This is a genomic window from Polynucleobacter sp. MWH-Adler-W8, from assembly GCF_001889925.1.
GTDB lineage: Bacteria > Pseudomonadota > Gammaproteobacteria > Burkholderiales > Burkholderiaceae > Polynucleobacter.
The window spans coordinates 111163-168669 of sequence record NZ_LZFI01000003.1 but is presented as its reverse complement, the minus strand read 5'-3'; the positions used below and the strand labels follow the sequence as shown (position 1 = coordinate 168669).

Genomic DNA, 57507 nt, shown 5'->3' with positions numbered 1-57507 from the left:
CGACCCAGGTTTACGGACTACTGGTTTTGGAGTCATCGATGTCGATGGCCAAAAGCTGACCTACGTAGCCTCGGGGACGATTGAAAGTGGCGATCCAGCTAAAGGCCTGCCTGAACGCTTAGGCACCCTCTATGCCGGTGTTAAGGAAGTTCTGGAGACCTATAGACCAGAGTCTGCTGCGATCGAAGAAGTCTTCTTAAACGTCAATCCTCGTTCCACACTCATGTTGGGTCAGGCACGGGGTGCTGTTATTGCCGCTCTCGTTTCAGAAAAACTCCCGGTAGCTGAGTACAGCGCCTTAAGAGTCAAGCAGTCCATTGTTGGCACTGGTAGAGCAGCTAAGCCTCAGGTCCAAGAAATGGTCAAGCGTCTTCTCAGACTGAGCCGCGCCCCAGGGACTGACGCCTCTGATGCACTAGGCGTTGCCATCTGCGCCGCCCATCATGCGCAGATGCCAAAAGCAATTACTGCAGCTTTAGCACCTAAGCTAACGCCTAAGAAACGTAGCAAGTAACAATACACATCACAGGTTAAGATCTCTACATGATTGGTCGCATTCAAGGTACCCTCGTTTCAGTTCACCCTCCTCGCCTTTTAGTCGATTGCCAAGGTATTGGTTATGAGGTTGATGTGCCTATGAGCACTTTGTATCAACTACCTCAGGCTGGTCAAAAGATTACCCTATTGACACATTTTCAAGTTCGCGAAGATGCGCAGCAACTTTTTGGCTTTGCTACTGAAACTGAGCGTGAAGCATTTAGACAGCTCATCAAGATTAGTGGCGTCGGCTCACGCACAGCACTCGCAGTTCTTTCCGGCATGAGTGTTAATGAACTAGCCCAAGCCATTGCACTTCAAGAAGCTGGGCGCCTCACTCAGGTGCCTGGTATCGGCAAGAAAACTGCTGAGCGTCTCTGCCTAGAGCTCAAAGGCAAGCTAGCTCCAGACTTAGGCATTACAGGTGACAAACCTCAGGCAATTGAGGCTAGCAGTGAAGTGTTACAAGCCCTCCTTGCTCTGGGCTATTCAGAAAAAGAAGCACTTTTGGCACTCAAGCAAATCCCGCCCGATACCAGTGTTTCCGATGGAATCCGTATGGGATTGAAGTATCTATCTAAAGCTTAATAGTCAAACGGCACTAAACTCTCAGCATGGCAATACATACAGACGACCTCAGCTCTATTCCTGAAGATTTACCGGAAGGTAATGCCCGCATTGTGAGCGGTGCAGCAGGCAATACTGAAGCCGTCTTTGAAAGAGCCCTTCGCCCTAAACAACTCGATGAGTATGTTGGCCAAACTAAGGCCAGAGCACAATTAGAGATTTTCATCAGCGCTACGAGAGCGCGCCAAGAAGCCTTAGACCACGTTCTCTTGTTTGGGCCTCCTGGACTTGGTAAAACAACTCTTGCTCACATTATTGCAAGAGAGCTTGGTGTGAACATGCGCCAAACGAGCGGCCCTGTTCTAGACAGGCCTGGCGATCTTGCTGCCTTACTAACAAATCTAGAAGAAAACGATGTTCTCTTTATTGATGAGATTCATCGTCTATCTCCAGTTGTGGAAGAAATTCTGTATCCCGCGCTAGAGGACTACAGCCTAGATATCATGATCGGCGAAGGCCCTGCAGCGCGCAGCGTGAAGATTGATCTCAAACCATTTACCCTGATCGGCGCAACTACTCGTGCCGGCATGCTGACCAATCCATTGCGTGATCGTTTTGGTATTGTGGCCAGACTCGAGTTCTACACGACTGAAGAACTCACTAAAATCATTAATCGCTCAGCTAGCTTACTTAAGGCTGATATCGATCCAGAAGGCTCCGTAGAAATTGCAAAGCGTGCTCGTGGCACTCCTCGTATTGCTAACCGTCTATTACGCCGCGTACGTGACTATGCAGAAGTAAAGGGCACCGGCACCATTACTAAGGCTATGGCCGACGCTGCACTCAAGATGCTGGACGTGGATCCAAGTGGCTTTGATGTGATGGACAGAAAACTCTTAGAAGCGATCTTGCACAAGTTTGATGGTGGCCCGGTAGGTATCGATAACTTGGCAGCAGCCATCGGTGAAGAGCGCGACACCATTGAAGATGTTCTTGAACCTTATCTCATTCAACAAGGCTACCTACAAAGAACTTCACGCGGCCGAGTGGCAACCCGTCAAGCCTATGAACACTTTGGATTAACTCCGCCTAGCGGAAGTGCTAGCTTGGATATTTAAGCTAGCGTTACTTTGGCGAACTTACGCTTACCAACCTGCACTACGTAAGTTCCAGCTTCAACCTTTAATTGCTTATCAGCAACGGTTACACCATCAATCTTTACGCCGTTTTGCTCAATATTGCGCATCGCTTCAGATGTAGATGGAGCAAGACCTGCAGCCTTCAAAAGATTGGCGATTGCCATAGGCGCCCCAGAAAGATTTACTTCTGGAATGTCATCAGGTACGCCACCTTTAGCGCGGTGATTAAAGTCTTCTAGTGCTTTTTCGGCAGCAGCTTGTGAATGGAAGCGTGCAACGATTTCTTGTGCGAGAAGTACTTTGCAATCTTTTGGATTGCGACCTGCAGCAACTTCTTGCTTCATCAAATCAATCTCAGCCATTGGACGGAATGACAGTAATGTGAAGTAGTCCCACATCAAATCATCCGAAATGCTCAAGAGCTTGCCAAACATATCGCCAGCAGGCTCGCTGATACCAATGTAATTGCCTTTAGACTTACTCATCTTCTCAACACCATCAAGACCAACGAGTAGTGGCATCGTCAAAATACATTGAGGCTCTTGGCCATACTCACGCTGGAGTTCACGACCAACTAGAAGATTGAACTTCTGGTCCGTACCACCAAGCTCTAAATCACTCTTCAGTGCAACGGAGTCATAGCCTTGCATGAGTGGATATAAAAACTCATGAATCGAAATAGGCACACCATTGCGATAGCGCTTCGTAAAGTCATCACGCTCGAGCATACGAGCAACAGTATGTTTAGCAGCCAACTGAATCATGCCGCGCGCGCCCAAAGGATCACACCACTCGCTGTTGTAACGCACTTCGGTTTTAGAAGGATCGAGCACCATACTCGCTTGACGATAGTAAGTCTCTGCATTGACTGCGATTTCTTCTGCGGTCAATGGAGGGCGGGTAGCGTTACGACCTGATGGATCGCCAATCATGCTGGTGAAATCACCGATCAAGAAAATTACGGTATGACCTAAGTCTTGTAACTGGCGCAACTTGTTCAAAACAACGGTATGACCCAGATGAATATCAGGAGCCGTAGGATCTAAACCTAATTTAATCCTGAGTGGAGTCTTGGTAGCTTGGCTACGAGCCAGTTTCTGAACCCAGTCTGCCTCAACCAATAGCTCATCGCAGCCACGTTTGGTGACTTCGAGCGCCGCAAAGACTTCAGGGGTCAAAGGATATTTTTGTTCTGGTTTAGCCGTCATGCTGATTCGGATTGCTGATTCAGTTAAATTAGTAGTTAAATTGCTAAAGCATAATTGTCGCATTCCTGAGAGCTAAATGAACAAACTCCATTCCCTCTATATCGGCCTAATGTCTGGCACCAGCCTGGATGGGATAGATGCTGTTCTAGCGAAGATAGGGGCTAATGGGGAAGCTAGTGCGCTAGACGCCATTAGCGCCCCTTTCTCAGCGGAGCTCCGCAAGACCCTATCCGAGCTTCAAAGCCCTGGCCCAAATGAGCTTCACCGAGAAAAACAGGCAGGAAATGCTTTGGCCTTGGCTTATGCAGAAGCCATTGGCCAGCTGCTCCAAAAAGCAAATCTAAAGCCTTCTGATATCGCCGCCATCGGCGCACATGGTCAGACTATTCGCCACCAACCTCATCTAGGTGATATGGCTTATACACATCAAACATTGAATCCCGCTCTCTTGGCAGAAAAGACTGGCATTGATGTTGTTGCTGACTTTAGAAGTCGTGATTTAGCTGCTGGTGGACATGGCGCTCCATTAGTACCAGCCTTTCATGCGCAGCAATTTGTAGAAGATAAAAATTTAGCGATCCTCAATATTGGTGGCATCGCTAATCTCACGCTGCTCCCTAAAGATGGTGAAGTGACCGGCTTTGATTGCGGCCCTGGAAATATGTTGATGGATGCCTGGATATATGAGCATCAAGGCAATGCCTTTGATGAGAATGGCAACTGGGCATTACAAGGCAAGGTCAATGAAGCACTGCTGAAAAAAATGTTAGATGACGCTTTCTTTGCAAAGGCACCGCCTAAGAGCACTGGCAGGGATAACTTTCATCTTGCTTGGGTGCAAGAAAAATTGAGTGGTGCAAATTATCTTTGTGAAGATGTGCAAGCGACCTTGCTACATTTGACAGCGTACTCCGCCCTCGAAGCTTTAGCCCGTTATGCCCCGCAAACCCAGAAGCTGATTGTCTGTGGAGGCGGCGCTAAAAATAATGCCTTGATGAATTTATTCAAAGTGAAGTCGCAGAATTTCTTCAAAAAGCCATTAGAAATTACTACGAGTGAATCCGCAGGAATTGATCCGCAACTTGTGGAAGGCCTTGCTTTTGCATGGCTAGCGTGGGCTCATAAAGAAAAACGGCCAGCAAATTTGCCAGCCGTTACGGGAGCGAAGGGTCCTAGAATTCTAGGCGCTTGTTACCCAGCTTAACTTCGCTGTTTAATTAAATATTAATTAAGTTCTTTTTTAATTAAGCAGAGAAAGAAGATCCACAACCACAAGTAGTTTGCGCATTCGGATTCTTAATTACAAACTGTGAGCCGTTGATATCTTCTTTGTAGTCAATCTCAGCGCCAACTAAATATTGGAAGCTCATTGAATCTACCAACAAGGTAACGCCATTCTTTTCAAAGAGAGTGTCATCTTCATTCACAGCGTCATCAAATGTGAAGCCATACTGAAATCCTGAGCAACCGCCACCTTGAACGAATACGCGCAGCTTCAATTCTGGATTGCCTTCTTCAGCAATCAAGTCCGCCACTTTCGCAGCAGCGCTATCCGTGAACACCAATGGGGTTGGCGGCTCGGCTAAATCTTGTGCAGGTTGTGTAGCTAATTCGGTCATGATTTACTCCTAATTCAAAAGGCAATTTCTTATTTTAGGCTTTTAATGCCCAGTTTGCTGAAGGGTCATTATGGGGAAACAGCGATCTGGGTAAGGCCCATAGTCTCTGGTAACCCAAACATCAGGTTCATACACTGCACACCTTGGCCTGAAGCGCCCTTCACCAAATTGTCCTCAACTACCAAAATAACTAAAGTATCACCGCCGCCTGGACGATGGATCGCAATCCGAATACCATTGCTACCCCGCACAGAACGCGTCTCTGGATGGCTACCCGCCGGCATGACATCGACAAATGGCTCATCCTGATAGAAGTTCTCATAAAGCTTTTGGTAATCAACGTCTTTACCAGCCTCAGTCAAACGGACATACAAAGTCGAATGAATACCTCTAATCATCGGCGTTAAATGCGGTACGAAAGTCAAACCGATCTGATCATGGCCGGCGATTGCCTTCAAGCCCTGTTCGATTTCAGGGAGATGGCGATGCCCCTTCACGCTATAGGCCTTGAAGTTATCACTTGCTTCAGACAATAGAGTGCCGATCTCTGCTTTCCGGCCAGCACCAGAAGTGCCTGACTTCGAATCAGAAATAATATGCGTGCCATCGATAAGGTGTTTGCCGCCAGTCGATTTAGGTGACAGCAAAGGCGCTAGACCTAGCTGCACTGATGTTGGATAGCAACCCGCCAAACCAACTATGCGCGCTTTCTTAATGGCCTCACGATTAATCTCTGCCAAACCATAAACAGCCTCAGCCAAAATTTCTGGGCAGGTGTGCTCCATGCCGTACCACTTTGCAAATTCTTTAATATCCTTCAAACGAAAGTCTGCGGCAAGATCCAAAATCTTCACATTGTTAGCGAGCAATTCTTTTGCTTGTGCCATTGCAACGCCATGTGGAGTTGCGAAGAACACCACATCACATTCATTCAGCTTGGCTTCATCTGGCGTCGTAAATTTGAGAGCAACACGGCCACGCAAAGATGGAAACATCTCAGCCACTGGCATGCCAGCTTCTGTGCGAGAAGTAATTGCAGTGAGCTCTACCTCAGGATGCTGCGCCAATAAACGCAACAATTCCACTCCGGTATATCCAGTGCCACCTACGATGCCAACTTTAATCATGCCATTCTCCAAAATACCGATCATGAGAAGTTTCTTTTAAAACTTCTGAATACCTCAATTGTAGAAACAAAAAGGGCCGCTTGCGCGACCCTTTCGATAAAACTTGAGCGACTGAAAGAATTAGCGCTTGCTGAACTGCTTACGACGACGCGCGCCGTGCAGACCAACTTTTTTACGCTCAACTTCACGAGCATCGCGAGTTACCAAACCTGCTTTAGACAGGGCTGGCTTCAAGGCGTTGTCGTAGTCGATTAATGCACGAGTAACGCCGTGACGAACTGCACCAGCTTGGCCAGTTTCACCGCCACCAGAAACGTTTACTTTGATATCAAAGGTCGTTAAGTGGGCTGTGAGAGCCAAAGGCTGACGAGCGATCATGCGTGATGTTTCACGAGCAAAATAGGCATCGATAGGCTTACCATTAACAATGATTTCGCCCTTGCCAGATTTAATGAATACACGCGCCACAGAACTCTTGCGACGACCAGTACCGTAATTCCAATTTCCGTAATTAATAGCCATTTGGGTTCCTTAAATCTCTAACGCTTTAGGCTGTTGAGCCGTGTGCGGATGATTAGCGTCGCCATAAACTTTCAATTTCTTGATCATGGCATAGCCTAGTGGGCCTTTTGGCAACATACCCTTCACAGCCTTCTCCAAAGCGCGACCTGGGAAACGGTCTTGCATCTTGTCGAAGTTGGTCGAGCTAATACCACCTGGGTATCCGCTGTGACGGTAATAAATTTTGTTCAAGCCTTTTGTGCCTGTGACACGGAGCTTAGATGAATTGATGACAACGATAAAGTCGCCAGTATCAACGTGTGGGGTGTATTCAGGCTTGTGCTTGCCGCGTAGACGGAGTGCCACTTCACTGGCGACACGACCGAGGACTTTGTCCGTAGCGTCAATCACGAACCATTCATGCACTACCTCATGGGATTTTGCAGAAAAAGTTTTCATGATTTCTCAAATTGTTATAGTCAAAAAAATTACCCCAACCAAATTACATCCACCTTGGCCCTGCTTATGTTTGCAAGCTCGCAGATTCTGCAATTTACTTGGTACAACAAATTACCGCTGACCGGCTCGGTAATTCAGTAAAGCCTTGAATTGTAACCTAAAAAAAACCCAGGAACGAGTCCTGGGTTGGAATCCACCTATGTTTGGGTGGAGGAGACACTGGGAGGTAAGTCGCAGTCTTATACAAGACTGACTACCAACATGGTTATTGTATCCATATGCATGGTGCGACGCAAGAATATTGATCAAAATCAATTTTTTTATGTTGCTGTGCAGCAACTTGATTTCCCATAAAATAGGTAAACTATTGATAATATTGATTAATTTAGTAAGTTAGGGGTCACTAATAATGGAATGTCGAGTAAGTTGGTTGGGTAATGGCGGGATGGCTTTTTCTGCAGAAACTGGCAGTGGCCACCTCGTAAACATGGATGGTGCCCCTGAAGCTGGCGGTAAAAACCTAGCCCCAAGGCCAATGGAGCTGCTTTTGGCCGGTGCCGGCGGTTGCTCTGCATTTGATGTGGTTTTAATCCTACAAAGGGCCCGTCAGGCCATTAGTGGCTGTGAAGTAGCCCTCCAAGCTGAGCGAGCTACAGAGGACCCTAAAGTCTTCACTAAGATCAATTTGCACTTTACGGTCAAAGGAAAAGATCTCGACCAGGCAAAAGTAGATCGCGCCGTAAAGCTCTCACATGAAAAATATTGCTCGGCTACGACCATGTTGGCTAAAACTGCAGAACTGACCTACAGCGTCGAAATCATTGCGGAATAAGTGCAGAGTCAATCGATAAGCCGGATTCTGTCGCCTAGATTTGCATCTAGGGGCAATCATTCCTCTAGGCCGGCAGTTACCTGACGGCTCAAGCTCCCTACCCGCAGACTCAGCGGGACGCCTCATCGCCTGCTTACTTGGGATTGCTCCAGGTGGAGGTTACCGCGTTTCACCGTAACTAAATACGCTCGTCTCTGTGGCCCTATTCCTCACGTCGCCGTGGATGGCCGTTAGCCATCACCCTTCCCTATGGAGTCCGGACTTTCCTCCCCCTCAATAAAGAGGCGGCGATTGCCCAATTGACTCTGCGCCTGCAGTCTAACGCAGTCGGGCCAATTTGGCTAAGAAAGTAATGATTCGTGTTTTTTAAACGAGTGACCAGGCGATGGTTTCGCCAGCACGCAGCGGAACGATAGTGGCATCACCCAATGGCAATTCAGCAGGGATGCTTTGCGCTTGCTTTACCAGAGTAATTTTTTTGCTATTGCGTGGCAGAGAATAAAAATCAGGGCCAAAGAAACTAGCAAAGCCTTCTAACCGGTCTAACTTACCATTACTCTCAAATGCTTCTGCATATAAACCTAAAGCATTAAAGGCGCTGTAACAACCCGCGCAACCACAAGCTGCCTCCTTGACGTCCTTAGCATGAGGCGCACTATCCGTACCCAAGAAGAAACGAGAGTTACCACTGGTCGCAGCCTCTAAAAGTGCAACGCGATGTTCTTCGCGCTTAAGCACAGGTAAACAATAATTGTGTGGACGAATGCCACCAGCAAAAATAGCATTGCGATTCATGAGTAGATGCTGCGGAGTAATCGTGGCTGCAATCGTATTCTTTCCACCCGTTGCTGCATCACGCACATAGTGGGCTGCTTGCTTGGTAGTGATGTGCTCAAACACAATCTTGAGCTCAGGAAATTTTTTACGAAGAGGCTCTAAAACCGTATCAATGAATACCGCTTCACGATCAAAGATATCGATTTCAGAGCTGGTTACTTCACCATGCACTAAGAGCGGCATACCAACAGCTTGCATCGCTTCTAATGCCGCATGGCAATGTTTAAGATCACTGACACCGGCGTCACTATTCGTCGTTGCACCTGCTGGATATAACTTAAAACCTACAATGCCTGCAGCCTTGGCCTTACGAACCTCATCTGCAGAAGTATTGTCAGTGAGATACAAAGTCATCAAAGGCGTGAAGTCACTGACACCCAGAGACTTTAAATTCGATTCAATGCGAGATTGATAGGCCTTAGCCAAATCCACAGTAGTTACTGGTGGTTTGAGATTGGGCATGATGATCGCACGCGCAAATTGACGCGCAGTGTCTGCCAACACATCTTTCATCACTTCACCATCACGAATGTGCAAATGCCAATCGTCCGGCTGAATCAGTTGAATTTGTGTAGGGCTATTAGACATATTATTTATCGAGCAAGATAATGCGGAAATCATTCACGTTAGTAAGTGTAGGGCCAGTTTCCACTAAAGCGTCTAATTCTGCAAAGAAGCCATAGCAATCATGTGCTGATAAGAATTTCTCTGGAACCAGACCTGCAGTCTGGCTAGATTGGCGCACGGCGCTATCAAACCAGGCACCGGCGTTCTTTTCGCTACCATCAATGCCATCGGTATCCGCAGCCAAAGCAGCTATTCTTGGCAAATCAGAGCTAGCAGCTAAAAGTGAGAGTAGATATTCACTGCAACGACCGCCACGGCCTTTTACGTCTGCTGGAATCGTCACAGTACATTCACCACCTGAAATGAGGGCAAGCGGACTATCAACTCCCTTGGCCATATAGTCACGAGCTAACGCAGCCTGCTCCACACCAACTTCTTGCGCCTCACCAGTAATAGTGTCCCCCAAAACAATGGGTTCATAACCCTGCGTGCTCACATAGTCAGCAGCAGCCTCTAAACTTTTATAAGCAGTTGCAATCACATGATTGGCCACTTGAGCGGAGATTAAATCAGAATCTTTCAGAGTCTCTGGCTTTTCACCAGCCAAACCTTGCTTGAGATGATTCATTACTGATCCAGGGATAACTGAATCATCTAAATCATATTTTTGCAAAATGTTGAGTGCATCTAAATACGTTGAGTAGTCTGCAGCACACGGGCCGCTAGCAATATCGGCTGGTGAGTCGCCTGTGACATCAGAAATTAGCAAGGCTTCTACTCGTGCGCCACAGGCAATGGCCACTCTTGCTAAGTTGCCACCCAAAATTGCTGAAAGGTGTTTACGCACCACATTCATTTCTTCAATAGGTGCACCACTACGCAAGAGCGCTTCAGTGGTCTTGCGCATATCATCAATCGAGATACCTTCTTGCGGCAGGGTAAGAAGGCTTGATCCACCACCAGAGACTAAGGCGATCAATACGTCGCCCTTTTCCAATTGATTGGTTAAGGCAAAAATTTCTTTAGCTCCATCCATGCCAGCTTGATCGGGCACTGGATGGCCAGCCTCTACGATCTTGATGAAGGAGGTTGGTGAGCCGTGACCATAACGCGTCAGCACAACGCCCTCTAACTTCACCTGTGGCCAATGGGATTTTGCATAAGCTTCTAATGCACTAGCCATCGAAGCGCTAGCCTTACCTGCACCTACTACCAAACATTTACCCTTAGGCTCTTGCCCAACTGGAAATATCTTTGCTAAGAACTGGGGAACAATGACCTGTGGATCAGCAACCGCTACTGCAGCAGAAAAAGCATTTTTAAGAATTGCTTCTTTACTTGTTGCCATAGAGGGAAAAGAACTGTTTTGAGTCATCCAGCTATTCTAATCAACCGTGGCACGCTCTTGCATCTGCCACATCTCCGCGTACCTTCCTTGAGCTGCAAGCAACTCTTCGTGAGTTCCTCGCTCCACAATCTGACCACGGTCCATCACTAAAATTTGATCGGCATGAATAATAGTTGAAAGACGATGAGCAATAATGAGGGTTGTCCGGTTCTTGGCCAAACTGAGCAGCTCTTCCTGAAAAGCGCGTTCTGTTTTGGAATCTAGAGCTGAAGTTGCTTCATCAAAAATCAACATAGCCGGTTTTTTGAGGAGTGTTCGCGCAATCGCTACGCGTTGTTTCTCACCCCCAGAAAGCTTCAAACCTCTCTCGCCAACCTGTGTGTCATACCCCTCTGGCAAGCGCTTAATAAAGCCATCGATTTGTGCTGCCCTAGCCGCCTCTTGCACCTCTTCAATCGTTGCTGAAGGATCGCCATAGGCAATGTTGTAACCAATCGTGTCATTGAATAAAACGGTATCTTGCGGAACGATGCCGATTGCTTTACGCAAGCTAGCCTGTGTCACATCTTGAATATTCTGCCCTGCAATCAGAATTTCTCCTGACTGCACATCATAAAAACGGAATAGCAATCTGGCGAGAGTACTTTTACCTGCGCCACTTTGACCCACTACCGCCGTAATGGTTCCAGCAGGAATATTGAAGCTGACATCACGCAGAATTTCACGCTTGGCATCATAGTGAAACGACACATGCTCAAACCTAACGTCTGGGCCATGTCCCTGGTCATGAACTTGTAGCGGCCTTGCATCTGGAGAATCAGCAATCTCTTTATCGGTATTCAGCAATGAGAACATCCGATCCATATCCGTTAATGACTGCTTAATTTCACGATATATGACCCCCAAGAAATTAAGCGGAATATAGAGCTGAATCATCAAGGTATTTACCAGCACCAGATCGCCCAAAGTCATCGTGCCATTGACAACGCCGACAGTAGCGCGCCACAGAATCAACATTAAGCCGGTAGCAATAATGATCTGCTGGCCAAGATTTAATACGGCTAAGGTCTTTTGTGACTTCACTGCTGCAGATTGATAGCGCAGCAAGTTTTCATCGTAACGCCTGGCTTCAAAGGCCTCGTTACCAAAATACTTCACTGTTTCAAAATTCAAGAGCGAGTCAATGGCTTTTTGATTGGCCTTTGAATCCATATCATTCATAGTGCGGCGGTAATGGGTACGCCACTCAGTAACCATCACCGTAAAAATAATATAGAGGACTAAGGCTATAAATGTAATTGCAGCAAACCAAATATCGTATGAATAGGCAAGGTAGCCCAACACCAAACAAAACTCAATTACTGTTGGCAAGATGCTATAGAGCGAGTAAGAAATCAGTGACTGAATACCACGTGTACCGCGCTCGATATCTCGACTCACGCCACCCGTCTGACGGGCTAGATGAAAGCTCAGCGCCAATGAATGCAAATGCTCAAATACCTGAAGCGCCACTTTACGAACTGCATTCTGGGTAACCTTGGCAAATAAAGCTTCACGCAACTCTGTAAACAAGGATGCGGAAATTCTTAATAAGCCGTAGGCCAGAATAATTCCCAAGGGAACAGCCAAAAGGGCTTGGGGAGAACTTGCTTTGATATCCAAAGAGTCAATTAACTCTTTCATCACAATTGGAATGCCGAGATTAACGACCTTGGCAGCTATTAAACAGCTCAGGGCAATAATTACCCGAAAGCGATACTCCAGAAGATAAGGGAGGAGATCACGAATGACGCGCCAATCACCGCGCCCTGGTGTTTTTGAATCTGCGCTACCGTGATGATGTCCTGATGAATGTCTCATCGCTCTATCTTATTCCTAATTGGCTATTTGACTCGGCTTAGTTCGCAGAAAATAATTTCAAAATAGCGTCGCCATTGCTGCGAGAAAAACATTTCTTAGCGGCCTCTTCATAAGGGAGCCACTCATATGCAACATGCTCCCTTGGGGCAAGTGTGATTGAAGTGCTATCCGGAACTTCTAGCGCAAACCAATGTTCGATATTTCGGGTAACACCTGGGGCATAACGAAATCGCCACTCAGGATAGATTTCATACTCGATGTGATGATGCAGGTTTTGCAACGCCTCTTTTGGTAGGCGCACCACCGCAATCCCCGTCTCTTCAAATACTTCTCGCGTAGCTGCTAAAGCCAGATCCTCATCGAGAGTATCAAGACTACCAGTGACAGATTGCCAAAAGCCAGAGCGGTCAGCACGCTCTATCAATAAAACATCCCTATTCGATTTGTAGATAACGACTAAAACCGAAATAGGGATTTTCAAGATGGTATTACTGAAGTTGCTTTATGCGGCAGGGGTAGCTTGACGCAAACGGATATGCAACTCACGCAGTTGACGCTCGTCTACTGGGCTTGGGGCCTGAGTTAACAAGCACTGCGCACGTTGTGTTTTAGGGAAAGCAATCACATCACGAATGGATTCTGCACCAGTCATCATCGTTACGATGCGATCCAGGCCGAACGCAATACCGCCGTGAGGAGGCGCGCCATACTGAAGTGCATCTAACAAAAAGCCAAACTTCGCTTGCGCTTCTTCTGCATCAATTTTCAATGCACGGAATACCTGGCTTTGAACAGCCTCTTGGTGAATACGGACTGAGCCGCCACCAATTTCACTACCGTTCAACACCATGTCATACGCTTTAGCCAAGCACTTACCTGGATCAGACTCCAGATGCTTCATGTGCTCATCTTTAGGACTGGTAAACGGATGATGGCAGGCAACCCAACGGGCTTCGCCTTCATCGTAGTCAAACATTGGGAAATCAACTACCCACAACGGCTTCCAACCTTCGGTAAAGAGACCATGCGCTTTACCCCAAGCGGACTGACCAATACGTAAACGTAAATTACCAATCGCATCGTTTACTACTTTTTCTTTATCGGCACCAAAGAAAATAATGTCGCCATCTTTTGCACCCGTGCGCTTCAAGATGCCTTCGATCGCCGCATCATGCAAATTCTTCACGATTGGTGACTGCAAGCCATTGCGGCCTTCAGCAACGGAATTGACCTTGATCCAAGCCAAGCCTTTAGCGCCGTAGATACTGACGAACTGGGTGTAGTCATCAATTTCGCTACGGCTAATTTCAGCACCACCAGGCACGCATAAGCCCACCACTCGTCCACCCACTTGGTTAGCGGCACCTGAGAACACCTTGAAATCAACGTCTTTCATTAAATCAGTCAATTCAGTGAATTCAAAGTTCACACGCAAATCTGGCTTATCAGAGCCAAAACGCGCCATACCTTCAGAGTAAGGCATGGTTGGGAATGGATTAGGCAACTCAACATTCATCGTCTTCTTGAAAATATGTCGAATCATGTTTTCAAACAAATCACGAATTTCTAACTCACTCAAGAAAGCAGTTTCACAGTCGATCTGAGTAAATTCAGGTTGACGATCCGCACGCAAGTCTTCGTCACGGAAACACTTGGTAATTTGATAGTAGCGATCAAAGCCAGCGACCATTAACAACTGTTTGAATAACTGTGGAGACTGTGGCAGCGCAAAGAACTGGCCATCATGAACACGGGAAGGCACCAAATAATCACGCGCGCCTTCTGGGGTGCTCTTAGTTAACATCGGTGTTTCGATATCGATAAAGCCAGCATCATCTAAATAACGACGACACTCCATCGCCACGTTGTAACGCAACCGTAAATTCTTTTGCATTTGTGGGCGACGCAAATCCAATACGCGATGAGTTAATCGAGTGGTCTCTGACAAATTCTCATCATCAATCTGGAACGGCGGAGTTACAGAAGCATTCAGAATCACCAAGCTATGGCAGAGGATCTCTACTTTTCCACTAACTAAATCCGTGTTCTCAGTGCCGGCAGGACGTGCACGTACAAGACCTTTAATCTGTATACAGAACTCGCTACGAACTTGCTCAGCAAGAGCAAACATTTCTGGGCGATCAGGATCGCAAACAACCTGTACAAAACCTTCGCGGTCACGCAAGTCAATAAAGATCACGCCTCCGTGGTCACGACGGCGATTAACCCATCCAGCAAGAGTGACTTCTTGACCAATCAGTGAATCGGTGACCTGGCCGCAGGTATGGCTTCGCATTGACATAACAATTTCCTATAAATCAAAAATGGTGTGGCAACTGGGATGCAGTTAAACCACTAGAACTATTGGGGGGAACAGAGCCCATTGAAACAATATGTTTCAGAGCCTCTTCCACACTCATCTCTAATTCAATCGTTTGTGCACGTGGCACGATCATGAAAAAACCAGAGGTTGGATTTGGGGTTGTAGGCAAAAATACGTTGACGTAATCTTCACCCAATTTGGCAGTTACTTCTCTTGCGGGAATGCCAGTTTGAAAAGCAATCGCCCAAGAATCCGCATGGGGATATCGAATCAGCAAGGCTTTGCTAAAAGCTTGCCCACTTCCAGAAAATAAAGTGGATGAGACTTGCTGAACGCTGGAATAAATGGAACGAACAATCGGTATGCGATTAACAAATTTATCCCAAACTTTTAACCACCACTGTCCGGCAAAATTAATTGCGGTCAATCCAGTGAGGAGGATGACCACAATCACAATCAGTATTCCAACGCCCGGGAGGTCACGGAAATGCTGCAAATCTCTAGCGGCATCTTCAGGGAGAACAATAATAATGGCGTGCATTACAGAACCAAAAACACCATCGAGCAGGCCCAAGCCCCAAGCAATCACCCAAATGGTGATCGACAATGGTGCCCAAACGAGGATGCCAGCGATAAAGTATTTTTTCATGTGTTCTGCCTAACCCGCTATTTTAGCGGGTTAGCAGCCAATCAGCGAGAGACTAATAAATGCCTAGGCTGACGATCAAAATTCCAGCCAAAAACCCGCCAGCAAAGAGTAAAGCGCCTGCCAAAAGGCGATGTGTACGTCTTTCTTGCAATAAAAGGGCCTTTAAGACCTCTAATTCGCCATTTTGGTCTTTGATGGGGGAACGGGCCTGCGCTAGGCTATCCGCAATCAAACGGGGCAATGTTGGCAGAATTTTGGCCCAAGTAGGCGCCTCTTCCTTGATGCCATCAATGAGACCACGCCACCCCAACTGCTTGCTTACCCATTTTTCCAGAATCGGCTTAGCCGTTTTCCAAAGATCCAGGTCGGGATCCAGTTGACGAGCCAGACCCTCGACATTCAAGAGGGTTTTTTGTAGCAAAGTGAGTTGCGGCTGAATTTCCACCTTAAAGCGACGCGATGTTTGAAATAGGCGCATCAGCACGATGCCCAAGGAAATTTCTTTCAGGGGGCGATCGAAATACGGTTCGCAAACTGAACGTACCGCACCCTCTAATTCTTCAACGCGGGTATTCGCCGGAACCCAACCCGATTCAATATGTAACTCAGCAACTCGGCGGTAATCGCGATTAAAGAATGCCAGAAAATTCAAGGCTAAATAATTTTTGTCAGATTCGCTTAATGCACCAACAATTCCAAAATCTAGAGAAATGAAACGGCCAAATGTTTCTGGCTCTAAGCTAATCATAATGTTGCCGGGATGCATATCTGCATGGAAGAACCCATACTCAAACACTTGAGTAAAGAATATCTCTACGCCATCTGAAGCCAACTTCTTAAAGTCAACGCCCGCCTCTCTGAGTGCTGCCGTTTTACCAATTGAGATGCCATACATTCTCTCCATGACAATCACATTGGTGTGACATAAATCCCAATACATCTCGGGAATCATCAACTTTTGTGAATCCGCAAATTGCCTACGTAGCTGACTCGCATTAGCGGCTTCGCGCATGAGATCAAGCTCATCATGCAAATAAGTATCGAACTCCGCGACGTTCTCGCGTGGCTTTAAACGACGACCATCTTCGGAGCTTTTTTCAATCACCTTGGCTAAGTCGTACATCAAGGCCAGGTCACCATTAATCACCGGCAAAATACCGGGGCGCAAGACCTTGATGGCTACTGAACGACCCTCCCATTCAGGATGCTTATCTGTGCCACGCAAGACTCCGAAGTGCACCTGTGCCACTGAGGCACTAGCGACAGGTGTTGCATCAAAGCTAATAAACACTTCTTCAATTGGTTGACCTAGATCCGCTTCAATCAAGCGACGAGATTCTTCGTTTGAGAATGGTGGTACCTGATCTTGTAATTTAGCCAACTCATTAGCGATATCTTCTGGCAATAAATCGCGACGTGTAGAAAGTACTTGACCAAATTTCACAAAAATAGGGCCTAGTGCCTCTAGCGTCAATCGAATACGCTCACCTCTAGGTAAATGACTGCCAGGAGACATCCAGCAAAGCACTGTTAAGAATCCGCGACGAATGCCCGGCTTTAGAAGATCACGAAGTAGTGGCAATAAACCATAACGCCATGCGGTAAAGAAAATGAAAAAGAGACGAGCAATTCGACGCACGATTTATTTAGCCTTTTGCTCTAGAAGTTGAATACGTTTTTCCATACGATCTACAGACTCGCGCAAATCACTTAATTCGGATTTACGAACCATAAAGTCTCGTTTATTTAAAAGCACTTTCTTTTCTTCGCTGACATACTCCACTACATTGTCCAGCAAATCGCTTGCAGCAGAACGTGTGGCAGACACAAACTTTTTACCCTGCCTTACGGCAAAGTTTGCAGGTGCATCTCCAACCAGACGAGCTAAATCTTCCTCGTATTCCCAGCGCAACTGTCCTGCAAGACGACCCAATAATTGGGCCAAGTCTGCATCACCAGTAATTTTGACTGCTTTGAAAGCCTGCTCACGCAAAGAACCAGTACTGCCTGCCAAGTCGCTCAATGCCTTGGCAGAAACCTCCAAAGTGAGCGAAGGTGCCTCAATCTCTTTTAAGTTAGCCAATAAACCATCTGACTTGATCTCAAAACACAGATTACCTAGCGGAAGTTGTAACAAGATTGTTTTGTTGGCATGACGAGCCAATTCAGCAGACGCCCAAGGCTCGCTACCCAATACGTGATTAATCCCCCGGCAGGCTGCGCCAGAAGCAATCGTATGGGTAGTCGAAAAATGTCTGTTCATGAGTGTAAAAAACCCGCACTAGTGCGGGTTTTCCGACGGAAAGTACCTAAAGCTTAAACCAACTGGGAAATACCCGCCAGTACCCAGCCGCCAGGACCTTCCACAGGCTTGCTTAAATTCCAGATTTCGGAGAAGTCGCTCGCTGGAGCGCCTTGTTGCTCACGAATCATGCCGCTGAACTGAACGCTACAGAAATAATGGGCATCTGCCGTCTCAACCCCTAAGAGCTGAGCATTAATAGTCACGACATCTGTTTGATTGCTGCCATCAGTTCTACCAGCTAAATCTTGCTGAATCGTGGCAAACATATCGGGAGTTGTAAATTCACGTAAGGATGCAAGATCACCTTGGTCCCAAGCTTTTTGCAAAGTGACAAAATATTGTTTTGCATTTTCCAAAAATGTTTGCTGATCGAAACCAGGGGGCAAGGTTGACTGAAATACCTCAGGCTCTGCACTCACCCCACCGAATGCATTTGCAGCAGGAGTGAATGCAGGTTCTTGTCTGGGCATCTCAACGCTATTGCGCTGCATGCCTTGTGATGGCGCATTTGAGTTTTGACCAGCACCAGACATCGCTGGCAATAATCTACGAATCACAAACATAATGACAAAGCCAGCCAACATTGCGATCAGCAAACCAGTAATTAATGAAGAGGCTGCTTCACCTAAACCAAAATGCGATAAGAGGTAACCAATTCCCAGGCCCGCAGCTAAGCCACCCAAAATACCACCCATGCCACCAAAACGACTAGGCGCAGGTGCTTGAGGGGTGGGGGATGGGGAAGTCGGCTGTGCTTGCTGAACTGGCTTTTGCACAGGAGCAGTCTGACGTTGCATTGGTGCACTTGGCGCGCGTCCAAGACTTCTTCCGCCACCTAAGCGAGCAGCATCAACCTGACCAACCATTGCAATGATCAAAGTAAAGCTCAAGAGAACTGCTTTAAAAAAATGTTTATTCATTTTTAGATTTACCCCTTCTGATAACTACTCAACTTCTTTAGTTTTTAAGACTTTAAAAACTATACGACTATTAGTATTTAATACCAATATGTAAGGCAACGATACCCCCAGTCATCCTGTGGGTTTCCACTTCATCAAAACCAACCCCCAACATCATTTCTTTAAGGGTTTCTGCATCGGGATGCATGCGAATCGATTCAGCTAAATAGCGATAGCTTTCTGAATCTTGTGCAATCTTCTCACCCAACCAAGGCAAAACCTTAAATGAATAAGTGTCATATACGGGTTGCAAAAAGGCATCAGGCTTAGAGAACTCCAATACCAAAACACGGCCACCAGGTTTGATCACACGGCACATTTCACCTAAAGCGATCTCTTTATGTGTCATGTTACGCAAACCAAAGGCAACGGTCACCACGTCAAAATGATTATTCGGAAAAGGAATTTTTTCGGCATCAAACTGAACGCAAGGCAAAGCCATACCGCGATCCAATAGGCGGTCACGCCCCACACCCAACATAGAAGCATTGATATCACTTAACCAAACTTGAGCATCTGGGTTGCGTCCCCAATCAGCCGCTTTTGCGAAAGCCGCGGCGAGATCGCCAGTACCGCCAGCAATGTCCAAAATCTTTTGGCCAGGACGAACATTTGCACGAGCAATCGTCACTTTTTTCCAAACCCGATGCAGCCCGAATGACATCAGGTCATTCATGACGTCGTACTTGCTGGCTACCGAATGAAAAACCTCGGCAACCTTGCCGGCTTTTTCAGCTTCATCAACACTTTGATACCCGAAGTGCGTTTTACTCATTAGTGACTTCCACAAGAATGGCCTGATGAACTGCCTGCTTGTGTCATCGGTGTATCGCGGTCTAAGCCAGCAGCGGCCAATTTATCTAAATGCTCTTTCCATAACTGCTCCTGGTTCTCACACAGAAACAATAAGTAATCCCAGGTAAACAAGCCAGAGTCATGCCCATCCGAAAAGCTGGGCTTGAGTGCATAGTGCCCAACAGGTTCAATATTGGCGATCAAAACATCACGCTTACCCGTCTGCAATGTTTCCTGCCCAGGCCCATGGCCCTGAACTTCGGCGGAAGGAGATAAAACCCTTAACAATTCAAAAGGCAGGCGATAAGTCTTGTCACCCTCATAAGAGAGCTCCAAGACCTTGGATTGCTGATGTACAACGATATTGCTCGGAATCATTAAACGAGGACCCTCTCAATACCACCTTGGTTAGCCTTGGCTACATAGTCCTGCATCCAGTCTTTACCAAGTAGCTTCTGAGCCATTTCAACAACGATGTAATCGGCTGTAGTGTCGCTATCCGCATCAAAACGTGTCAAGCCTTGTAAGCATGATGGGCAACTAGTTAACACTTTGACTTCGCCAGTGAAATCATCTTTGCGCAATTCAGTCGCCGCTTTTTCCATCTCAATCTGTTTGCGGAAACGCACTTGAGTAGAAATATCAGGACGTGTGACGGCTAATGTGCCAGATTCACCGCAGCAACGATCATTCTTCGCAATCGCCTTACCATCTTCGAGTTGAATTAACTCATTCACCGTCTTCAAAGGGTCTTGTAACTTCATTGGAGAGTGGCAAGGATCGTGATACATATACTTCACACCCGTTACGCCAGAGAGCTTAACGCCCTTCTCTGCCAAGAACTCATGAATATCAATAATGCGGCAGCCAGGGAAAATCTGTTCGAACTGGTAGCCAGCTAACTGGTCATAACAAGTGCCACAAGAAACAACCACGGTCTTGATATCCAAGTAATTGAGGGTATTGGCAACACGATGGAATAACACACGGTTATCCGTGATCATCTTCTCTGCTTTATCAAAGTCGCCATTACCACGCTGTGGGTAGCCGCAACAGAGATAGCCTGGTGGCAGAACCGTTTGAACACCTACATTCCACAACATCGCCTGAGTAGCCAAACCAACCTGAGAGAACAAGCGCTCAGATCCGCAACCCGGGAAGTAGAACACCGCCTCAGTATCTGCAGAAGTTGTCTTAGGATCACGAATAATTGGAACGTAGTTCGCATCCTCAATGTCCAACAAAGCACGCGCCGTTTTCTTGGGTAGATTGCCAGGCATCTTCTTATTTACAAAAAAGATCACCTGCTCTTTAACGCTCGGCTTTCCTACTGTTGCAGGCGGATGGGCAGTTTGTTTTTTCGCAAACTTGCGTAAGACATCATTACCCAGGCGTTGCAACTTATAACCCCAACCGATCATCGTCTTGCGAGCAAGATTAATCGATTCTGGGCTGGTGGCATTCAAGAAGAACATGGATGCTGCTGTGCCAGGATTAAAGCGCTGCTGCCCCATCTTGCGCAAGAGATTACGCATGTTCATGGTCACATCACCAAAGTCGATATTGACCGGGCATGGAGTTAAGCACTTATGGCAAACCGTGCAATGCGCTGCGACATCATCAAACATTTCCCAATGGCGAATCGAAACACCACGTCGAGTTTGCTCTTCATATAGGAAGGCTTCAATCAATAGTGATGTTGCGAGGATTTTGTCGCGTGGGCTATAGAGCAAGTTTGCACGAGGTACATGGGTCGAGCAAACAGGTTTACATTTGCCGCAACGTAAACAATCTTTTACGCTATCAGCAATAGCACCAATATCGCTTTGCTGCATGATGATTGACTCATGGCCCATCAAACCAAAGCTAGGCGTGTAGGCCATGCTCAGATCAGCATGTGGCATCAACTTGCCTTTATTAAAGCGGCCTTCTGGATCAACGCGATTCTTATAGCTGCGGAAATCTTTGAGTTCAGCTTCTGTTAAATACTCTAATTTAGTAATACCAATACCATGCTCACCGGAAATCACACCGTCTAATGAGCGGGCTAATTTCATGATCCGATCTACGGCGCGATGCGCATCTTGCAACATCTCGTAGTCATCCGAGTTCACCGGGATATTGGTATGAACGTTACCATCGCCAGCATGCATGTGCAACGCGACGAATACGCGCTTACGCAACACGTTTTTGTGAATTGCTTCTAGCTCGGCCAGAATCGGCTCAAATGCCAAACCACCAAAGATGATGCGCAACTCTGAGCGCACTTCCTCTTTCCATGAAGCGCGCAGACTGTAATCCTGCAGTCGCGGAAAATAAGAGTCCATCTCAATGAGCCACTCAGCCCAACGCCCACGGACCTTGGCAATAAGCTCTAGGGCTTGCTGAACACGATCTCCCAAGATTTCTGCTGTAGGGATCTCATACTCAGCATCACTCTTACCTAGCGGTAATGCGCTCTTTTTCAAGAAAGTCTCAAGACCATCGAGTACTTGCAACTTGTTCTTGAGAGAGAGCTCAATATTGATGCGATCGATACCGTCGGTGTACTCACCCATACGCGGCAAAGGAATCACGACGTCTTCATTAATCTTGAAAGCATTGGTATGACGGGCAATCGCAGCTGTGCGGGCACGATCGAGCCAGAACTTCTTACGAGCCTCAGCGCTGACTGCAACAAAGCCTTCGCCAACACGTAAGTTCGCCATCCGCACTACCTCACTAGTAGCTGCAGCAACGGCTTCTTCATCATCGCCAGCAATATCGCCAATCAATACCATCTTCGGCAAGCTATTGCGCTTTGATTTAGTTGAATAACCCACCGCTCTTAAATAGCGATCGTCCAAATGCTCTAGGCCGGCCAAGATTGGGCCACCTTGCTTGCTTAAGCCATCTAAGTATGCTTTGATCTCCACAATACTGGGGATCGCTTCTCGCGCTTGACCAAAAAACTCCAAGCAAACCGTGCGCATGAATTTAGGCATGCGATGCAATACCCAAGTTGCGCTAGTAATCAAACCATCACAACCTTCTTTTTGCACACCAGGTAAACCTGATAAAAATTTATCAGTAACGTCTTTACCTAAACCTTCTTTGCGGAAACGTCTGCCTTCAACTTCTAATAATTCTGTTTTTAGAATGCGCTGACCCGGCTCGCTATTGCCATCAGACCAAGTGAGCTGAAAGCGGACAGTTGCCACATCATGGATCTTGCCCATATTGTGTTCAAGACGCTCGATATCCAACCAATTGCCTTGCGGATCCACCATGCGCCAGCTAGCCAGATTATCTAAAGCAGTTCCCCAAAGAACCGCTTTCTTACCACCCGCATTCATGGCAATATTGCCGCCAATGCAGCTTGCATCGGCAGAAGTAGGATCAACTGCAAACACAAGACCAGCATGCTCTGCAGCATCAGATACGCGACGGGTCACAACGCCTGCGCCAGTAAAGATGGTAGATACTTCACGATCTAAGCCTGGTAGTTTTTTAGCTTTTACGCCGCCAATATCTTGTAACTTTTCAGTGTTAATCACTGCCGACATTGCATACAGCGGAATAGCGCCACCGGTATAACCAGTACCACCTCCACGAGGAATAATGGTCAGCCCTAATTCAATACAAGCTTTCACTAAACCAGGAATTTCAGATTCGTAATCCGGCTTTAGAACAACGAGTGGAAACTCCACGCGCCAGTCTGTTGCATCGGTAACGTGAGCAGCACGAGACACACCATCAAAGCAAATATTGTCTGCAGCAGTATGACGACCTAACTCCTTACGAGCACGCTTACGAATGACTTCAACTTCTTTAAATCCGTTTTCGAAATTTTCGATTGCGCGATAAGCGGCACTTAATAGAATTTCTACTTGGTCAGCAGAATCACCACTATTGCGCTTCTTGACTTCGCCCAAGCGATGCCAGAGTGCATCAATTAATTGTTTGCGGCGATTGGGACTATCCAGCAAATCATCTTGCAAGAACGGGTTGCGCTGAACCACCCAAATATCGCCCAGAATTTCAAACAACATACGGGCGGAACGACCTGTACGGCGAACGCCACGCAAGTTGTTGAGAACACGCCATGACTCCTCGCCCAATAGGCGAATCACAATCTCTCGATCAGAAAAGGAGGTGTAGTTGTAGGGAATTTCGCGAAGACGGGGGGAGCCCGCCTCAGCATCCAACAACTGGTTCAAAGCTAATGGTGCGTTCATAGCGACATATTTGATAAATAAGCATTTTAATTGAGTGAACCTGATAGTGGCAGGATTCCGAGAAAGTTGCTCCCCAAAGGGATAAACCCTTGCAAATCTAAGGGCTTAGGAGCCATCCGTGGTACGCTCATCGGATGGCAACGAACTATTTAAAGAAAATTTTATCGGCTCGCGTCTATGACGTAGCCAGAGAAACCGAACTTCAGCTCGCCCCAGAACTGACTAAGCGTTTGGGCAACCAGGTCTTACTTAAAAGAGAAGATAACCAGCCGGTTTTCTCCTTCAAACTCCGTGGCGCCTACAACAAAATGGCCCATTTACCCCCAGAAGCCCTAAAACGCGGGGTTATTACAGCTTCTGCAGGCAATCATGCCCAGGGTGTAGCCCTATCTGCCGCCAAAATGAAGTGCAAAGCCGTCATCGTGATGCCGGTCACGACCCCTAGCGTCAAAATTGATGCGGTCAAGGTCAGAGGCGGATCTTGGGTAGAAATCATCCTTCATGGTGAATCCTATAGCGATGCCTTTAAACATTCTGAGATTCTCGGCAAAAAACGGGGCTTAACTTTTGTCCACCCTTTTGATGATCCCGATGTCATCGCAGGTCAAGGAACGATTGCCCACGAAATTTTTACTCAATATGAAAAACCGATCGATGCAGTCTTTGTCGCGATAGGTGGTGGTGGCCTGATTTCCGGTATTGGTGAATACATCAAAGCTGTTAGCCCAAAAACAAAAGTGATTGGTGTTCAAGCTTCTGACTCCGATGCCATGAATCAATCGCTCAAAGCAAATAAACGTATTGAGATGAAAGACGTGGGTTTGTTCTCAGATGGCACTGCCGTGAAATTGGTTGGCAAAGAAACATTCCGTATTTGCAAAAAAGTAGTAGACGAAATCGTCACCGTCGACACAGATGAAATCTGTGCAGCTATTAATGATGTATTTACCGATACTCGCAGTATTCTTGAGCCCGCTGGCGCACTCGCCATTGCGGGCATGAAGAAGTATGTCGAGAAAAAACGTATCAAGAAGAAAACCTTAGTGGCTGTGGCTTGCGGGGCCAACATGAACTTTAGTCGCCTACGCTTTGTGGCTGAGCGCGCAGACGTTGGTGAGTTCCGCGAAGCGGTATTTGCAGTCACTATTCCTGAAGAACGTGGCTCCTTTAAACGCTTCTGCGAATTACTCGGCAAACGTAACGTGACTGAATTTAACTATCGTATTGGCGATCAAAGTGAAGCCCATATTTTTGTTGGCATCAGCACACAAAAATCCGGTGACAGCGAAGCGATTGCAAAGCATTTCCGCAAAGCCAAGTTTGCAACGATTGATCTCACGCATGATGAGCTAGCAAAATCGCATTTACGTCATATGGTTGGCGGGCATTCTGCACTGGCTAAAGATGAATTGCTCTATCGCTTTGAGTTCCCAGAGCGCCCAGGTGCTTTGATGAAGTTCTTAACCAGCATGGCCCCTAACTGGAATATCAGTTTGTTCCACTATCGCAATCACGGAGCCGACTATGGCCGCATTCTGATTGGTATTCAAGTACCGAAAAATGAGCAGAAGAAATTCCAAAGCTTCTTGGCAACCCTAGGCTATCCACACTGGGATGAGACTAACAATCCCGCCTATCGCCTGTTCCTGAAATAAGCCCAATCTCAAATGTCATACACACTCACCGGAAAACTCGTCGTCGCAATCTCTTCGCGCGCCCTGTTTGATTTCGAGGAAGAAAATCGCATCTTCGAGTCAACCGATGACAGCGCTTATATGAAGTTGCAGTTAGAGCGCCTCAGTGAGGCCGCTCAAAAAGGGGTAGCATTCCCCTTAGTCAAGAAACTCCTCGCTTTTAATGATGAGGGTGAGCAACGTGTCGAAGTAGTCATTCTTTCTCGCAACGATCCGGTCAGCGGTCTGCGTGTATTCCGTTCAGCCGAGCATCATGGTCTACATCTTGAGCGTGGCGTATTTACAAGAGGTAGGCCTCCGTATCATTACTTGCGCTCTCTACATGCCAATCTCTTCTTGTCTGCAAATGAAGATGATGTGCGAGCAACGATTGATGCAGGCTTTCCTGCCGCTCGCGTGTATCCAGAGTCTAGTAAAACCGCCGAGTCCCATCCTAATGAAATCCGCATCGCGTTTGACGGAGACGCAGTTCTTTTCTCCGATGAAGCCGAACAAGTCTTCCAGAAAAAAGGTCTTGAAGCCTTTGTGGATCACGAAAGTAAGAAGGTCGATATTCCCTTGCCTCCCGGCCCATTCAAACCTTTGCTAGAAGCCCTACACAGACTGCAACGCTCCACTAGTGAAAACGGTATGCGCATTCGGACAGCATTAGTTACAGCACGCTCTGCACCTGCCCATGAACGAGCTATTCGTACACTGATGGCGTGGGGCATTGATGTAGATGAAGCGATGTTCTTAGGCGGCCTCTCGAAGAGCGAGTTCTTACGAGAATTCGAACCAGACTTTTTCTTTGATGATCAAACTGGTCATTGCCAATCAGCAGCCTCTGTTGCACCTACAGGCCACGTGGTATCTGGCGTATCCAATAAACCTAAGAAGTAAGCGAAATACTGTAATGGCAACCTTACCCCTCGGGCAATCAACGCAATATCCAGATCAATATGATCCGAGTGTGCTGTTTCCCATCCCCAGATCTGAGAATAGAAAGAAGTTGGGTTTTAAAGAAGATCAAGCTCTACCCTTTGTTGGTGTTGATATTTGGAACGCCTTTGAACTCAGCTGGCTCAATCAAAAGGGTAAGCCGCAAATTGCTTTGGCAGAGTTTCAGATTCCTGCAGACTCACCGAACATGATTGAGTCCAAGTCATTCAAGCTTTATCTCAACAGCCTTAACAGCGCACGCTTTGAGGATGAGAATGAAGTTAAAGAGCGACTCATTACCGACTTATCTGCAGTCGCTGGCAGCAAGGTCACCACCCGCATCAACCCAACAGAAGCAGTCTCCAAAAAAGGAATGCAAGAAATGGGTGGCATTTTGATGGACAGATTAGATATTGAAGTAGATCCAAACCTACCAGCAGACCCAAGCCTACTGGGAGTTAATGAATCCTTTGGCCCTATTGAACAATGCTTGGTTTCGCATCTATTGAAATCCAATTGCCCAGTTACCGGTCAACCAGACTGGGCGAGCGTGCAAATTCGTTACCAAGGCAGGCCGATCCTTGAAGAGGGTTTATTGCGCTACCTCATTGGCTTTAGACAGTTAGGCGAGTTCCACGAACATTGTGTGGAAACGATCTTTACTGACATCAAGCGTCAGTGCAAACCGGAGAAGCTATCTGTATATGCGCGCTACACACGACGCGGCGGCTTAGATATCAATCCTTTCCGCACAGATCACAACTCACCCTGGCCAGATAACATTCGGCACGCAAGACAGTAAATTTATTGAAATGCAGGCAAATAAAAACCCCTTGTAGGTAATCCTAGAAGGGGTTTTTGCTATTCAACTCACCAGCTTATGACTAGCGAGTTTTTAGTAATACTTAAAACGGAATGTCGTCGTCCATTGCACCTAATGATGCAGCGTTTGATGGTGCTGGGGCAGACTGCTCAGCCGGCTTTGAACGGCTGTAGCTCTCGCCGCCATCACCGCTTCCGCCTACTGGCTTGCCACCAAGCATTTGCATTGTTTCTGCAACGATTTCTGTGGAATACTTTTCTTGGCCACTAGCGTCAGTCCATTTGCGTGTACGCAAACGACCTTCAACATAAACCTGTGAACCTTTTTTGAGGTACTGACCAGCGATTTCTGCAAGCTTGCCAAAGAATGCAACACGGTGCCATTCTGTGGTTTCTTTCATTTCGTTAGTTTGTTTGTCTTTGTAGCGATCAGATGTTGCTACTGAGATGTTTGTAACTGCGTCGCCACTTGGCATGTAACGCGTCTCTGGATCACGTCCTACGTTACCTACGATGATGACCTTATTTACCGAAGCCATGTTGTCTCCCGAAGAAAAATACTACCGTTATTACTACTAAAAAATAAACTGCTCGCTTTAATTTAATCTATGAAGCTGCGGTTATGTCACTGCGCTTACATCCCTAGAATCTGTTGCTCTCGTTGGCATTTCGCCCATCGACCAAGCAATTATAAGCCAGCAAACCAGGAGTGCTGCGCCCATGGCAAAGACCGATAAATCGCCATGGCTATCCATCAAATAGCCACCAATAACTGCTCCTGAGAACAGGCCAATGGATTGCGTAGTGTTGTAAACACCTAATGCAGTGCCCTTGGATTCTTTAGCAAAACGAGACACCAAAGAAGGTTGTAAGGCTTCGAGCAGATTGAAGCCTACAAAATAAACCAGCAATGCAGTTGCAATCGTCAACACTGAATTGGCTTGCGTAAAGATCAATTCTGCAACCAGCAATAAAACAATCGCGACTAATAAAATGGTTCTTAGCTTCTGCCTCTTTTCACCATAAATAATTGCGGGTGCCATGAAGACAAATGACAGAAGTACCACAGGAAGATAAATTTCCCAATGTGAAGAAAGTGGTAATCCTGCCTGCACTAATAATCTGGGTACTACCAAGAACATGGCGACTTGAGTTGCATGCAATACAAACACGCCAAGATTCAAACGCATCAACTCTGGACGAAAGAAAACTTCTTTTAATGAAGCCTGTTGAACTTTTGCTTCAGGCTTACTCGTAGGCAAAACATAATAGGTAACAAACATGGCAATCACACCTAACGCTGCCAGAACGATAAAAATTCCACTGAGACTAATCGCACGATAAATCGGAGCGGCAATTACTAAAGACAAAGCAAATGAGAGGGCAATACTGCCGCCTACCAATGCCATAGCTCGCGTGCGAACCTGCTCGCGAGTTAAATCCGCTACCCATGCAGAAATCGCTGCTGAGACGGCGCCAGCGCCCATGACTCCCCGGCCAATCGCAATCCAGAGCAAATCATCTTTGGCGGCACAAATTAAGGCTCCAGCCACAAACAGGGATAGACCCCATAAAACGACCGGTTTGCGCCCAATTCGGTCCGATAAACGGCCTAAAGGGATATAAAAACAGGCCTGCACAATATTAAAGATTCCGAGAGTCAAACCGACCCAAAGTGCGTGCTCACCACCCGGCAAGCCACGCGCATGGAGGCTAAAGATGGGCAATAGCAAGAATAGGCCCAGCATACGGAGGCCAAAGATGCCTGCTAAGGCCAGAGTGGAGCGAAGTTCAGAAGGATTCATGGGAAAGAGCTATATTAACAAGTTACGCTAAAAAATCATGAATAACGAAATCAAGATCCGCGGTGCCCGCACCCACAACCTCAAAAACATCAATCTAGACATCCCTAGAGAGAAACTCGTCGTACTTACCGGCTTATCTGGCTCAGGCAAAAGCTCATTGGCTTTTGACACTCTGTATGCAGAAGGTCAACGCCGCTACGTGGAATCTCTCTCAGCCTATGCCCGTCAATTTTTGCAACTCATGGAAAAGCCAGATGTCGATACGATTGAAGGCCTTTCTCCAGCGATTTCGATTGAGCAAAAAGCAACCAGCCATAACCCTCGCTCCACCGTGGGTACCGTTACTGAAATTCACGATTACTTGCGATTGCTATTTGCACGCGCAGGCACGCCACATTGCCCAGACCACGATCTGCCTTTAGAAGCACAAAGCGTTGCTCAAATGGTCGATACCGTGTTGTCGATGCCTGAAGATACGAAGTTGATGATTTTGGCTCCAGTCGTGAGCGAGCGCAAAGGTGAATTTGTTGATCTCTTTCAAGACCTGCAAGCACAAGGCTTTGTGCGCTTCCGTGTACGTTCTGGTGGCGGCACAGCAAACGTAGCAAAAGCAGAAATTTTTGAAGTGGATCAATTGCCAACGCTCAAAAAGAACGATAAGCATTCAATTGAAGTGGTGGTTGATCGCATCAAGGTACGTCCCGATATTCAGCAACGTTTGGCAGAATCTTTTGAAACAGCCTTACGTTTGGCGGATGGCAAAGCCATGATCGTCGACATGGACACCGGCAAGGAGATGATTTTCTCCAGCAAGTTTGCTTGCCCAGTTTGCTCATACTCCTTACAAGAATTAGAGCCGCGCCTCTTCTCCTTTAATAACCCGATGGGCGCCTGCCCGTCATGTGATGGCCTAGGTCACCAGTCTTTCTTTGACCCTAAGCGTATCGTTGCGCACCCTGATTTATCGCTCGCTTCAGGCGCTATTAAAGGCTGGGATCGCCGCAATCAGTTCTACTTCAAACTCCTTCAGACCCTGGCTAAGCATGGCGGCTTTGATGTGGAGAAGCCATTTGAGACGCTCAACAAAAAGCAGCAAGATCTGATTCTCTTGGGATCTGGTGATGTCACCATTCCTTTCGAGTACATCAATGAGCGTGGCAAGAACAGCATTCGCGAACATGCTTTCGAAGGCATTGTTGCCAACTTTGAAAGACGCTATCGCGAAACCGATTCCATGACAGTTCGTGAAGAATTATCACGCTATCAAAATGTTCAAACCTGCCCAGAATGTAACGGCAGCCGTTTGCGCAAAGAAGCGCGCTTTGTCAAAGTGGGTGAGAAGAAACAATCGCGTGCCATCTATGAAATTAGTGCCCTACCACTCAAAGAGGCCAAAGAATATTTTGAAACACTGGAACTCAAAGGCGCTAAACGAGAAATCGCTGACAAGATCGTCAAAGAGATTGGCGCACGTTTACGCTTCTTAAATGACGTAGGCCTAGATTACCTTTCCCTCGAGCGCAGTGCTGACACTCTTTCTGGTGGAGAAGCCCAGCGTATTCGCCTGGCAAGTCAGATTGGCTCTGGCCTAACAGGGGTAATGTATGTATTGGATGAACCCTCTATTGGCCTGCATCAACGCGATAACGATCGCCTGATTGGCACCCTGAAGCACCTGCGTGATTTAGGTAATAGTGTTTTAGTTGTTGAGCATGATGAAGATATGATTCGCGCCTCTGACTGGGTTATTGATATCGGTCCTGGTGCTGGCGTTCATGGTGGCGAAGTAGTAGCTCAAGGCACACCTGCCGAAGTAGAAGCAAACCCGAATTCCTTAACTGGTGCCTACCTTGCCGGCCGTGAAGCAATTGCGGTTCCAGAAAAACGTATTCCTGTAAATGATCGCTTTTTAGAAATCATTGGTGCGCGCGGCAATAACTTGCAATCTGTTCATGCAAAAATCCCCGTTGGTTTGTTAACTTGCGTGACTGGTGTATCAGGCTCTGGTAAATCCACCTTAATTAATGACACCCTGCATCATGCTGTTGCTCAACACCTCTATGGTTCTAATGCAGAGCCTGCAGCACACGATGCAATGAAGGGTCTAGAGCATTTCGATAAAGTCATTAGTGTTGACCAATCCCCGATTGGTAGAACGCCGCGCTCTAACCCTGCTACCTACACGGGACTATTTACCCCGATTAGAGAACTCTTCGCAGGCGTTCCTGCATCACGTGAACGGGGCTATGAAGCAGGTCGCTTCTCCTTTAACGTGAAGGGCGGTCGCTGTGATTCTTGTGAGGGTGATGGCGTCCTCAAAGTAGAGATGCACTTCCTACCAGATGTCTATGTTCCTTGTGACGTTTGTCACGGCAAGCGCTACAACCGTGAGACTTTAGATATTCGCTACAAGGGTAAGAATATTCATGAAGTACTCTCGATGACAATCGAACAAGCCCATGAGTTCTTTGAAGCGGTACCCGTTGTTAAGCGCAAACTCAAAACATTGCTGGACGTAGGCCTGGGCTATGTGAAGCTTGGACAAAGTGCAACTACTTTATCCGGCGGTGAAGCACAACGCGTAAAACTCTCTCTTGAACTCTCCAAGCGTGACACCGGAAGAACCCTATACATCTTGGACGAGCCAACTACTGGTTTGCATTTCCACGATATTCAGTTGTTGCTAACTGTGATTCAAACACTCAAGAAACAAGGCAATACGATTGTCATCATTGAGCACAACCTTGATGTGATTAAGACTGCGGATTGGATTATTGACTTAGGGCCTAAGGGCGGCGCCGGTGGTGGGCAAATCATTGCTACCGGCACACCAGAAGACGTCGCGAAAAATGAATTGAGTTTTACAGGTCATTACTTAGCACCATTGCTAACTCGCAAAGCGCCTACTCCTGTAGCCGGTAAAAAGAAAAGTAAGTAAAGCAATAAAAGCGCGCAGCGCTATTAGATTGATCTCAGAGTAATTTAGCTTCAGCCAAATCGGTTGCCTCTGAATTGCCTGAGATCACCAAAATGTCGTTGGCCTCAAGCTTGAGATCCGGAATGGGGTCCAACTTCACATAATCTGCGTTTCGACCCTTGCGACGTACTGCCTGAACATTGACACCTTCTTTCTCTAGGTCAAGCTCGCCTAAAGCTTTACCAATCGCTTTTGACTGGGGCAGCAGCGTAATGGCATGTAAACGCCAAGATTCATTGGAGCCAAAGTCATCGTCCGCAGATCCGCGGAAGTAGCCCCTCAATAGGCTGTAGCGCTCTTCCCTTGCTGTTGTGATGCGTCTCACTACCTTACGCATTGGCACACCCATGATCAATAGAACATGGGAGGCGATCATTAAGCTACCTTCAATGAGTTCGGGCACGACCTCAGTAGCTCCAGCTGCCTGCAACTTGGCGATATCCGCATCATCTCTAGTACGCACCAATACCGTCATACCAGGACGTAAGCGCTCTACCTGACGCAAGACTCGCATACTTGCTGCGGTATCGGCATAAGTAATCACGACCGCCTTTGCCCTTGAAAGGCCAGCAGCTACTAAATAGTTTTCACGACTAGCGTCGCCATAAACTACATTGTCGCCAGCAGCCGCAGCTTCTTTAACGCGATCAGGATCTAAATCCAAGGCAATGTATGGAATTTTTTCTTGATCAAGCATGCGGGCCAAACTTTGACCTGAACGACCGAAGCCACAAATGACCACATGGTTTTCATTACGAACACTCTTGGAAGCAACACGAGTTAATGCAAGCGATTGCAGCAACCATTCGTTACTGGCAAAACGCATCGCAATGCGATCGCTATATTCAATGAGAAATGGTGCGCAGAACATGGAGATCAACATCGCTGCCAATACTGCTTGACTCAAGGTGGGATCAATTAGATCCAGGCCATCAATTTGATTGAGCAAAACAAAGCCGAATTCACCTGCTTGAGCTAAGCACAAGCCCGTTCTAATGGAGATGCCAGGACTAGAGCCAAAGCTCCGTGATAGCAAAGCAATAAGGCCAAACTTGAAGATGAGTGGGCCAACGAGTAAAACCAAAACCAATATCCACTGCTCACGAATGACGTTGAAATCGAGCAACATGCCAATCGTCACAAAGAAGAGGCCGAGCAAAACATCGCGAAACGGCTTGATATCCTCTTCCACTTGATGGCGGTAAGGCGTTTCAGAAATCAACATGCCAGCTAAGAACGCACCAAGCGCTAGCGACAAACCAAAGTGCTCGGTAAGCGCCGCCATACCCAAAACAATCAACAACAGATTGAGCATGAACAACTCTTGTGAGCGCAACTTAGCAACCAACTTAAACCAATGGCTCATCAAGCTTTGGCCAATGAAGAAAATCAATACCAAGGCGATGGTGATTTTGATAGACGCTGCAGTTAACGCAACGAACAAATCGGAAGGATTTTTCCCGAGCGATGGTAATAGGATCAACAGGAAGACCACTGCTAAATCCTGGAATAACAAAATACCCACGACATTGCGACCATGCTCTGTCTCTAATTCAGCGCGATCAGAAATCAGCTTGGTCACAATTGCAGTTGATGACATTGCCAGCGCACCACCTAAGGCGATCGCAGCATGCCAAGAGATGGGATAAATCCAATTCATTAGCAAACTGGCGGGGATTGCTAAAAGCATTGTCAGAATGACTTGACTGCCACCAAGGCCAAATACGATCGATCGCATTGCCCTTAATTTATGCAGGTTGAATTCCAAGCCAATCGAGAACATCAAGAAAACCACGCCAAATTCAGCCAAATACTTCACTGTGGCTGAATCATTCGCCAAGCCCAGGGCATTAGGCCCAATCAGCACGCCAATGGCCAAATAGCCCAAAATGGGGGGTAAGCCAAAATAGCGGAAAATAACCACTCCGGCCACACCCGAGGCCAGGAGAATGAGGGTTAATTGAAGGACTGACGGCATATACTTACTTGATGATAGCTAAGACTCGTGAACGTACCCTAAAGCTTGCGCGCGACACCCTCACTATTGAGGCTGCTGCACTGCAAACTATGCGTGATCGCCTTGAGGGCGCTAATGCTGATGCCCTCGTCCTGGCGGTTGAGCTTTTACATGGCTGCAAAGGCAGAATCGTCGTTTCTGGAATCGGCAAATCGGGCCATATTGCCCGCAAAATTGCAGCCACCTTTGCCTCCACAGGATCCCCGGCATTTTTTGTTCATCCCGCTGAAGCCAGCCACGGAGACTTAGGCATGGTTACTAGAGATGATGTTTTTGTCGCCCTTTCTAATTCCGGCGAGACAGATGAGCTTTTGACTATCGTGCCAATCGTAAAACGCACTGGCGCAAAACTTATCGCTCTCACTGGCGCTCCAAATTCCTCTCTTGCCAAATTGGCAGACGCGCATTTAGATACCAGTGTTGAAAAAGAGGCGTGTCCATTGAATCTGGCGCCTACAACTAGCACTACTGCTGCACTAGCCATGGGCGATGCACTAGCTGTTGCCTTACTAGATGCACGCGGCTTTGAAGCTGAAGACTTTATTCGCTCTCATCCTGGTGGCAGACTAGGTCGCAAGCAATTAATGCATGTCAGCGAAGTAATGCGTAGCCTTGCAGACACGCCTAAGATCTCCATTGATGCGTCTCTACAAGATGCCTTGTTAGAGATGACCTCGAAGCGCATGGGTATGGTGGTTATCCTAGATGCCAACAACAAAGTATTTGGTATATTGACTGACGGTGACTTGCGTCGCCTTTTGGAAAAAAATACCGACCTCGGAGGCATCAAACTGAAGAGTGCGACCACTGCCGATCCTCGTACCATTCCAGCAGAGTTACTTGCTGAAGAAGCGATCGAGATGATGGAGAAACATCGCATCAATCATTTAGTGGTGACAGATAACCAAGGTCATTTGTTGGGCGCATTAAATCTACATGATTTATTTGCAGCCAAAGTCATTTAATTTCCATTCGTAATCGAGTTTCCCTTTCATGCCTAGTGCTTTCAATACTCACAAGACCAACCCTCTAGCTCAATACCCACAGGCCTGGGAGCGCGCAGGCAAAGTGAGGCTTTTGGTATTGGATGTTGATGGCGTATTAACAAATGGACAAGTTTGGATTGGTTCTGATGGCAAAGAATCTTTAAAGGCCTTTGATATTCAAGATGGCTTAGGCATCAAATTATTAGAGCAATGCGGCATTCCGACTGCCATCATTACCGGCAGAAATTCTAAAATGGTTTTGGCACGCTGTGAAGAGCTTGGTATTAAACATATTCACATGGGTGTTGAAAACAAAGCTATTGCCCTGAAAGAAGTTCTTCAATCTCTGGGGCTGACTGCGGCTGACTGCGCTGTTATGGGTGACGATTGGCCAGACATGCAAATGATGAAAAATGCAGGCTTTCGAATTTGCCCGGCACAAGGTCATGAAGCTGTCCAAGAATTTTCCCACTTGGTGACGACACGCAATGGTGGTAATAGTGCGGTACGTGAAGTATGCGACCTGATTCTTAAAGCACAGAATCGCTATGAAGAATTACTTCTTAAGGCTCGTAGCTAAGCAATGCAGTTAAAGCCTCAGCAAATTAAAGTGGGCATCGGTCGCGCTCTGTTGCGCCTGCTGCCCTTGATTTTGATGGGGGCACTCACGCTGGCTACTTTTTGGCTGGTCGAAAAAAATACTCCGCCAGAAAAATCTCCTTTAGAACGCGTGCGCCTGCATGAGCCTGACTACACCATCAAAGATGGTGCACTATCCGCTCTTAATGAATTGGGCAATACTAAATACAGAGTGTTGGGCGTCAAAGTCACACACTATGATGACGATGCCTCTATCGATATCCTGACACCGCGCATGCGCCTGTTCCAGGCTGAGAAAGCGCCTGTAACCGTGAAGTCGGATACCGGACATCTCGATGGTGATCTCACCATCCTTGATTTATACGATAACGCCAGCATCTTTCGCCCAGCTCAAGAAGCGACTGCATCACAGCCAGCAACTTTAAGAATGTTGGCCAGCTCAAGCTACTTCAAAGTGCTCATTAACGATGACATTATTGAAACCGATCGGCCAATTACCCTTGAGCAGGGCATGTCGATTATGAATTCCACTGAAGGTGGTGTGTTTAACAACGTCGAACAAAGTATGGTGCTCACCGGCCAAGTTAAAGGACGTATTGAGCGCGCCCCACGGAGCCACCAATAAAATGGTGTCAATGAAAATTTTATTGGTTCGCCTTGCGCTCCTAAGCTTTGGGCTCTCCCTTGCATCTTTGTCGTTCGCAGAAAAAGCAGACCAAGACAAACCAGTCATTCTGGAAGCAGAAAAAGTTTCTGTAAACGACGTTAAGCAAATCTATGACCTCAATGGTCAGGTGCTACTGATCAAAGGCAGCATTATTGTTACAGGTGAGGATGGCCACATTGAAGTGGATCCTCAGGGTTATGAGTTTGTCGATGTCGTGGGTACTCCGGAAACGGTTGCAAGCTTTAGACAACGTCGCGAAGGTCTTGCGGATGAGTTCATGCAAGGACGCGGCGCCCAGGTTACCTATGATGCCAAGACAGAATTTCTGACGTTGACAGGCGATGCCAGCTTGAAGCGCTTGCTCAATATGCAAATGCTTGATCAATTAAAGGGCTGGAAAATTGAGTACGATGATGTAAAGCAGTACTATCATGTCACACCTCCTAAAGATGCAAAACCGGATGATCTGCCCTTAGCAAGAGCCATCCTTTCACCAAGACGAAAAGCAACCCTAGAGAAATGACAGCGGATTTAGCCCACATCGATAATGCGCCCACACTAAGCGCCCATAACCTACAAAAACGGTATGGCTCAAGAACCGTGGTTCGTGATGTATCCGTACAAGTTAGATGTGGTGAAGTGGTAGGACTACTCGGCCCAAATGGAGCAGGCAAAACAACTTCGTTCTACATGATTGTTGGACTAGTCCCACTCGATGGTGGAAATATCGTTTTAGATGGCGCAGATATTACGCATTTACCGATTCATGAGCGCGCTCGAATGGGTCTCTCCTATCTGCCACAAGAAGCCTCTGTATTTAGAAAGCTCAACGTAGCTGAAAATATTCAGGCAGTCTTAGAGCTTCAAGCTCAAGGCGGCAAACCCCTTACTAAGGCCGAAATTGCTAACCGCCTTGATGAGCTCTTAGGCGAACTCCAAATCAGTCATCTGCGCAATAACCCAGCCCTCTCCCTATCGGGTGGTGAACGTAGGCGGGTAGAAATTGCGAGAGCTCTCGCTTCCCAGCCAAAATTTATCCTGCTAGATGAGCCCTTTGCTGGTGTAGACCCTATTGCTGTTGGGGAAATCCAGCGTATTGTTCGCTTCCTTCGGGACCGCCAAATTGGGGTACTGATTACCGACCACAACGTCCGCGAAACCCTAGGTATCTGTGACCATGCTTACATCATCAGTGAAGGTAGCGTATTGGCCGAAGGTAAGCCTGATCAGATTATTCAGAACGATGCCGTCCGCAGAGTCTATCTGGGCGAAAACTTCCGGATGTAAGTCAAACAAGGCTTCCTGCTTTTAAAGTAATAAAAATTGCACTTCCCTCTTGGTTTTCGGCAAATTCGCTGATACGCTGGAGGCTCATGGTTTATTTTCCAAAAAAAACAGCACAAAAAATTTCAGGGGCTTGCTGCGCACCCCGGGCATGACTATGCGCACGCATCTATAGCATCTATAAAAGGAGTCGCTAATGAATTTGAAAATTAATAGCCGTCACGTGGAAGTTACCCCTGCCATGCGCTCTCATCTTGAGGCGGGTCTAACCAAAATTCGTAAGCACTTCGATCACGTCATTGATGCGTCTGCCTTCCTGGTAGTAGATAAAGCCAAAGAGAAGGACCTGCGTCAAAGCGCCGAGATCACCATTCACCTTAAAGGGAAAGATCTGTTCGCTGAAGCACACAATGCTGACCTCTATCACGCTATGGATGCAGTGGTTGATAAGTTAGAGCGTCAAGTTGTCAAACACAAAGAAAAGATTCAAGATCATCACCACGAAAAGCATTTTGAGTGATCTAGTACGTCAGGACACCTATAATCAATTCACATGAATGCCCTGACCAATCTTTTTACTCCCGACTGCATTGCATTAGATATCCTCGCCACAAGCAGGGCTGATGCATTTGCAGCCGCTGGAGAACTATTTTCTAAACAAACAGGAATAGCAGCAAACTCCGTTATAGAGTTCCTCAATGCTCGTGAAGATTTAGGCTCTACCGCCCTCGGCGCTGGTGTAGCCATCCCTCACGGACGTGTGAAAGGCCTAAAGCAGCCAAGTGCCGCTTTTATGAGACTGCAAAACCCTATTGAGTTTGCAGCTCCGGATGGTGAAGCGGTTTCCATCTTGATTTTCTTGCTAGTCCCAGAAAAAGCCACCCAACAACATTTAGAAATTTTGTCTTCGATTGCTCAGTTGCTGTCGGATGCAGATGCTCGCGAGACCTTATCGTCTACTGCAGACCCCTTAAAGGTTTGCGAACTCTTACAACACTGGGGTACAGCAAAATGACTCAGCCATTACTCCTAGAAGGAGTAACTGCTCAGCAGATTTTTGATGACAATGTTTCAGAATTAAAGTTGTCTTGGATTGGCGGTCTTGAAGGTGCCGACCGCACCTTCCCTCCAGAAGCTGTAAAAATAGCTGCAGCCAGCTCCGACTTAGTAGGTCACTTAAACCTTATTCACCCAAGCCGTATTCAAATCTTCGGCGAACAAGAGGTTGAATATCACGCAGCTCTGGAGCCAAAACAAAGGCAAGAGCAAATTGCCAGTTTGATCTCCAAGATGCCTCCTTGTGTCATTGTGGCTGATGGTAAGAGTGCGGATCCAGACTTGCAACTATTCTGCCAGCGCTCCTCAACACCGCTATTCACCACCGCCATTTCTGCTGCGGAAGTGATTGATCATTTACGCACTTACTTAACCAAAATTGGTGCCCCTCAAATCACCATGCATGGTGTCTTCATGGACATTCTGGGCTTGGGTGTACTTCTTACTGGCGAATCTGGCCTAGGTAAAAGTGAATTAGGCCTCGAACTTATTTCTCGTGGACATGGATTGGTAGCCGATGATGCAGTTGACTTTGCACGTCTTGGACCTGATTACATTGAGGGTCGCTGCCCCGTCATCTTGCGCAACCTACTTGAGGTACGTGGACTGGGATTGCTCGATATTCGGACGATCTTTGGTGAAACAGCAGTGCGTCGTAAATTAAAACTACGCCTGATTGTTCAGCTAGTTCGCAGAACAGATGGCGAATTTGAGCGTCTACCCCTTGAGGCCCAGCATATCGACGTACTAGGCATCCCCATTCGTACGGTCAAAATTCAGGTGGCTGCAGGTCGCAACTTAGCCGTACTAGTTGAAGCTGCTGTACGCAATACCATTTTGCAATTGCGCGGTATCGATACCTTAAAAGAATTTATCGAGCGTCAACGTATTCAGATGAATGCGGAGTCAGAGTCATCAAAGTCCCAAGGACGCCTACTCTAAGCTATGCAGATCAATCTGATAACCGGAATATCAGGCTCAGGTAAATCAGTAGCCCTGAGGGCTTTTGAAGATGCTGGCTATGACTGCGTAGACAATCTTCCCGTCTCACTTCTCGAAAACCTCATCTCCACTCTTGAAAAAGAAAAGTGCGAACAAGTTGCGGTCGCCATAGATGCTCGTCGCGGACAATCTATTGCAAACTTGCCGTCCATTCTCGAGAATCTACGCAAAAATCATCAGGTCAGAGTGGTATTCCTGAATGCCGATACCAATACTTTGGTGCAACGCTTTTCAGAAACCCGTCGTCGCCACCCCTTATCTACTAATGGCAAACAATCTCAATCGGCAACTCTGATTGAGGCAATTGATAAAGAGCGTAATTTGCTCGAGCCCTTACGTGCCCAAGCGCACAGCATCGATACCAGCAACCTACCTGCTCATGCATTGCGTTCCTGGATTCAAGATCTCCTCAAAGACAAACCGGTAGGTCTCACAGTAGTTTTTGAGTCATTTGGTTTTAAAAAGGGCGTGCCCAGCGAAGCGGACTTAGTTTTTGATGTGCGTTGTCTACCAAACCCCCACTATGACAAAGCACTCAGACCACTGACCGGCAACGACAAGCCCGTTAAGGAATTTCTGGAAAAAATTCCAGAAGTCAGGGGCATGGAATCCGACATCACCCAATTCATTAACAAGTGGTTGCCCCATTACATTGCTGATGGTCGCAGTTATTTGACGGTTGCCATTGGTTGTACTGGCGGCCAACATCGCTCTGTCTATCTCGTAGGCCGCTTGAGCGAACACTTCCGCGCCCAAAAAGACCTCATGGACTTGCAGCTTAATTTTTTAGATCGTCACCGCGAACTAGATTCAATCCCTGCAGCAAAAGCTTAATCGGCTGCGGCAAGCCATGGCGCCCTAGCTGAGCCAAGGGGACCCACTTCAGATCTGGATTTAAAAAGACCAACTCTTTTGGAGCGCTTACCTGCCATATCTGCATCCACAATTTGCGGTGCGTAAAGACATGCTTAATTTCTTCGGCCTGCTTTATGGCTTTACAAGCTTTTGTAAGTGCTGCCGATTTTTCTTCGGGCAATGTAGCTGCCAATAATTCCTGTGGGCTTATCTCAACAACTTTTGCACGAGCTACCCTAGGGGTCCACGGTCCTTCAGGCAAAGACCATAGACCACCCCAAATGGCATTACTCGGGCGCTTTTGCAAGAGGATGGAGTTAGCCGAACGCATCAACAACATATTGCAATCAAATTCTGGGGATTTGGTCTTCTTGGTTTTTTGTGGAAGCAAAAGGACTTGACCGCTTAAATTGGCTTGGCAGTCTTTTGTGAATGGGCATTTTTTTTCCGATCCCAAACAGACTGGTTTGCGTGATGTGCACCAAGTTGCGCCAAAGTCCATCAGTGCCTGAGTGTAAACCGGCATATCCGTAGGTTTAGATGGCAGCAAATCCGTTGCTAAATCCCATAGACGATCATTGACCCTCTTATCCTGTATTGCGCCTTCAATTGCAAATAAACGCGCCAGAATACGTTTCACATTCGCATCCAAAATAGGTGCTCGCTCATGAAAAGCAAATGCAGCGATTGCGCCAGCTGTAGATCGCCCAATCCCTTTTAATTGCTCAAGCAAAATGGGGTCACTTGGGAACTTGCCGCCGAACTCTGTCATGACCTGCTTTGCGCAAACATGTAGATTTCTCGCGCGCGAGTAATACCCTAATCCCGCCCACTCAGCCAATACCTCGTCGATATCAGCAGCGGCTAATTTTTTAACCGTTGGAAAGCGTTTCATAAAACGTGGGTAGCGCTCAAGGACCGTAGCCACTTGAGTTTGTTGCAACATGATTTCTGAAACCCACACTGCATAAGGGTCTCGATTACCTTGCCAAGGCAAACCTGAGCGCCCACTGATCGCATGCCAAGCAACAAGCTTTGATGCAAATGTGTTGATCAGCGTTTTTGACATTGAGTACAAAAATAAGTGGAGCGCTGGCCCTGCACTATCTGACTAATAGGCGACTTACACACCTTACATGGCAAGCCTTTGCGGTCATAGACCTTGGTTTGGACCATAAAGTGCCCAGGATCACCATCGCTATTTACAAAATCTTTCAAACTACTACCGCCAGCTGCAATAGCTTTTTTCAAAATCAATCTCACCGCTTCAGCCAAACGAGAACATTGCGGACGTGTGAGCTTTCCTGCAGCTTTAGCTGGATGAATACCCGCCTCAAATAAACTTTCAGAACAATAAATATTGCCAACACCGACAACCGCTTGCCCTGCCAAAAGAAACTGCTTCACAGCAACACTGCGTTTGCGGGATTTTTGATACAAAATATCCGCGCCCAGCTCACCCGCAAACTCCGGAGAAAATGGCTCAACGCCTAACTTTTGCAAAAGCGCAAATGCTTCAATGGGACCTTTTGATTTGGGATGCCATAAAACGGCACCAAATTTTCGTGGGTCATGCAAACGCAAGCTGAACTTACCGAACTCTAGCGTCACGCGATCATGAATCTTGAGGGGGTCCGAACCTGGGAGTACACGCAAAGTTCCCGTCATCCCCAAATGAATCAGCAAGTAGCCCGTATCCATTTCTAATAAAAGATACTTCCCACGCCTCTCAATGGCATGCACTGTTTGCCCAGGCAAGCTTTTAGAGAGGTTGGCGGGCACTGGCCAACGCAAGCGTCCATCAATAATCTTGACGGCACTGACCTTGCGCCCCTCCAGATGGGGGGCGATTCCTAATCGGGTGACTTCTACTTCTGGAAGTTCTGGCATAAATGGATTGTAGATTCGCGGATTAGAATGTGCTTATGAGTAAATTCACACTGAAACCTCTTTTAAAGGGTTTATTCCTGGCGGCCCTCACTGGTGGAGTCATTTCATCAGCCCATGCCCAAACCCAGGCAAATGGATTGCAAACTGGCGAAGCGGTGTTTGAGGTGCTCGCCTCCGAAATCGCCCTTCAGCGGGGTGAGGCTGGCTTGGCTTACAACACCTATCTGGAGATGGCGCGCCAATACCAGGACCCCAGGCTAGCCCAAAGAGCGATGGAAATTGCAATTGCTGGAGGATCCCCAAATTTAGCTATGCAAGCAGCAAAAACTTGGGATGAACTCTCTCCAGCTTCGGATACCAAACCTAAAGAAGTCCTGGTAACGCTATTGATCTTAAGTAATCGCTGGTCTGATGCTGTCAAGCCAGCAATTACTTTATTGCGCCAACAAACTCCCGCGGAACAAGAAAATACTCTTTTGCAATTACAAGCATTGCTTGCTAAAGCGAAAGATGAGTCCGATGCTTTACGCGCTTTTTATGAAATCGCATCTACCGTCAAGATTCCACTCAAAGATCCAGGCCTACTTTATACCTATGCCATGTCTGCTGAAAAAGTAGGTCATATAGATGTGATGGAAAAAACACTGCGTGACATTTTGCGCAAGAACCCAAACGATGTAAATTCTCTTAATGCCCTTGGCTATTCTTTAGCCGACCGCAATATGAAGTTACCTGAAGCATATGCGCTCATCAGTAAAGCGCATCAGCTGTCTCCAAAAGATAGTTTTATTTTGGACAGCTTGGGCTGGGTCAATTTTCGTCTAGGTAAAAATACCCTTGCATTAGAACAATTACAACAAGCATTTGCTATGAAACCAGAAGCGGATATTGCGGCTCATACTGGTGAAGTGTTATGGGTCATGAATCGCCGTGCGGAAGCTGAAGAGATGTGGCGCCAGGGACAAAAAATAGACGCTAATAATCCAACCCTGAAAGAAACTTTGCAACGCCTAAAGCCAGACTGGGCAACGGATGACCAAGCATCTAAGAACTCATGGGATGGGCGCTTTGCCGTCAAAGTCATCGGCTTAACTGAGTCACAAAACCAAGGTGGCTCTGGTGGTTTTACCTTGTCCCAAGAAGCATTAAAGGATGTTTTAGAAATACGCAATCCCATGGGTGGCTCGATTGCAAAAATTACTATTACGCCGGGTGAAGCCACACTCGAAAGTGATGGCAAAGTAGTTACTGCAGTTGATGCAGACACCTTATTGCAAAACACATTAGGCCTACCACTACCAGCGCGCGGATTATCAAACTGGTTAAGAGGCGAAGTGCGTCCTGGAAGCGAGGCAAGTGTTGATAGAGATGCAAATGGTCAAGTAAGCAAAATTAGTCAGGATGGCTGGGACTTGGTATATACCTGGAGCAATACCAATCGCCTCGAAAAGCTCACGATGACACGTACCTCGAATATCGGCTCGATTGATATACGTCTCGTGTTTGACCGCCCGAATGACTAAGCAAAATAATAATGGCGAAATCCGATTCTTTATTTCTTCGTTCGCCGGCTAAGCTCAATCTTTTTTTACACATCGTCGGACGTAGAGCAGATGGTTATCACTTACTCCAATCCGTCTTTCAACTGATTGACTGGTGTGACACCATCCACTTAAAAAGCATTGCTGAAAATGAAGTGCGCCGCATTAATCCCATTCCCGGAGTTCCGCCCGAGCAAGATTTGGTAGTTCGCGCAGCTAATTTACTAAAAGAATTTTGCAAGATTGAGGCTGGTGTTGAAATTAATCTTCACAAAGAAATCCCGATGGGTGCAGGTATGGGGGGTGGTTCCTCTGACGCAGCAACTATATTGATTGGTCTTAACGCCCTTTGGAATCTCAATCTCTCCAAAGAAATACTTTGCAACCTTGGGCTTCAGCTCGGTGCCGATGTCCCCTTCTTCATTTTTGGTCAAAATGCCTTTGTTGAAGGCATTGGGGAGAAAATTCAAGAAATTTCCCTCCAAACCCCTGATTTTTTGGTGATATTTCCCAATCAGGGCATCGCAACCGTAAGCATTTTTCAAGACCCGGAATTGACCCGAGATCACGCTCAGATTACAATTGATGGCTTTCTTGCATCGCCATTGTTATATCAATCGAATGATTGTCAGGCAGTAGCGACGCGGATTTGCCCAGAAGTGAAGCAAGCTTTGGATTGGATTACCCAGGCAGTACCGGGCTCACAGCCCCGAATGTCTGGTTCTGGAAGTAGCGTTTTTGCAGTCTTAGACTCTAAGACCGACACCGCAAAACTAGAAAATCTTCTACAAAATCTTCCTAAAGGGTGGGTAGGTCGGGTTGTTAGGGGGCTAAATAAAAATCCCGCTTACAATTTGATTTCTTCAGATTGACCTGTAGGGGAATCGCCAAGCTGGTTAAGGCACTGGATTTTGATTCCAGCATGCGAAGGTTCGAATCCTTCTTCCCCTGCCAAATACTGTAGAAACGATAAAGATAACCTTTTGACCCCACAAAACCCTTAAGACTATGTCCTCCATAAACGCAGATTTATTGACTCTTTTCACAGGCAACGCAAATCCCGTTTTGGCTGAGGCTGTAGCCAAAGAACTCAAACTCCCAATGGGAAAAGCCTTTGTTGGCCGATTCTCTGATGGTGAGATTCAAGTAGAAATTCAAGAGAACGTTCGCGGCAAAAATGTCGTGGTGATCCAATCAACCTGCGCACCTACAAATGACAGCTTGATGGAACTCATGATCATGATTGATGCTCTGAAACGAGCATCTGCAAGCCGTATAACCGCAGTGATTCCTTACTTCGGTTATGCCCGTCAAGACCGCCGCCCTCGCTCTGCTCGCGTAGCTATTTCCGCTCGCATTGTGGCCAACATGCTTCAGTCAGTAGCTGGCATTGAGCGTGTTTTGACCATGGATCTGCATGCCGACCAAATTCAGGGTTTCTTCGATATCCCGGTAGACAACATTTATGCTTCTCCAGTTCTTTTGGCTGACTTAGAAGCGCAGAAAACTAAAAAAGATCTGATCATCGTGTCTCCAGACATTGGTGGTGTGGTTCGAGCCCGTGCAATGGCTAAGCAATTAGGCACTGATTTGGCAATTATTGATAAACGCCGTCCTAAAGCAAACGTATCCGAAGTAATGCACCTTATTGGCGAAGTAGAAGGCCGCCATTGCGTCATCATGGATGACATCATCGATACTGGTGGAACCCTCTGTAAAGCCGCTGAAGCGCTTAAAGAGCGTGGTGCTAAGGGCGTTACCGCTTACTGTACTCACGCCGTGCTCTCAGGCGGTGCTGTAGCTCGTATTGCTGCTTCTGAATTGGATGAGTTGGTTGTTACTGACACCATCCCCTTGACCGCAGAGGCCATGAAAGTATCCAAAATTCGCCAATTGAGCGTTGCTCCGATCCTCGCTGAAACCCTTTCCCGCATTAGCAAAGGTGATTCAGTGATGTCGATGTTTGCTGAATAAGCCAAAAATCACCGTTTTACCCTGGTTTTTGGCAGTTTTAAGCCTTTTGCAGGCAAAAACACCCTTTCCCACGATATAATCGAAGGCTTTTCTGTTTGGTCGCGAACGGAAATTAACCTTAAATAGGAAAATCATCATGAAAGTAGTTGCCTTTGAAAGAAGCGTACAGGGAACAGGTGCGAGCCGCCGTCTGCGCAATTCCGGAAAAACTCCGGGAATCGTTTACGGTAGTAAAGATCCAGCCTTGGTCATCGAGTTAGACCATAACGCGTTGTTCCATGCTCTCCGCAAGGAAGCATTTCACTCATCCATTTTGGATTTGGAAATTAGCGGTAAGACACAAAAAGTGTTGTTGCGCGATTACCAAATGCATCCATTCAAGCCATTGGTATTGCACATTGACTTCCAGCGCGTATCCGCGTCTGAGAAAGTTCATATGCGCGTTCCATTGCACTTCACTAATGCTGACACTTCAGCTGCTGTGAAATTGCAAGGTGCCGTTATTAGCCACATCCTTACTGAAATTGAAGTTTCTTGCTTGCCAGCAGACTTGCCAGAGTTCATTGAAGTGGACTTGGCGAAGATTGAAGTTGGTCATGGTATTCATGCTAAAGACATCGCATTGCCAAAAGGCGTTACTTTGGTATTACATGTTGAGCAAGAGAACCCAGTACTTGCTAACGCACGTATCCCAGCAGTTAAAGCTGCTGAGCCTACAGATGCGCCTGCTGCACCAGCAGCGGCTGCCCCTGCAGCTGAAGCGCCAAAGGATAAAGCTTAATTACTTAGCTCAATCGCTTGTACAAGAAGGCCTGCGCAAGCGGGCCTTTTTTATTGCCCCCAGTTTTCATTCTTTTTTGGCGAAATGCTTTTATATCTTTAAACTCTCAGCATGACTAAATTAATTGTTGGCCTGGGCAACCCTGGAGATGAGCATGAAGAAGATCGGCACAATGCTGGCTTCTGGTTTGTTGACGCAATGGCAAAACAACTAAGCACTCGTTTTGAATCTGAAAAACGCTTTCATGGCAAAGTGGCTAAAGCTAAATGGGAAGGCGAAGATCTTTACTTACTCAAGCCAAGCACTTACATGAACCTCAGTGGTCAATCTGTTGGCGCGCTATGCCGCTTTCACAAAATCACTCCTGCAGATATTTTGGTGGTCCAAGATGAGCTGGATTTAAAGCCTGGTACTGCACGCCTGAAGTTAGGTGGCGGCACTGGCGGCCACAATGGCTTGAAAGATATCCAAGCGCATTTAAGTACCCCAGATTATTGGCGCTTACGCTTAGGCATTGGCCACCCCAGAGATGCAGCTGGTGATGGACACCCTATGGATGTTGCAGATTATGTATTACGTAGACCTCAATTAGCCGAGCAAAAACTCATTGATGCCAGCATTGAAAATGGTCTGCAAATTTTGCCGCTCTTTTTAAAAGGCGACACTCAAACCGCCATGATGGAGTTGCACTCCAAGGGCTAAGTACTGAACCAAGCTGCTCAGTTAAGCTGTATTGGCTTTTTTGGCAGCAGTTAAAAGCGTGAACTTCATCATTAACTGCTCTTGAGTTTCGGTATGCTCAGGATTAAATGGAATGCAGTCGACTGGACAGACCTGGCGACATTGGGGGGCATCATAGTGACCTACGCATTCAGTACATTTATCAGGATTAATTTCATAAATCTCCAGACCCATGTAAATAGCATCATTCGGACACTCTGGCTCGCAGACATCGCAGTTGATGCATTCGTCCGTGATCATTAATGCCATGATTTACTCGCCAAATTTCATTTGGTCACTCTTTATTCTGAGTACCTGAAGCAATTTTCCTGACGAGCCATTTTTCCACTGATGGAAAAACAAACTTACTCACATCACCACCCATTGAAGCAATCTCACGTACGAAAGTACCTGAGATAAATTGATACTGATCGGATGGGGTTAAGAACAGCGTTTCGACATCAGGAAGCAGGTAACGATTCATACCTGCCATTTGGAACTCGTATTCAAAATCGGATACGGCGCGTAAACCCCGTACGATCACGCGCGCTTGATGCTCGCGTGCAAAATCTTTTAATAAGCCAGTAAAGCCAACGACTTTTACATTCGGATAGTGGCCAAGCACTTCCTTAGCGATAGCAATGCGCTCTTCTAAATTGAAGAATGGACGTTTGCTGCGACTGTCGGCAACACCCACAATCAACTCCGTAAAAATGCTCGATGCGCGGCGAACCAAGTCCTCGTGACCACGAGTAAATGGATCAAATGTTCCAGGGTATACGGCAACTGTCATAACGTTCCTAAGGCTTTATCGGCTACAGGCAAGAGTTTAGCCTCTTCCACTCCGAAATAGACAAGCTTTTACCTGTCCAGCCTCTAAGTATTTTCCACAATGCCAGTCCGGTAGTAGGGCCTCTACCTCCTCGCGTGGAAGACTAGAGGGAAATTCCACATAAATACCACCGCCTGCAGAGTCATCACACACCCTAGCTGCCTGGATAACGGCGCGATCTAATAAGCCCGAATCCTGAAATGGTGGATCAATAAAAATTAAATTGCTGGAACGATCTGCCTGCTGCTTCAGAAACTCAAGGCTATCTCGTTGCAAAATTTTTACGAGGCCGGCGGCCGGCGAAGACTGCAATAAAGCAAAATTGGCCGTTAAGTTTGCGCAAGCCCTTTTTTCTTTCTCAAGTAATACTACTAATGCAGCACCTCTTGATGCGGCCTCAAAACCCAAAGCACCGGTACCGGCAAAAAGATCTAGGCATCGTAAACCTGTTAAATCTTGTCCTAGCCAATTAAATAGCGTTTCCCGAATACGATCAGTTGTAGGGCGTAGGCCAGGAAGATCCAAAACCGTTAGCAAACGACTTCTCCAGTTGCCGCCAATAATCCGCACCTTCTTCGGCGGCTCAGTCTTTAGAGGCTTGTTTGCTTTATTGAGCTTATTTATTTTTTGCTCCCAATACAACAATCTTCATACGATCCATTGCAAGATATTTTTTGAATGCAGCATTTACCTGCTCTAAAGTTACCGCCTCAACTTGCTTAGTCCATACATCCATCGTATCGAGCGGCAGGTCATTCCATGCAATTGAAGAGACGTTATCCAACAACTTACGATTGTTATCAATCCGCAGCGGGTAACCATTTACTAAGTTTGCTTTAGCAGCCACAAGCTCAGATGGAGTAGGTCCATCAGCAATAAATTGAGCAGTGGTAGAACTCATCACCTCTAAAGCCAGCGCAGCCTGATCACTCTTGGTTTGTAGACCCGCTTGAAAAATGCCATTCTCTTTTCCAGGAATAAAGTAACTAAACACGCTGTATGCCAGACCGCGCTTCTCACGCACCTCAGCCATCAAGCGAGAGACAAAACCGCCCCCGCCTAAAACATAGTTACCAACCAGTAAGGGGAAGTAATCAGGGTTGTTGCGAGCAACCGCCGTCATCCCCATAGCAATGTGAGCCTGCTGAGAGTCAAAAGGAATTTGAATTTCTCTTTGCGCCAGAGGCTCTACGGGAGAGCGCTCGAGTTCAGGCAACTTTGCGATGGGCTGACCTGAAGCAGGAATCTGCTTTAACAAAGCTTTGACGATTTCTTCTGCTTGAGCGCGATCAATATCGCCAACAATACTCACAATCATGCGGTCACCGCGATAAAACTGCTTATGAAATTGCACCAAGTCATTCACGCTTACAGCAGCAACTGATTTCACTGTTGGCGAATCAGCTAGGGGATAGTTTCCATACACTGATTTTTTAAAACGACGTTCGAGAACAAACTCGGGCTTAGTTTCCGCCTCAAGCAAACTCGTTATCGTTCTTTGTTTCTCACGCTCAACAATTTTTGAATCGTAAGTCGGCGCGCTCAACATAGCAGCGGCTAGTTGTACCGCTCTATCGCGCAAGTCTTTTCGACTCAAACTGCGAATGCGCAAGATTGCTCGCTCGCCGCTCACAGATAAGCCAATATTAGCTCCAAGATCAGCGATTTCATCAGCTATTTGAGCTTCAGTGAGAACCCCTTTTTCGCTCTTCACCCCATAATTCATCAGGCCTGCAACCATATCGGCTAGGCCACTTTTGCCAGCAGGGTCGTGGCGATCGCCTGCATCAATGCTCACTTCAATGTCTACCATCGGCAGCGCTTTGGTTTGTACTAAATATGCCTTGGCGCCCTTATAAGAATCTAACTTCTCAATCGGCAAGATGGCGTGCGCGTTACTAAACAAGCAAAAAGTAAAGAGACAAACTGAAATACTCTTAACGAAGACATTCATCACTTGCTCTCCTTACCTGCAGTTTGACGCGCCTGAGGATCCAATACCGCAATCGTCAAACCCTCATCAACCAGATATTTTTTTGCAACTGCCTGCACTTGCTCAGGTGTAATGGTTTGCATTTTCTCTAGCATGTAATCGATGTCCTTCCAAGAAAATCCTGCCATCTCTGTACTACCAATTTCCATTGCTTGACCAAAGATAGAGTCGCGCTTATAGATTTGCTCAGACAGAATGCGTACCTTAATTCTCTTGAGTTCAGACTCCAGAATCCCTTTTTGCTTTAATTCGTCAAGCGCCTTGCGGATGCTTACCTGAGCCTGATCGACTGTTTTTCCTTTAGCCATCGTGGCGCTAATTAAGAATAGTTCTGGCCCACGAGAAATCATGTCGTAGCCAACACCCACATCATTCACTACTTTTTCCTGCTTAACGAGAGTGCGATTTAAGCGGGCATTGTCATAGCCATCCAGCACTGCTGTCAGAAGCTCTAAGGCATATGGCTCGGGGTCATCCAGCTTGCCAGGCTCGAGACGGGGCACCTTCCAAGCCATGGCCAATTGAGCGCTATCAGCTGGCGCCTTTACCTGAACCTGCTTAATCCCTTTTTGAGGCGACTCAATTTGTGGCTTACGCACTGGTAACTCATGGGCAGCGGCAGCGCCGTAATACCTCTCTGCCATATTCAACACTTTTTTAGCATCCACATCACCGCTGATGACTACGGTTGCATTGTTTGGCTTATACCAACTGCGATACCAATCTCGCGCATCGGATGCTTTCATATTCTCTAAGTCATTCATCCAACCAATGACCGGATGGCGATATGGGGAGCTCATATAAGCAGTTGCCATTAATGATTCGTTGAGCAAACTACTAGGATTGTCTTCTGTTCGTAAACGGCGCTCTTCCATGATGACCTGAATTTCTTTTAAGAATTCTGCATCATCAAAATTGAGGTTAGACATACGATCCGCTTCAAGCTTGATCACGTCTTCTAATTTTGATTTTTCAACTTGCTGAAAATAAGCGGTGTAATCGCGCGAGGTAAATGCATTCTCGCGCCCACCGACCGCGGCTACCAAGCGAGAAAATTCGCCTGCCTTCACTTTGTCGGTACCCTTAAACATCATGTGTTCAAGCACGTGTGCAACGCCCGTCTTCCCATTGACCTCATCCATTGATCCAGCACGATACCAAGCCATATGAGCTACCGTTGGCGCACGATGATCTTCCCTGACAATCAATTTGAGGCCATTGCTCAACTGATACTCATGCGTATCCTCTGAATCAGGACCAGCAGCCCAAGTAAGTTGACTAAATACAAAGAATAAAAAGGAAATTCGAAGTAAATTGGAAAGCATCTGCTAAATCACCATATCCCTAGAATTAAATTGATAAGATGCAAGGTTTAAATTGTATCGATTATGTTCGGCTTACGTAAAACCCTCGGATCCCTTTTTAAATCAAGCAAGATTGATGAATCTTGGTTTGAAACTTTAGAAGAATCACTCATTCAAAGTGATGTGGGTCTACCTACGACCGAACAACTCATCACCAAACTACGTAAAGCAGCAAAGTCTGAAAAGGCTTCTAGCCCAGAGGAGTTACAAGCTCTTCTCATTCAAGAAGTCAGCACCCTATTAACCGCTATTGAACCTTCGCCAAACCCACTATTTACAAGTGATAAGCCTAACACCCCAGAGGTGTGGTTGGTTGTAGGGGTAAATGGAGCAGGTAAGACTACGACCATTGGTAAACTCTGCCGACTCTTTCAGTCTCAAGGTAAGTCAGTTCTTTTGGCTGCTGGCGATACCTTTAGAGCTGCGGCACGTAACCAGCTTCAGGAGTGGGGTGGACGCAACCAGGTTGACGTTATTACTCAAGAAGGTGGTGATGCAGCAGCCGTTGCACACGACGCCATTCATGCTGCCATCTCTCGTAAGAACGATATTCTCATCATTGACACTGCAGGGCGTCTTGCTACCCAAGACAACCTCATGGAAGAGCTTAAGAAAGTCAAACGTGTCATTGGTAAAGCGCTACCTGGGGCGCCTCACCACACCCTGCTTGTTTTGGATGGCAATACCGGACAGAACGGCTTGAGCCAGGTAAAGGCCTTCCATGCCGCCCTTGGCCTCACTGGAATCATTGTTACCAAGCTTGATGGCACCGCTAAGGGCGGCGTGATCTGCGCCCTAGCCCACACCCTACAAGATGGCCCAAAACCCGCTGTTCTAGCCCTAGGCAAGGGCGAAGGGATTGAAGATTTAGCCCCCTTCACAGCAGAACAATATTCATCTGAATTATTCAATTAATTCAATAGCTTAGAGGTCATTAAAACCATTAGCACTCTCTTGACAAGAGTGCTAAAATAGACTTCTATTAATACATCATATTTATAAGAAAAAATGGTTCAAAAGAAATCCGACAAACCGAATTTGCAAACGCTGCCAGTCGCGCAGACTGCGTCGGCGTCTGCATTTCCGATGCTGCCAACTCTTGGGGTTGGCACTCTCGACTCATATATTTCGTACGTTAATCGCGTGCCAATGCTTAGTGCTGCAGAAGAATTACATCTTGCGCAGGAATTTCGTCGTACTGAAAATGTCGATGCCGCTAAAACTTTAGTGCTCTCTCATTTACGCCTAGTAGTTTCTGTTGCTCGCCAATATCTTGGCTATGGAATCCCGCATGCTGACTTAATTCAAGAAGGCAATATTGGCTTGATGAAAGCCGTTAAACGCTATGACCCAAACAATGGTGCACGTTTAGTGTCGTATGCAATCCATTGGATCAAAGCAGAGATTCATGAGTACATTCTTAAGAATTGGCGCTTAGTAAAAACTGCAACTACCAAAGCACAACGCAAACTATTCTTTAACTTACGCAGCAATAAACCTACATTAAGTGCGCTTACTCCGAGCGAAGTTGAAGCCTTGGCCAAAGCACTTGATGTCAAAGGTTCCGATGTTAAAGAAATGGAAATGCGCCTTGCTGGTGGCGATGTCGCTCTAGAGGGCGATGACAGCGATGATGAATCTGCTTACGCCCCTATTCAATGGCTAGCGGATAACTCTCAGGAGCCTACCGCTCGCATTGCTAGCGCTGAAGCAGATGCCTTGCAAGGCCCGAAGCTAGACCAAGCACTGATGGCCTTAGATGAGCGTAGTCGCAATATTGTGCAATCTCGTTGGTTGGCCATGGATGCCGAAGGTAATGGCGCTAAGACGTTGCATGATCTTGCTAGCGAGTATGGCATCTCAGCAGAGCGTGTTCGTCAAATTGAAACGGCCGCTCTCAAAAAGATGCGCGGCCTGTTGCAAGCAGCTTAATCAAGCAAGAAGTTTGCAGGCAGCAAACTTCTTTAATTCTCTTACTTAAGCAATTCTTTCAAGTCATGCGCCAAGGTCTCTGGACCTTGAGCGTGCTTGATATACAAACGTAGATGACCCTCAGGATCAAATGCATAGCTACCCGCTGTGTGATCCATGGTGTAAGAGCCTGGCTTAGATCCTGGAACCTTCTTGTAATAAATCTTGAAGTCCTTAGTCACCTTCTCCAATGCCGCCTCATCTGCGGGACGCAAACCCAAGAAACGAGGATCAAAGGCAGGGACATACTGCTTGAGAATCTCTGCAGTATCGCGCTCAGGATCTACAGTGACAAAAAGTACTTGCACCTTATCGGACTGAGACCCCAAGAGCGTCATAACTTGCTGCATTTCAGTTAAGGTGGTCGGGCAAACATCAGGGCACTGGGTATACCCAAAAAACATCACCACTACTTTTCCCTTAAAGTCCGCCAAGGTTCTCACCTTGCCATCAGGATCTACCAAACTAAAATCTTTTCCGAAAGCGGTGCTGCCAGTGATATCAATATTTTTAAACTCTGGTTTTGGGCTGCAAGCAGTCAATACGAAACAAAGAATTGCTAAAAAGCAAATGCGCAGAAAATTCATATGACTCTCAGAGGAAATAATGGTCTATCAAAAGCGCTGCAAAGAGTAGCGAAAGATAGGTAATAGAAAAGCGGAAGGTCTTTTTGGCTAAAGCATCACTATAGGAAATAAATAAGGCGATGACATAGGCCAGGAACATTAAGCCTAGGACGATTGCCGAAACTAAATACACCATACCGCTCATGCCATAGATATATGGCAGCATCGTAGCTGCAATCAATATAAGAGTGTAGAGAACAATATTCAGAAGTGTGAAACGCTCGCCATGAGTCACTGGCAGCATTGGTAAACCCGATTGAACGTAGTCATCACGACGATACAAAGCAAGTGCCCAGAAATGTGGTGGGGTCCACACAAAAATAATCAGAACCAAAAGCCAGGCTTCTGCAGAAAGGGTGTTAGTCACTGCAGCCCAGCCCAAGGCCGGTGGCATCGCACCGGATAAACCGCCAATCACAATATTCTGCGGCGTGGCAGGCTTTAGTAGCCAGGTATAGATCACTGCATAACCAACAAAGGTAGCAAGTGTTAACCACATCGTTAATGGGTTACAAAAATTCCACAAAATAATCATTCCGAGTGAACCCAGAACAATTGAGAAAATAATAATGTGAAAAGGTGTGACTTCGCCGGTGGCTGATGGACGCCAAGCAGTGCGCTTCATCTTGGCATCAACAGCTTGCTCAATCAAACAGTTCACTGCAAATGCAGCGCCAGCCAAAAGCCAGATACCAACAACGCCACCAAATAGCACTGGATACGGAACCATGCCAGGCGTCGCTAAGAACATACCAATCACTGCACAAAAAACAGCGAGCTGAGTCACTCTGGGTTTAGTTAAAACCCAATATTGACGCCAACGTGGCATAGCCACTGGTGCGCTTGTTTTAGAGTCACTCATATTTACGCCATCTTCTTTTGAATGAAAGGCTTCCAAGAAGCCCAATAACTCATTCTGACCAAACAGAATACCAAAGCCGCAGAGCCGGCAGTGTGTAATAAAGCCGCCAATAACGGCCACTGAAATACCACATTAGAAATACCAGTGATGACTTGCAATAAAAGCACTCCTAGCAATAGCTTGGCCACTTGACTAAGGCCTGATAGCACTGGGGTTGCCAGCGCAAGAGCACTCCAGCCCAAAGTACCAAGCACGACCAATACCATCACGGCAAAAAGGCGATGTGCCCAGTGGATTGTTTGCAAGGCCTCTGGAGAGATAAATTCTCCCTGAGCATTTAGCCCCAATTGACGCCAGAGAGTAAAGCCCTCACTCCAATTCGTCTCAGGCCAAGCACTTCCCAAACAGGTTGGGAAATCAGGACAGGCTAGTACTGCGTAATTAGTACTCACCCATGCACCTAGGAAAACCTGGGTGAATAAAACAATAAAGGAAAGGGTGAGGAGTTGCGCAGAAAGCGGCCGGACCCGAATGGTGCGAATTGTAGAGGACCTGTCCTCCCATGACTGCTGCGCATACGCCGTTAAGCAAGCCAACAAGACTAAGGCCAACATCAGGTGTGTTGTAACAATGATTGGCTGCAACTTCAGGGTGACAGTCCAAGCACCAAAGGCGCCTTGAATGCAGACCAATAAGAGCAAGCCCAAGCTGCCGAGCAAAGGATTTTTTCCCAAGGACTTCAGCTTAGAAAATGCAATAGCCACTTGTACCAAAATCAATGTACCTACTGTCATGGCTAAGTAGCGATGAATCATCTCAATCCAGGCTTTAATAGTTGTGACTGGCCCGGTAGGCCAAGCGCTCTCAGCTTGCTGTATATCCGTTAGCGCATGAAAAGGATTAGAAGTACCGTAGCATCCAGGCCAATCAGGGCAGCCCAGCCCAGAGTCAGTGAGGCGTGTAAATGCGCCAAATACAATTAGATCAAAGGTCATGAAGACCAAGACCCAATTGAGTTTTTGCAACAAGCTATAGCCAGGTTTTTTCCAAATGAAGAAGAGCGGTAGGCCAGCAAAAATAATAGCGATGGCTGCCAACTCCAGAAATAAAATGAAACTGGGCATTACAAATTCTCGCCCTTGTGATTTAACTTCAGAAGCTTTTCCAAGTCCTTCTTCATGCTAGAAAATTCTTTAGGAGAATTTGTCACTGGGAAATACATCATCTTGGCAGGACTTGGATCAATCAACTGAATTTCCTGTCCTACACCTTCTTTATTTAACCAAGTCTCAAAGTCAGCCCTTTGCTTTGGGTCGGAGGGCAATGTAAGTACCTTAAGCCCCGCCGTCTTTTCGTCATAAATCTTGAGGACCTCAGGGTCAACAGGCTTGCCATCTGTATTCACCCAGATCAACTGCAAGCGTTCGCTTTCTCTACCCATGGCAACTTTGGTTTGGCGCATGAGAAATAAAGCTTCAATACATTTCTCATCTTTGATGTGGCATTCGCCAGCTGGACGCGCAACTAAGAGAGTCCATTTACCCTGGAGGGGGGCATCAAGCCACGCCGTATTGAACTCTTGCGCTGGATATACGAGTGTTCCGAAATTGGTTTTTCCACCTTCAGGTTTAATCACGTAATAAGCAAAGTAAGAAGCGAGAACTGGTGAGGCACAGGCAAGCAATAACAACAACATCTGAATACGGCCACGACGCGTACGCGCATTAATCGCAGATGCATCCACCTGTGAAGCCGGAATTAATAACTCTTTATCACTCACTCTTGATCCCCATTCACTAATCCCTGTCGTTTATATTGCCGCAGGCCACTTAGCAACCAAAATAAAAATCCAGCAAAAGCCAAAGCAAACCACTGGAATGCATAAGCATAATGGCGATCGACCCCACTTGTCAGAGGCGCCCAATCGCGGATTAAGCCATCCTCTATGCCAACCTCAATCTCACGCAAGATAAAGGGCGCTTGACTCCAACCATGTAACTTGCCTTCATCTGTTAAATCAAAATTTTGTTCAATTCTTGGTTTGTTTACATCGGCAGAAATCTTGCCGCTCCCAAGCTCATAGACTTTCCCGGGATGAGCAAATACAACGCCTTCAATATTGACTACTGTATTTGGGGTTTGCACGGGTGGGAGGGTTTCGCGATTTTCATTGTTGCGCGGCGCCCAACCCCGATTCACCCAAAGAACCTCATCTTTCCCTTCCAGCCTCAAAGGCATCATCAGGTAAAAGCCGGACTGTGCAGTGGCGCTACCAGCAGGAGGAATAGGTCTTGGCCTGTTATCCAGCCAAACTGCTGCCTCGGGAATATATCGCCCCCGAGCAATCATACGGCGCTCACTAGCCTCTTCCAAGGTCCATGGTGTTGCATTGGCACTTAATATGGGCATTTGTTGGCG

Annotated in this window: 57 protein-coding genes, 1 tRNA gene and 1 other RNA gene (2 of these 59 cut by a window edge); 26 read left to right on the top strand and 33 right to left on the bottom strand. The window is 46.9% G+C overall.

From position 1 onward, the window contains the following. The 3 genes in view from ruvC to ruvB are tightly spaced (at most 29 nt apart) and all read left to right on the top strand, a layout consistent with a single transcriptional unit that may run on beyond the window. On the top strand, window positions 1–514 hold the 3' portion of the coding sequence (gene ruvC / locus AOC28_RS04280) for a crossover junction endodeoxyribonuclease RuvC (protein WP_072582730.1). 17 nt of this gene lie to the left of the window's left edge; 514 of the gene's 531 nt are visible here — the last part of the coding sequence; its start codon lies off the left edge, out of view; it ends in the stop codon at window positions 512–514. A gap of 29 nt (window positions 515–543) precedes the next feature. Beyond that, complete coding sequence (gene ruvA, locus AOC28_RS04275; protein WP_072582729.1) at window positions 544–1125, top strand: Holliday junction branch migration protein RuvA; 582 nt, start codon at window positions 544–546, stop codon at window positions 1123–1125. 26 nt (window positions 1126–1151) lie between these two features. Beyond that, complete coding sequence (gene ruvB / locus AOC28_RS04270; protein ID WP_072582728.1) at window positions 1152–2222, top strand: Holliday junction branch migration DNA helicase RuvB; 1071 nt, start codon at window positions 1152–1154, stop codon at window positions 2220–2222. Here ruvB and tyrS read toward each other — a convergent pair. Continuing rightward, on the bottom strand, window positions 2219–3451 hold the full coding sequence (gene tyrS, locus AOC28_RS04265) for a tyrosine--tRNA ligase (RefSeq protein WP_072582896.1): 1233 nt from the start codon (window positions 3449–3451) through the stop codon (window positions 2219–2221). The genes ruvB and tyrS overlap by 4 nt on opposite strands. Before the next feature lie 76 nt (window positions 3452–3527). Here tyrS and AOC28_RS04260 point away from each other — a divergent pair, with 76 nt between their 5' ends. After that, a complete protein-coding gene (locus AOC28_RS04260; RefSeq protein ID WP_072582727.1) occupies window positions 3528–4655 on the top strand; it encodes an anhydro-N-acetylmuramic acid kinase in 1128 nt (375 codons plus the stop codon). A 40-nt stretch (window positions 4656–4695) separates the two neighbouring features. On the opposite strand, the gene erpA is transcribed toward AOC28_RS04260, so the two are convergent. The 4 genes from erpA to rplM all read right to left on the bottom strand — a co-directional run bounded on the left by erpA (window position 4696) and on the right by rplM (window position 7157). Continuing rightward, window positions 4696–5070 (bottom strand): iron-sulfur cluster insertion protein ErpA, encoded by a 375-nt coding sequence (gene erpA, locus AOC28_RS04255; protein WP_068319574.1) that lies wholly within the window; start codon window positions 5068–5070, stop codon window positions 4696–4698. 68 nt (window positions 5071–5138) lie between these two features. Continuing rightward, entirely contained in the window at window positions 5139–6197 is a 1059-nt protein-coding gene (gene argC, locus AOC28_RS04250; RefSeq protein WP_072582895.1) for an N-acetyl-gamma-glutamyl-phosphate reductase, read from the bottom strand. Window positions 6198–6317: 120 nt separating this feature from the next. Further along, window positions 6318–6719, bottom strand: a complete 402-nt coding sequence (rpsI, locus tag AOC28_RS04245) for a 30S ribosomal protein S9 (RefSeq protein ID WP_072582726.1) — start codon at window positions 6717–6719, stop codon at window positions 6318–6320. Between the two features lie 9 nt (window positions 6720–6728). Next, window positions 6729–7157: a 50S ribosomal protein L13 gene (gene rplM / locus AOC28_RS04240; protein ID WP_072582725.1), complete on the bottom strand. Its 429-nt coding sequence runs from the start codon at window positions 7155–7157 to the stop codon at window positions 6729–6731. 409 nt (window positions 7158–7566) lie between these two features. Between rplM and AOC28_RS04235 the strand changes: the two genes are divergently transcribed. Continuing rightward, the gene (locus AOC28_RS04235) at window positions 7567–7989 is read left to right on the top strand and encodes an OsmC family protein (RefSeq protein ID WP_072582724.1); all 423 of its coding nucleotides are present in this window, start codon (window positions 7567–7569) and stop codon (window positions 7987–7989) included. Here AOC28_RS04235 and rnpB read toward each other — a convergent pair. From rnpB to AOC28_RS04170, 13 genes are all read right to left on the bottom strand, one after another. Continuing rightward, an RNA gene (gene rnpB / locus AOC28_RS04230) (RNase P RNA component class A) lies at window positions 7990–8296 on the bottom strand. A gap of 59 nt (window positions 8297–8355) precedes the next feature. Then, on the bottom strand, window positions 8356–9414 hold the full coding sequence (gene pyrC, locus AOC28_RS04225) for a dihydroorotase (protein ID WP_072582723.1): 1059 nt from the start codon (window positions 9412–9414) through the stop codon (window positions 8356–8358). Between the two features lies 1 nt (window position 9415). Then, on the bottom strand, window positions 9416–10768 hold the full coding sequence (locus AOC28_RS04220; RefSeq protein WP_072582722.1) for a glycerate kinase: 1353 nt from the start codon (window positions 10766–10768) through the stop codon (window positions 9416–9418). 9 nt (window positions 10769–10777) lie between these two features. Then, complete coding sequence (locus tag AOC28_RS04215) at window positions 10778–12601, bottom strand: ABC transporter ATP-binding protein/permease (protein ID WP_072582721.1); 1824 nt, start codon at window positions 12599–12601, stop codon at window positions 10778–10780. Between the two features lie 37 nt (window positions 12602–12638). Further along, window positions 12639–13082 carry a dihydroneopterin triphosphate diphosphatase gene (gene nudB, locus AOC28_RS04210; protein ID WP_072582720.1) on the bottom strand — a complete coding sequence of 148 codons (444 nt, stop codon included), beginning with the start codon at window positions 13080–13082 and terminating at the stop codon, window positions 12639–12641. A 21-nt stretch (window positions 13083–13103) separates the two neighbouring features. Beyond that, a complete protein-coding gene (gene aspS / locus AOC28_RS04205; RefSeq protein ID WP_072582719.1) occupies window positions 13104–14903 on the bottom strand; it encodes an aspartate--tRNA ligase in 1800 nt (599 codons plus the stop codon). A 16-nt stretch (window positions 14904–14919) separates the two neighbouring features. After that, window positions 14920–15573, bottom strand: coding sequence for a DUF502 domain-containing protein (locus AOC28_RS04200; protein ID WP_072582718.1), 654 nt, complete (start codon window positions 15571–15573; stop codon window positions 14920–14922). Window positions 15574–15625: 52 nt separating this feature from the next. Further along, complete coding sequence (ubiB, locus tag AOC28_RS04195; protein ID WP_072582717.1) at window positions 15626–17212, bottom strand: ubiquinone biosynthesis regulatory protein kinase UbiB; 1587 nt, start codon at window positions 17210–17212, stop codon at window positions 15626–15628. Window positions 17213–17215: 3 nt separating this feature from the next. Beyond that, the gene (locus AOC28_RS04190) at window positions 17216–17836 is read right to left on the bottom strand and encodes an SCP2 sterol-binding domain-containing protein (protein WP_072582716.1); all 621 of its coding nucleotides are present in this window, start codon (window positions 17834–17836) and stop codon (window positions 17216–17218) included. 53 nt (window positions 17837–17889) lie between these two features. Next, the gene (locus AOC28_RS04185) at window positions 17890–18798 is read right to left on the bottom strand and encodes a TIM44-like domain-containing protein (RefSeq protein WP_072582715.1); all 909 of its coding nucleotides are present in this window, start codon (window positions 18796–18798) and stop codon (window positions 17890–17892) included. Window positions 18799–18868: 70 nt separating this feature from the next. Continuing rightward, window positions 18869–19612 (bottom strand): bifunctional demethylmenaquinone methyltransferase/2-methoxy-6-polyprenyl-1,4-benzoquinol methylase UbiE, encoded by a 744-nt coding sequence (gene ubiE, locus AOC28_RS04180; protein WP_072582714.1) that lies wholly within the window; start codon window positions 19610–19612, stop codon window positions 18869–18871. Further along, window positions 19612–20010, bottom strand: a complete 399-nt coding sequence (locus tag AOC28_RS04175; RefSeq protein ID WP_072582713.1) for a DUF971 domain-containing protein — start codon at window positions 20008–20010, stop codon at window positions 19612–19614. Before AOC28_RS04175 ends, ubiE begins: the two co-directional genes overlap by 1 nt. Next, window positions 20010–23849: an FAD/FMN-binding oxidoreductase gene (locus AOC28_RS04170; protein ID WP_072582712.1), complete on the bottom strand. Its 3840-nt coding sequence runs from the start codon at window positions 23847–23849 to the stop codon at window positions 20010–20012. Before AOC28_RS04170 ends, AOC28_RS04175 begins: the two co-directional genes overlap by 1 nt. Before the next feature lie 134 nt (window positions 23850–23983). Here AOC28_RS04170 and ilvA point away from each other — a divergent pair, with 134 nt between their 5' ends. From ilvA to queF, 3 genes are read left to right on the top strand one after another with little or no spacing between them, the layout of a single operon-like run. Next, window positions 23984–25504, top strand: a complete 1521-nt coding sequence (gene ilvA, locus AOC28_RS04165) for a threonine ammonia-lyase, biosynthetic (RefSeq protein ID WP_072582711.1) — start codon at window positions 23984–23986, stop codon at window positions 25502–25504. Window positions 25505–25516: 12 nt separating this feature from the next. Then, window positions 25517–26425 (top strand): 5'-nucleotidase, encoded by a 909-nt coding sequence (locus AOC28_RS04160; protein ID WP_072582710.1) that lies wholly within the window; start codon window positions 25517–25519, stop codon window positions 26423–26425. A 13-nt stretch (window positions 26426–26438) separates the two neighbouring features. Then, a complete protein-coding gene (gene queF / locus AOC28_RS04155) occupies window positions 26439–27266 on the top strand; it encodes an NADPH-dependent 7-cyano-7-deazaguanine reductase QueF (protein ID WP_072582709.1) in 828 nt (275 codons plus the stop codon). A 103-nt stretch (window positions 27267–27369) separates the two neighbouring features. Here queF and ssb read toward each other — a convergent pair whose 3' ends face one another. Together ssb and AOC28_RS04145 are read right to left on the bottom strand one after the other, a co-directional pair. Then, window positions 27370–27825, bottom strand: coding sequence for a single-stranded DNA-binding protein (gene ssb / locus AOC28_RS04150; protein ID WP_072582708.1), 456 nt, complete (start codon window positions 27823–27825; stop codon window positions 27370–27372). An 81-nt stretch (window positions 27826–27906) separates the two neighbouring features. After that, window positions 27907–29091, bottom strand: coding sequence for an MFS transporter (locus AOC28_RS04145; RefSeq protein WP_072582707.1), 1185 nt, complete (start codon window positions 29089–29091; stop codon window positions 27907–27909). Between the two features lie 37 nt (window positions 29092–29128). On the opposite strand from AOC28_RS04145, the gene uvrA reads away from it, so the two are divergent. Further along, on the top strand, window positions 29129–32029 hold the full coding sequence (gene uvrA, locus AOC28_RS04140; protein WP_072582706.1) for an excinuclease ABC subunit UvrA: 2901 nt from the start codon (window positions 29129–29131) through the stop codon (window positions 32027–32029). 34 nt (window positions 32030–32063) lie between these two features. On the opposite strand, the gene AOC28_RS04135 is transcribed toward uvrA, so the two are convergent. Further along, a complete protein-coding gene (locus AOC28_RS04135; protein WP_072582705.1) occupies window positions 32064–34046 on the bottom strand; it encodes a monovalent cation:proton antiporter family protein in 1983 nt (660 codons plus the stop codon). A gap of 11 nt (window positions 34047–34057) precedes the next feature. Here AOC28_RS04135 and AOC28_RS04130 point away from each other — a divergent pair, with 11 nt between their 5' ends. The 9 genes from AOC28_RS04130 to rapZ all read left to right on the top strand — a co-directional run bounded on the left by AOC28_RS04130 (window position 34058) and on the right by rapZ (window position 40514). Further along, window positions 34058–35050 (top strand): KpsF/GutQ family sugar-phosphate isomerase, encoded by a 993-nt coding sequence (locus tag AOC28_RS04130; protein ID WP_072582704.1) that lies wholly within the window; start codon window positions 34058–34060, stop codon window positions 35048–35050. Window positions 35051–35078: 28 nt separating this feature from the next. After that, window positions 35079–35651, top strand: coding sequence for an HAD hydrolase family protein (locus AOC28_RS04125; protein WP_072582703.1), 573 nt, complete (start codon window positions 35079–35081; stop codon window positions 35649–35651). Between the two features lie 3 nt (window positions 35652–35654). Continuing rightward, window positions 35655–36296 (top strand): LPS export ABC transporter periplasmic protein LptC, encoded by a 642-nt coding sequence (gene lptC, locus AOC28_RS04120; RefSeq protein ID WP_072582702.1) that lies wholly within the window; start codon window positions 35655–35657, stop codon window positions 36294–36296. Between the two features lie 10 nt (window positions 36297–36306). Continuing rightward, a complete protein-coding gene (gene lptA / locus AOC28_RS04115) occupies window positions 36307–36861 on the top strand; it encodes a lipopolysaccharide transport periplasmic protein LptA (protein ID WP_072582894.1) in 555 nt (184 codons plus the stop codon). After that, complete coding sequence (gene lptB, locus AOC28_RS04110) at window positions 36858–37625, top strand: LPS export ABC transporter ATP-binding protein (RefSeq protein WP_072582701.1); 768 nt, start codon at window positions 36858–36860, stop codon at window positions 37623–37625. Before lptA ends, lptB begins: the two co-directional genes overlap by 4 nt. Window positions 37626–37818: 193 nt before the next feature. Next, on the top strand, window positions 37819–38142 hold the full coding sequence (gene raiA / locus AOC28_RS04105; RefSeq protein ID WP_072582700.1) for a ribosome-associated translation inhibitor RaiA: 324 nt from the start codon (window positions 37819–37821) through the stop codon (window positions 38140–38142). 33 nt (window positions 38143–38175) lie between these two features. Beyond that, window positions 38176–38637: a PTS sugar transporter subunit IIA gene (locus AOC28_RS04100; RefSeq protein ID WP_072582699.1), complete on the top strand. Its 462-nt coding sequence runs from the start codon at window positions 38176–38178 to the stop codon at window positions 38635–38637. Beyond that, entirely contained in the window at window positions 38634–39620 is a 987-nt protein-coding gene (gene hprK, locus AOC28_RS04095; RefSeq protein ID WP_072582698.1) for an HPr(Ser) kinase/phosphatase, read from the top strand. Before AOC28_RS04100 ends, hprK begins: the two co-directional genes overlap by 4 nt. A gap of 3 nt (window positions 39621–39623) precedes the next feature. Next, on the top strand, window positions 39624–40514 hold the full coding sequence (gene rapZ / locus AOC28_RS04090; protein ID WP_072582697.1) for an RNase adapter RapZ: 891 nt from the start codon (window positions 39624–39626) through the stop codon (window positions 40512–40514). On the opposite strand, the gene mutY is transcribed toward rapZ, so the two are convergent. Both mutY and mutM read right to left on the bottom strand, forming a co-directional pair. Beyond that, on the bottom strand, window positions 40459–41604 hold the full coding sequence (gene mutY, locus AOC28_RS04085) for an A/G-specific adenine glycosylase (protein WP_072582696.1): 1146 nt from the start codon (window positions 41602–41604) through the stop codon (window positions 40459–40461). The genes rapZ and mutY overlap by 56 nt on opposite strands. Next, entirely contained in the window at window positions 41589–42425 is an 837-nt protein-coding gene (mutM, locus tag AOC28_RS04080; RefSeq protein WP_072582695.1) for a bifunctional DNA-formamidopyrimidine glycosylase/DNA-(apurinic or apyrimidinic site) lyase, read from the bottom strand. The genes mutY and mutM overlap by 16 nt, the downstream gene beginning before the upstream one ends. 35 nt (window positions 42426–42460) lie before the next feature. On the opposite strand from mutM, the gene AOC28_RS04075 reads away from it, so the two are divergent. The 6 genes from AOC28_RS04075 (at window position 42461) to pth (ending at window position 47423) form a co-directional block, all read left to right on the top strand. Then, window positions 42461–43948 (top strand): outer membrane lipoprotein LolB, encoded by a 1488-nt coding sequence (locus tag AOC28_RS04075; protein ID WP_072582694.1) that lies wholly within the window; start codon window positions 42461–42463, stop codon window positions 43946–43948. Between the two features lie 11 nt (window positions 43949–43959). Further along, the gene (gene ispE / locus AOC28_RS04070) at window positions 43960–44838 is read left to right on the top strand and encodes a 4-(cytidine 5'-diphospho)-2-C-methyl-D-erythritol kinase (protein ID WP_072582693.1); all 879 of its coding nucleotides are present in this window, start codon (window positions 43960–43962) and stop codon (window positions 44836–44838) included. A 5-nt stretch (window positions 44839–44843) separates the two neighbouring features. Beyond that, window positions 44844–44920: transfer RNA gene (locus AOC28_RS04065), tRNA-Gln, on the top strand. A 63-nt stretch (window positions 44921–44983) separates the two neighbouring features. Further along, entirely contained in the window at window positions 44984–45940 is a 957-nt protein-coding gene (locus tag AOC28_RS04060; protein ID WP_192846852.1) for a ribose-phosphate pyrophosphokinase, read from the top strand. 136 nt (window positions 45941–46076) lie between these two features. Then, a complete protein-coding gene (locus AOC28_RS04055) occupies window positions 46077–46721 on the top strand; it encodes a 50S ribosomal protein L25/general stress protein Ctc (protein ID WP_072582691.1) in 645 nt (214 codons plus the stop codon). Window positions 46722–46832: 111 nt separating this feature from the next. Further along, window positions 46833–47423 (top strand): aminoacyl-tRNA hydrolase, encoded by a 591-nt coding sequence (gene pth, locus AOC28_RS04050; protein WP_072582690.1) that lies wholly within the window; start codon window positions 46833–46835, stop codon window positions 47421–47423. A 21-nt stretch (window positions 47424–47444) separates the two neighbouring features. Here the strand turns inward: pth and AOC28_RS04045 are convergent, their stop codons facing one another. The 5 genes from AOC28_RS04045 to AOC28_RS04025 are packed head-to-tail and all read right to left on the bottom strand — an operon-like array spanning window position 47445 to window position 51591. Further along, window positions 47445–47711, bottom strand: a complete 267-nt coding sequence (locus tag AOC28_RS04045) for a YfhL family 4Fe-4S dicluster ferredoxin (RefSeq protein ID WP_072582689.1) — start codon at window positions 47709–47711, stop codon at window positions 47445–47447. A 25-nt stretch (window positions 47712–47736) separates the two neighbouring features. Continuing rightward, window positions 47737–48234, bottom strand: coding sequence for a pantetheine-phosphate adenylyltransferase (coaD, locus tag AOC28_RS04040; RefSeq protein WP_072582688.1), 498 nt, complete (start codon window positions 48232–48234; stop codon window positions 47737–47739). 36 nt (window positions 48235–48270) lie between these two features. Beyond that, window positions 48271–48918: a 16S rRNA (guanine(966)-N(2))-methyltransferase RsmD gene (gene rsmD, locus AOC28_RS04035; protein ID WP_083564220.1), complete on the bottom strand. Its 648-nt coding sequence runs from the start codon at window positions 48916–48918 to the stop codon at window positions 48271–48273. Further along, entirely contained in the window at window positions 48890–50227 is a 1338-nt protein-coding gene (locus AOC28_RS04030; protein ID WP_072582687.1) for a pitrilysin family protein, read from the bottom strand. The genes rsmD and AOC28_RS04030 overlap by 29 nt, the downstream gene beginning before the upstream one ends. Beyond that, window positions 50227–51591, bottom strand: coding sequence for a pitrilysin family protein (locus AOC28_RS04025; RefSeq protein WP_072582686.1), 1365 nt, complete (start codon window positions 51589–51591; stop codon window positions 50227–50229). Before AOC28_RS04025 ends, AOC28_RS04030 begins: the two co-directional genes overlap by 1 nt. Window positions 51592–51654: 63 nt before the next feature. Here AOC28_RS04025 and ftsY point away from each other — a divergent pair, with 63 nt between their 5' ends. Further along, a complete protein-coding gene (gene ftsY, locus AOC28_RS04020) occupies window positions 51655–52545 on the top strand; it encodes a signal recognition particle-docking protein FtsY (RefSeq protein ID WP_072582685.1) in 891 nt (296 codons plus the stop codon). A 171-nt stretch (window positions 52546–52716) separates the two neighbouring features. Continuing rightward, the gene (rpoH, locus tag AOC28_RS04015) at window positions 52717–53562 is read left to right on the top strand and encodes an RNA polymerase sigma factor RpoH (protein WP_237767741.1); all 846 of its coding nucleotides are present in this window, start codon (window positions 52717–52719) and stop codon (window positions 53560–53562) included. 41 nt (window positions 53563–53603) lie between these two features. Here the strand turns inward: rpoH and AOC28_RS04010 are convergent, their stop codons facing one another. The 5 genes in view from AOC28_RS04010 to AOC28_RS03990 are tightly spaced (at most 7 nt apart) and all read right to left on the bottom strand, a layout consistent with a single transcriptional unit that may run on beyond the window. After that, complete coding sequence (locus tag AOC28_RS04010; RefSeq protein ID WP_072582683.1) at window positions 53604–54188, bottom strand: SCO family protein; 585 nt, start codon at window positions 54186–54188, stop codon at window positions 53604–53606. 7 nt (window positions 54189–54195) lie between these two features. Continuing rightward, window positions 54196–55089: a heme o synthase gene (gene cyoE, locus AOC28_RS04005; protein WP_072582682.1), complete on the bottom strand. Its 894-nt coding sequence runs from the start codon at window positions 55087–55089 to the stop codon at window positions 54196–54198. Between the two features lie 2 nt (window positions 55090–55091). Further along, window positions 55092–56213: a COX15/CtaA family protein gene (locus AOC28_RS04000; RefSeq protein ID WP_072582681.1), complete on the bottom strand. Its 1122-nt coding sequence runs from the start codon at window positions 56211–56213 to the stop codon at window positions 55092–55094. Then, window positions 56213–56869: a hypothetical protein gene (locus tag AOC28_RS03995; RefSeq protein ID WP_072582680.1), complete on the bottom strand. Its 657-nt coding sequence runs from the start codon at window positions 56867–56869 to the stop codon at window positions 56213–56215. The genes AOC28_RS04000 and AOC28_RS03995 overlap by 1 nt, the downstream gene beginning before the upstream one ends. Then, window positions 56866–57507: the 3' portion of an SURF1 family protein gene (locus AOC28_RS03990; RefSeq protein ID WP_237767731.1), read on the bottom strand. It continues 147 nt past the right edge of the window; only the last 642 of its 789 coding nucleotides appear in the window; its start codon lies beyond the right edge, outside the window — the gene reads right to left on this strand; its stop codon occupies window positions 56866–56868. Before AOC28_RS03990 ends, AOC28_RS03995 begins: the two co-directional genes overlap by 4 nt.

Coding starts and splice junctions, on each gene's coding strand:
- ruvA (WP_072582729.1), top strand. CDS start 544: ATGATTGGTCGCATTCAAGGTACCCTCGTTTCAGTTCACCCTCCTCGC.
- ruvB (WP_072582728.1), top strand. CDS start 1,152: ATGGCAATACATACAGACGACCTCAGCTCTATTCCTGAAGATTTACCG.
- tyrS (WP_072582896.1), bottom strand. CDS start 3,451: ATGACGGCTAAACCAGAACAAAAATATCCTTTGACCCCTGAAGTCTTT.
- AOC28_RS04260 (WP_072582727.1), top strand. CDS start 3,528: ATGAACAAACTCCATTCCCTCTATATCGGCCTAATGTCTGGCACCAGC.
- erpA (WP_068319574.1), bottom strand. CDS start 5,070: ATGACCGAATTAGCTACACAACCTGCACAAGATTTAGCCGAGCCGCCA.
- argC (WP_072582895.1), bottom strand. CDS start 6,197: ATGATTAAAGTTGGCATCGTAGGTGGCACTGGATATACCGGAGTGGAA.
- rpsI (WP_072582726.1), bottom strand. CDS start 6,719: ATGGCTATTAATTACGGAAATTGGAATTACGGTACTGGTCGTCGCAAG.
- rplM (WP_072582725.1), bottom strand. CDS start 7,157: ATGAAAACTTTTTCTGCAAAATCCCATGAGGTAGTGCATGAATGGTTC.
- AOC28_RS04235 (WP_072582724.1), top strand. CDS start 7,567: ATGGAATGTCGAGTAAGTTGGTTGGGTAATGGCGGGATGGCTTTTTCT.
- pyrC (WP_072582723.1), bottom strand. CDS start 9,414: ATGTCTAATAGCCCTACACAAATTCAACTGATTCAGCCGGACGATTGG.
- AOC28_RS04220 (WP_072582722.1), bottom strand. CDS start 10,768: ATGACTCAAAACAGTTCTTTTCCCTCTATGGCAACAAGTAAAGAAGCA.
- AOC28_RS04215 (WP_072582721.1), bottom strand. CDS start 12,601: ATGAGACATTCATCAGGACATCATCACGGTAGCGCAGATTCAAAAACA.
- aspS (WP_072582719.1), bottom strand. CDS start 14,903: ATGTCAATGCGAAGCCATACCTGCGGCCAGGTCACCGATTCACTGATT.
- AOC28_RS04200 (WP_072582718.1), bottom strand. CDS start 15,573: ATGAAAAAATACTTTATCGCTGGCATCCTCGTTTGGGCACCATTGTCG.
- AOC28_RS04190 (WP_072582716.1), bottom strand. CDS start 17,836: ATGAACAGACATTTTTCGACTACCCATACGATTGCTTCTGGCGCAGCC.
- AOC28_RS04185 (WP_072582715.1), bottom strand. CDS start 18,798: ATGAATAAACATTTTTTTAAAGCAGTTCTCTTGAGCTTTACTTTGATC.
- ubiE (WP_072582714.1), bottom strand. CDS start 19,612: ATGAGTAAAACGCACTTCGGGTATCAAAGTGTTGATGAAGCTGAAAAA.
- AOC28_RS04175 (WP_072582713.1), bottom strand. CDS start 20,010: ATGATTCCGAGCAATATCGTTGTACATCAGCAATCCAAGGTCTTGGAG.
- AOC28_RS04170 (WP_072582712.1), bottom strand. CDS start 23,849: ATGAACGCACCATTAGCTTTGAACCAGTTGTTGGATGCTGAGGCGGGC.
- ilvA (WP_072582711.1), top strand. CDS start 23,984: ATGGCAACGAACTATTTAAAGAAAATTTTATCGGCTCGCGTCTATGAC.
- AOC28_RS04160 (WP_072582710.1), top strand. CDS start 25,517: ATGTCATACACACTCACCGGAAAACTCGTCGTCGCAATCTCTTCGCGC.
- queF (WP_072582709.1), top strand. CDS start 26,439: ATGGCAACCTTACCCCTCGGGCAATCAACGCAATATCCAGATCAATAT.
- ssb (WP_072582708.1), bottom strand. CDS start 27,825: ATGGCTTCGGTAAATAAGGTCATCATCGTAGGTAACGTAGGACGTGAT.
- AOC28_RS04145 (WP_072582707.1), bottom strand. CDS start 29,091: ATGAATCCTTCTGAACTTCGCTCCACTCTGGCCTTAGCAGGCATCTTT.
- uvrA (WP_072582706.1), top strand. CDS start 29,129: ATGAATAACGAAATCAAGATCCGCGGTGCCCGCACCCACAACCTCAAA.
- AOC28_RS04135 (WP_072582705.1), bottom strand. CDS start 34,046: ATGCCGTCAGTCCTTCAATTAACCCTCATTCTCCTGGCCTCGGGTGTG.
- AOC28_RS04130 (WP_072582704.1), top strand. CDS start 34,058: ATGATAGCTAAGACTCGTGAACGTACCCTAAAGCTTGCGCGCGACACC.
- AOC28_RS04125 (WP_072582703.1), top strand. CDS start 35,079: ATGCCTAGTGCTTTCAATACTCACAAGACCAACCCTCTAGCTCAATAC.
- lptC (WP_072582702.1), top strand. CDS start 35,655: ATGCAGTTAAAGCCTCAGCAAATTAAAGTGGGCATCGGTCGCGCTCTG.
- lptA (WP_072582894.1), top strand. CDS start 36,307: ATGAAAATTTTATTGGTTCGCCTTGCGCTCCTAAGCTTTGGGCTCTCC.
- lptB (WP_072582701.1), top strand. CDS start 36,858: ATGACAGCGGATTTAGCCCACATCGATAATGCGCCCACACTAAGCGCC.
- raiA (WP_072582700.1), top strand. CDS start 37,819: ATGAATTTGAAAATTAATAGCCGTCACGTGGAAGTTACCCCTGCCATG.
- AOC28_RS04100 (WP_072582699.1), top strand. CDS start 38,176: ATGAATGCCCTGACCAATCTTTTTACTCCCGACTGCATTGCATTAGAT.
- hprK (WP_072582698.1), top strand. CDS start 38,634: ATGACTCAGCCATTACTCCTAGAAGGAGTAACTGCTCAGCAGATTTTT.
- rapZ (WP_072582697.1), top strand. CDS start 39,624: ATGCAGATCAATCTGATAACCGGAATATCAGGCTCAGGTAAATCAGTA.
- mutY (WP_072582696.1), bottom strand. CDS start 41,604: ATGTCAAAAACGCTGATCAACACATTTGCATCAAAGCTTGTTGCTTGG.
- mutM (WP_072582695.1), bottom strand. CDS start 42,425: ATGCCAGAACTTCCAGAAGTAGAAGTCACCCGATTAGGAATCGCCCCC.
- AOC28_RS04075 (WP_072582694.1), top strand. CDS start 42,461: ATGAGTAAATTCACACTGAAACCTCTTTTAAAGGGTTTATTCCTGGCG.
- ispE (WP_072582693.1), top strand. CDS start 43,960: ATGGCGAAATCCGATTCTTTATTTCTTCGTTCGCCGGCTAAGCTCAAT.
- AOC28_RS04055 (WP_072582691.1), top strand. CDS start 46,077: ATGAAAGTAGTTGCCTTTGAAAGAAGCGTACAGGGAACAGGTGCGAGC.
- pth (WP_072582690.1), top strand. CDS start 46,833: ATGACTAAATTAATTGTTGGCCTGGGCAACCCTGGAGATGAGCATGAA.
- AOC28_RS04045 (WP_072582689.1), bottom strand. CDS start 47,711: ATGGCATTAATGATCACGGACGAATGCATCAACTGCGATGTCTGCGAG.
- coaD (WP_072582688.1), bottom strand. CDS start 48,234: ATGACAGTTGCCGTATACCCTGGAACATTTGATCCATTTACTCGTGGT.
- AOC28_RS04030 (WP_072582687.1), bottom strand. CDS start 50,227: ATGAATGTCTTCGTTAAGAGTATTTCAGTTTGTCTCTTTACTTTTTGC.
- AOC28_RS04025 (WP_072582686.1), bottom strand. CDS start 51,591: ATGCTTTCCAATTTACTTCGAATTTCCTTTTTATTCTTTGTATTTAGT.
- ftsY (WP_072582685.1), top strand. CDS start 51,655: ATGTTCGGCTTACGTAAAACCCTCGGATCCCTTTTTAAATCAAGCAAG.
- rpoH (WP_237767741.1), top strand. CDS start 52,717: ATGCTGCCAACTCTTGGGGTTGGCACTCTCGACTCATATATTTCGTAC.
- AOC28_RS04010 (WP_072582683.1), bottom strand. CDS start 54,188: ATGAATTTTCTGCGCATTTGCTTTTTAGCAATTCTTTGTTTCGTATTG.
- cyoE (WP_072582682.1), bottom strand. CDS start 55,089: ATGAGTGACTCTAAAACAAGCGCACCAGTGGCTATGCCACGTTGGCGT.
- AOC28_RS04000 (WP_072582681.1), bottom strand. CDS start 56,213: ATGCCCAGTTTCATTTTATTTCTGGAGTTGGCAGCCATCGCTATTATT.